Origin of the sequence: Sphingomonas sp. (assembly GCF_003248515.1) — a bacterium.
GTDB lineage: Bacteria > Pseudomonadota > Alphaproteobacteria > Sphingomonadales > Sphingomonadaceae > Sphingomonas_I.
The window spans coordinates 57,672-111,515 of record NZ_QFOB01000013.1; the positions used below are offsets into that span (position 1 = coordinate 57,672).

44 protein-coding genes (1 of these 44 cut by a window edge) are annotated in these 53,844 nt (G+C 66.8%); 20 read left to right on the forward strand and 24 right to left on the reverse strand.

What is annotated here, in order from left to right; genetic code table 11:
- Both DI605_RS17865 and DI605_RS17870 read right to left on the reverse strand, forming a co-directional pair.
- A protein-coding gene (locus DI605_RS17865) for a formyl transferase (protein WP_293976563.1) crosses the window boundary here: on the reverse strand, window positions 1-338 show its start. It extends 568 nt beyond the left edge of the window; the window shows 338 of its 906 coding nt (coding positions 1-338); its start codon is at window positions 336-338; the stop codon falls past the left edge of the window.
- Window positions 339-385: 47 nt separating this feature from the next.
- Window positions 386-1,612, reverse strand: coding sequence for a hypothetical protein (locus DI605_RS17870; protein WP_293976645.1), 1,227 nt, complete (start codon window positions 1,610-1,612; stop codon window positions 386-388).
- Window positions 1,613-1,729: 117 nt separating this feature from the next.
- On the opposite strand from DI605_RS17870, the gene DI605_RS17875 reads away from it, so the two are divergent.
- The 4 genes from DI605_RS17875 to DI605_RS17890 are packed head-to-tail and all read left to right on the forward strand — an operon-like array spanning window position 1,730 to window position 6,894.
- Window positions 1,730-3,064, forward strand: coding sequence for an oligosaccharide flippase family protein (locus DI605_RS17875; protein ID WP_293976565.1), 1,335 nt, complete (start codon window positions 1,730-1,732; stop codon window positions 3,062-3,064).
- Entirely contained in the window at window positions 3,061-3,609 is a 549-nt protein-coding gene (locus tag DI605_RS17880; RefSeq protein ID WP_293976567.1) for an RNA polymerase sigma factor, read from the forward strand. The genes DI605_RS17875 and DI605_RS17880 overlap by 4 nt, the downstream gene beginning before the upstream one ends.
- On the forward strand, window positions 3,606-4,571 hold the full coding sequence (locus tag DI605_RS17885) for a FecR domain-containing protein (RefSeq protein ID WP_293976569.1): 966 nt from the start codon (window positions 3,606-3,608) through the stop codon (window positions 4,569-4,571). Before DI605_RS17880 ends, DI605_RS17885 begins: the two co-directional genes overlap by 4 nt.
- Window positions 4,558-6,894 (forward strand): TonB-dependent receptor, encoded by a 2,337-nt coding sequence (locus tag DI605_RS17890; protein ID WP_293976571.1) that lies wholly within the window; start codon window positions 4,558-4,560, stop codon window positions 6,892-6,894. Before DI605_RS17885 ends, DI605_RS17890 begins: the two co-directional genes overlap by 14 nt.
- A gap of 9 nt (window positions 6,895-6,903) precedes the next feature.
- Here the strand turns inward: DI605_RS17890 and paoC are convergent, their stop codons facing one another.
- The 3 genes from paoC to paoA are packed head-to-tail and all read right to left on the reverse strand — an operon-like array spanning window position 6,904 to window position 10,710.
- Window positions 6,904-9,120: an aldehyde oxidoreductase molybdenum-binding subunit PaoC gene (gene paoC, locus DI605_RS17895; protein WP_293976573.1), complete on the reverse strand. Its 2,217-nt coding sequence runs from the start codon at window positions 9,118-9,120 to the stop codon at window positions 6,904-6,906.
- 4 nt (window positions 9,121-9,124) lie between these two features.
- On the reverse strand, window positions 9,125-10,075 hold the full coding sequence (locus DI605_RS17900) for a xanthine dehydrogenase family protein subunit M (protein WP_293976575.1): 951 nt from the start codon (window positions 10,073-10,075) through the stop codon (window positions 9,125-9,127).
- Window positions 10,072-10,710, reverse strand: a complete 639-nt coding sequence (gene paoA, locus DI605_RS17905) for an aldehyde dehydrogenase iron-sulfur subunit PaoA (RefSeq protein WP_293976577.1) — start codon at window positions 10,708-10,710, stop codon at window positions 10,072-10,074. Before paoA ends, DI605_RS17900 begins: the two co-directional genes overlap by 4 nt.
- A gap of 213 nt (window positions 10,711-10,923) precedes the next feature.
- Here paoA and DI605_RS17910 point away from each other — a divergent pair, with 213 nt between their 5' ends.
- From DI605_RS17910 to DI605_RS17920, 3 genes are all read left to right on the forward strand, one after another.
- A complete protein-coding gene (locus DI605_RS17910; RefSeq protein WP_293976579.1) occupies window positions 10,924-11,835 on the forward strand; it encodes a LysR family transcriptional regulator in 912 nt (303 codons plus the stop codon).
- Window positions 11,836-11,990: 155 nt separating this feature from the next.
- Complete coding sequence (locus DI605_RS17915; RefSeq protein ID WP_293976581.1) at window positions 11,991-12,596, forward strand: YceI family protein; 606 nt, start codon at window positions 11,991-11,993, stop codon at window positions 12,594-12,596.
- Window positions 12,597-12,741: 145 nt separating this feature from the next.
- A complete protein-coding gene (locus tag DI605_RS17920; RefSeq protein ID WP_293976583.1) occupies window positions 12,742-13,719 on the forward strand; it encodes a glutathione S-transferase family protein in 978 nt (325 codons plus the stop codon).
- Between the two features lie 38 nt (window positions 13,720-13,757).
- Here the strand turns inward: DI605_RS17920 and DI605_RS17925 are convergent, their stop codons facing one another.
- The 6 genes from DI605_RS17925 to DI605_RS17950 are packed head-to-tail and all read right to left on the reverse strand — an operon-like array spanning window position 13,758 to window position 19,028.
- Entirely contained in the window at window positions 13,758-14,450 is a 693-nt protein-coding gene (locus DI605_RS17925; RefSeq protein ID WP_293976585.1) for a response regulator transcription factor, read from the reverse strand.
- Window positions 14,451-14,459: 9 nt separating this feature from the next.
- A complete protein-coding gene (kdpC, locus tag DI605_RS17930) occupies window positions 14,460-15,056 on the reverse strand; it encodes a potassium-transporting ATPase subunit KdpC (RefSeq protein ID WP_293976587.1) in 597 nt (198 codons plus the stop codon).
- 11 nt (window positions 15,057-15,067) lie between these two features.
- On the reverse strand, window positions 15,068-17,095 hold the full coding sequence (gene kdpB / locus DI605_RS17935; protein ID WP_293976588.1) for a potassium-transporting ATPase subunit KdpB: 2,028 nt from the start codon (window positions 17,093-17,095) through the stop codon (window positions 15,068-15,070).
- A gap of 8 nt (window positions 17,096-17,103) precedes the next feature.
- Window positions 17,104-18,807: a potassium-transporting ATPase subunit KdpA gene (gene kdpA / locus DI605_RS17940; RefSeq protein WP_293976590.1), complete on the reverse strand. Its 1,704-nt coding sequence runs from the start codon at window positions 18,805-18,807 to the stop codon at window positions 17,104-17,106.
- A gap of 1 nt (window position 18,808) precedes the next feature.
- The gene (gene kdpF, locus DI605_RS17945; protein WP_293976592.1) at window positions 18,809-18,898 is read right to left on the reverse strand and encodes a K(+)-transporting ATPase subunit F; all 90 of its coding nucleotides are present in this window, start codon (window positions 18,896-18,898) and stop codon (window positions 18,809-18,811) included.
- A 4-nt stretch (window positions 18,899-18,902) separates the two neighbouring features.
- Entirely contained in the window at window positions 18,903-19,028 is a 126-nt protein-coding gene (locus DI605_RS17950) for a hypothetical protein (protein WP_293976594.1), read from the reverse strand.
- Between the two features lie 115 nt (window positions 19,029-19,143).
- Here DI605_RS17950 and DI605_RS17955 point away from each other — a divergent pair, with 115 nt between their 5' ends.
- The 3 genes from DI605_RS17955 to DI605_RS17965 all read left to right on the forward strand — a co-directional run bounded on the left by DI605_RS17955 (window position 19,144) and on the right by DI605_RS17965 (window position 25,359).
- The gene (locus DI605_RS17955; RefSeq protein ID WP_293976596.1) at window positions 19,144-21,759 is read left to right on the forward strand and encodes a sensor histidine kinase KdpD; all 2,616 of its coding nucleotides are present in this window, start codon (window positions 19,144-19,146) and stop codon (window positions 21,757-21,759) included.
- Between the two features lie 85 nt (window positions 21,760-21,844).
- Window positions 21,845-22,924 (forward strand): PLP-dependent cysteine synthase family protein, encoded by a 1,080-nt coding sequence (locus DI605_RS17960; protein WP_293976598.1) that lies wholly within the window; start codon window positions 21,845-21,847, stop codon window positions 22,922-22,924.
- A gap of 155 nt (window positions 22,925-23,079) precedes the next feature.
- The gene (locus DI605_RS17965) at window positions 23,080-25,359 is read left to right on the forward strand and encodes an ATP-binding protein (protein ID WP_293976600.1); all 2,280 of its coding nucleotides are present in this window, start codon (window positions 23,080-23,082) and stop codon (window positions 25,357-25,359) included.
- A 39-nt stretch (window positions 25,360-25,398) separates the two neighbouring features.
- On the opposite strand, the gene DI605_RS17970 is transcribed toward DI605_RS17965, so the two are convergent.
- Entirely contained in the window at window positions 25,399-25,827 is a 429-nt protein-coding gene (locus tag DI605_RS17970) for a DUF2141 domain-containing protein (RefSeq protein ID WP_293976602.1), read from the reverse strand.
- 178 nt (window positions 25,828-26,005) lie between these two features.
- Between DI605_RS17970 and addB the strand changes: the two genes are divergently transcribed.
- From addB to trxA, 3 genes are read left to right on the forward strand one after another with little or no spacing between them, the layout of a single operon-like run.
- Window positions 26,006-28,954, forward strand: coding sequence for a double-strand break repair protein AddB (addB, locus tag DI605_RS17975; RefSeq protein ID WP_293976604.1), 2,949 nt, complete (start codon window positions 26,006-26,008; stop codon window positions 28,952-28,954).
- Entirely contained in the window at window positions 28,951-32,415 is a 3,465-nt protein-coding gene (gene addA, locus DI605_RS17980; RefSeq protein ID WP_293976606.1) for a double-strand break repair helicase AddA, read from the forward strand. Before addB ends, addA begins: the two co-directional genes overlap by 4 nt.
- A 52-nt stretch (window positions 32,416-32,467) precedes the next feature.
- Window positions 32,468-32,788, forward strand: a complete 321-nt coding sequence (trxA, locus tag DI605_RS17985) for a thioredoxin TrxA (protein WP_293976608.1) — start codon at window positions 32,468-32,470, stop codon at window positions 32,786-32,788.
- A 75-nt stretch (window positions 32,789-32,863) separates the two neighbouring features.
- Here the strand turns inward: trxA and DI605_RS17990 are convergent, their stop codons facing one another.
- The gene (locus DI605_RS17990; protein WP_293976610.1) at window positions 32,864-33,595 is read right to left on the reverse strand and encodes an SDR family NAD(P)-dependent oxidoreductase; all 732 of its coding nucleotides are present in this window, start codon (window positions 33,593-33,595) and stop codon (window positions 32,864-32,866) included.
- A gap of 125 nt (window positions 33,596-33,720) precedes the next feature.
- Between DI605_RS17990 and DI605_RS17995 the strand changes: the two genes are divergently transcribed.
- Complete coding sequence (locus DI605_RS17995) at window positions 33,721-34,071, forward strand: helix-turn-helix domain-containing protein (protein WP_293976612.1); 351 nt, start codon at window positions 33,721-33,723, stop codon at window positions 34,069-34,071.
- Between the two features lie 132 nt (window positions 34,072-34,203).
- Here DI605_RS17995 and DI605_RS18000 read toward each other — a convergent pair whose 3' ends face one another.
- The 3 genes from DI605_RS18000 to DI605_RS18010 form a co-directional block, all read right to left on the reverse strand.
- Window positions 34,204-35,184, reverse strand: a complete 981-nt coding sequence (locus tag DI605_RS18000) for a histidine kinase dimerization/phosphoacceptor domain -containing protein (RefSeq protein ID WP_293976614.1) — start codon at window positions 35,182-35,184, stop codon at window positions 34,204-34,206.
- 34 nt (window positions 35,185-35,218) lie between these two features.
- Complete coding sequence (locus DI605_RS18005; RefSeq protein WP_293976616.1) at window positions 35,219-35,596, reverse strand: DUF1244 domain-containing protein; 378 nt, start codon at window positions 35,594-35,596, stop codon at window positions 35,219-35,221.
- 94 nt (window positions 35,597-35,690) lie between these two features.
- Window positions 35,691-36,710 (reverse strand): glycerophosphodiester phosphodiesterase, encoded by a 1,020-nt coding sequence (locus DI605_RS18010; RefSeq protein ID WP_293976646.1) that lies wholly within the window; start codon window positions 36,708-36,710, stop codon window positions 35,691-35,693.
- A 207-nt stretch (window positions 36,711-36,917) separates the two neighbouring features.
- On the opposite strand from DI605_RS18010, the gene DI605_RS18015 reads away from it, so the two are divergent.
- From DI605_RS18015 to DI605_RS18025, 3 genes are all read left to right on the forward strand, one after another.
- Window positions 36,918-39,374, forward strand: coding sequence for a TonB-dependent receptor (locus DI605_RS18015; RefSeq protein WP_293976618.1), 2,457 nt, complete (start codon window positions 36,918-36,920; stop codon window positions 39,372-39,374).
- 289 nt (window positions 39,375-39,663) lie between these two features.
- A complete protein-coding gene (locus DI605_RS18020) occupies window positions 39,664-42,105 on the forward strand; it encodes a TonB-dependent receptor (RefSeq protein WP_293976620.1) in 2,442 nt (813 codons plus the stop codon).
- Window positions 42,106-42,303: 198 nt separating this feature from the next.
- On the forward strand, window positions 42,304-42,666 hold the full coding sequence (locus DI605_RS18025; RefSeq protein WP_293976622.1) for a hypothetical protein: 363 nt from the start codon (window positions 42,304-42,306) through the stop codon (window positions 42,664-42,666).
- A 69-nt stretch (window positions 42,667-42,735) separates the two neighbouring features.
- On the opposite strand, the gene DI605_RS18030 is transcribed toward DI605_RS18025, so the two are convergent.
- The 4 genes from DI605_RS18030 to DI605_RS18045 all read right to left on the reverse strand — a co-directional run bounded on the left by DI605_RS18030 (window position 42,736) and on the right by DI605_RS18045 (window position 46,004).
- Entirely contained in the window at window positions 42,736-43,233 is a 498-nt protein-coding gene (locus DI605_RS18030; RefSeq protein WP_293976624.1) for a hypothetical protein, read from the reverse strand.
- A 69-nt stretch (window positions 43,234-43,302) separates the two neighbouring features.
- Entirely contained in the window at window positions 43,303-44,037 is a 735-nt protein-coding gene (locus DI605_RS18035; protein ID WP_293976626.1) for a ParA family protein, read from the reverse strand.
- A 57-nt stretch (window positions 44,038-44,094) separates the two neighbouring features.
- Window positions 44,095-45,153 carry a glycosyltransferase family 1 protein gene (locus tag DI605_RS18040; RefSeq protein WP_293976628.1) on the reverse strand — a complete coding sequence of 353 codons (1,059 nt, stop codon included), beginning with the start codon at window positions 45,151-45,153 and terminating at the stop codon, window positions 44,095-44,097.
- On the reverse strand, window positions 45,150-46,004 hold the full coding sequence (locus DI605_RS18045; protein WP_293976647.1) for a UDP-2,3-diacylglucosamine diphosphatase: 855 nt from the start codon (window positions 46,002-46,004) through the stop codon (window positions 45,150-45,152). Before DI605_RS18045 ends, DI605_RS18040 begins: the two co-directional genes overlap by 4 nt.
- 276 nt (window positions 46,005-46,280) lie before the next feature.
- On the opposite strand from DI605_RS18045, the gene DI605_RS18050 reads away from it, so the two are divergent.
- Both DI605_RS18050 and DI605_RS18055 read left to right on the forward strand, forming a co-directional pair.
- A complete protein-coding gene (locus DI605_RS18050) occupies window positions 46,281-46,928 on the forward strand; it encodes a class I SAM-dependent methyltransferase (protein ID WP_293976630.1) in 648 nt (215 codons plus the stop codon).
- Window positions 46,925-47,560 (forward strand): hypothetical protein, encoded by a 636-nt coding sequence (locus DI605_RS18055; RefSeq protein WP_293976632.1) that lies wholly within the window; start codon window positions 46,925-46,927, stop codon window positions 47,558-47,560. The genes DI605_RS18050 and DI605_RS18055 overlap by 4 nt, the downstream gene beginning before the upstream one ends.
- 167 nt (window positions 47,561-47,727) lie before the next feature.
- On the opposite strand, the gene DI605_RS18060 is transcribed toward DI605_RS18055, so the two are convergent.
- Window positions 47,728-49,380: an aminotransferase class III-fold pyridoxal phosphate-dependent enzyme gene (locus DI605_RS18060; protein ID WP_293976634.1), complete on the reverse strand. Its 1,653-nt coding sequence runs from the start codon at window positions 49,378-49,380 to the stop codon at window positions 47,728-47,730.
- A gap of 56 nt (window positions 49,381-49,436) precedes the next feature.
- Here DI605_RS18060 and asd point away from each other — a divergent pair, with 56 nt between their 5' ends.
- The gene (gene asd, locus DI605_RS18065) at window positions 49,437-50,303 is read left to right on the forward strand and encodes an archaetidylserine decarboxylase (protein ID WP_293976636.1); all 867 of its coding nucleotides are present in this window, start codon (window positions 49,437-49,439) and stop codon (window positions 50,301-50,303) included.
- 60 nt (window positions 50,304-50,363) lie between these two features.
- Here the strand turns inward: asd and DI605_RS18070 are convergent, their stop codons facing one another.
- The 3 genes from DI605_RS18070 to DI605_RS18080 form a co-directional block, all read right to left on the reverse strand.
- Window positions 50,364-51,431 carry a nitronate monooxygenase gene (locus DI605_RS18070; protein WP_293976638.1) on the reverse strand — a complete coding sequence of 356 codons (1,068 nt, stop codon included), beginning with the start codon at window positions 51,429-51,431 and terminating at the stop codon, window positions 50,364-50,366.
- A 527-nt stretch (window positions 51,432-51,958) separates the two neighbouring features.
- Window positions 51,959-52,234, reverse strand: coding sequence for a hypothetical protein (locus DI605_RS18075; RefSeq protein WP_293976640.1), 276 nt, complete (start codon window positions 52,232-52,234; stop codon window positions 51,959-51,961).
- A gap of 233 nt (window positions 52,235-52,467) precedes the next feature.
- Window positions 52,468-53,844, reverse strand: a 1,377-nt coding sequence (locus tag DI605_RS18080; RefSeq protein ID WP_293976642.1) for a TonB-dependent receptor, incomplete at its 5' end; no start/stop codon positions are given.

Genomic DNA, 53,844 nt, shown 5'->3' on the forward strand with positions numbered 1-53,844 from the left:
GCCTCCGGCAGCATCCACGTCTCGCCGTCCGCCTCGAACACATAGGGGTAGGAGAGGTGGAAGGGCTCGATCAGCGCCGGGCCGCGCTCGATCAGCGCATAATCGGCATCATAGACGAGCGCCTCGATCCAGCCCACGCGATCGCGATAATCATAACCCTCGACGAAGACATGCAGGCGCCCGTCACGCCACAGGCCGAAAGGATCCGCCATGAACCGGAACGACTCCATCGGCGGCAGCCAGTGGCGTGCGAAGCCTTCGATCGATCCCTTCGCGATGATGTTCGCGATCGGCGCCCCGACGATCGCCGGTCGCCATATGTCCTTGCGTAAAGGCATGCCCGCGTTCGTGCCCGCTCAGCGGCGGCTTGCCAAGGGAAGGGATGTCAGGCGGCGTGGGCGGGCGAGCCGATCGCCGGCATCGCCGGCATGCGATCGGGCATCGCGGTGGTGGTCGGCGCATGGCCGAGCACGCTCATGATCGCGCGCGCCGCGCGCGCCGAGGAAGGCTCCGCCGTCAGCTCGAAGCTGCGGTCGAACAGGGCTCGCTGCACCGGGCGATAGCGATCGTGGCCCGCAATGGCGCGATCCAGCGCCGCGCCGAGATCGGAGGGATCGGGGATCACCTCGCCCGCCTGCCAGTGCGTGTAATTCCGGTCGTTCGCCCAATCCGCGCCATTGCTGTTGATGAACAGGCAGGGGCGCGGCGTGTACAGGAATTCGTATATCTGGCTGCTCACGTCGCCCAGATAGATGTCGGCCATGCGGGTATAGGTCATGTTCGTGGAGGCCCGGCTGCCCAGATCGACATGAATGTTCGGCGCTGAAAGCACGCGCGGATCGATCCGGCCGGGACGATCGATGCGGAATTTGTCGATCGTCACCACGAACGGCCGGTGAAACAGCATCACATGCGGCGCGAAGATCAGGTTGAAACGATCATCCTTCAGGAAATGGTCGAGCACCTGCTGCCCGTGCGCGAACCAGGAGGAAAGATGCGGCGACGGGTGCGGATTGTAGAGCACCGTCGGCTTCGTGGGATCCGCGAACGGCGACGGGGGAAGCTTCGTCTCCATGAGATCGAACTTGGGGTAGCCGACCACGCTCATGCGGCTCGCCTCGACGCCGGCATCGCGCGATAGCCGCTCGACGATCTTGCTGCCCGAGACGAGCACATGATCGAACTGCGCGCTCGCCTTGTTGAAGCCGATCGCGCGATCGCCGGCGCCGTGGCGCGTGTGGATGATCCTGAGGTGATCCAGCCTGTAGCGGGTCTTGAGCAGCAGCGATGTCTTCTCGGCCACAACTAGAGCGTCGAGCTTGCGGAAGAAATCGAGATTGTCGCGATAGATGGCGATCTTGGAAACGGGCACCACCGCCTCCAGCAGGGCGCTGGCGACACGCGAACCGGTCCGGCGGAGCCCAAGGCGCACGATCGGCAGATAGACGCCGAGAAGCACCGAAAGCCGCGTGACCTCCGCCGCCAGTGCATCGGTCGTCACGGCAGCGACGATCTCCACATCGGGATGGGCCCGGCGAAGCGCCACCGCGATGGGCAGCGAATGCGCGACCTGATGGATCTGGTCGTGATTGAACAGGAATCCGATCTTCATGCCACCATGACGGCGCCGATCGGCCATTCCCGCAGTCGTTTTTTTCAGCGCGATCCGTTTACGGATTTTGATGGCATCGAGGCTTGAGCCTGCCGGGCACGCCCCTAAAGGAAGCCGGTGTCGCCCGCAGAAAGCCCGATCCCCGCATCGCCGGCGCCGCTCCCTTCCGGGTTGCGGCGGCTGTTCGGCAATCTCGCGAAGTTGCTCGGTGGCAAGGCGGCGGCGGGGCTGCTGAGCCTCGTCTATCTCGTCATCGTCGCGCATCAGCTCGGCGCGAACGATTATGGCGTGCTGATGCTGGTGAATGCCTATGCCGTCACCGTCGGCAGCATCGTCGCCTTCTCCGGCTTTCACGGCGTCGTGCGCTATGGCGCGCTGATCCTGGCGCGGGAGGATCGCGCGGGCCTCGCCCGGCTCATCCGCTTCATGACGCTGCTGGAGCTGGGCTGCGGCGTGGCGGCGGTGATCGTCGCGGCGGTGGGCGCCCCGTTGATCGCGCCGCATCTGGGCTGGTCCGATCAGGTGACGAAGATCGCCATGATCTACAGTCTCGCCGTCGCGGCCACGGTGCGCGCGACGCCACAGGGCGTGCTGCAACTGGCGGACCGCTTCGATCTCATCGCGCTGCACCAGACCGTGTCTCCGGTCACCCGGATGATCGGCGTGCTGATCGTCTGGATGCTGGGCGGGGGGCTGGCGGGCTATCTGATCGTCTGGCTCGCCTCGTCCGTGGCCGAGGGTGTGGCGATGTGGATCCTGGCGCTGCCTTCCTGGCGACGGCTGGTGAAAGGCCAAACGCTGTTCGGCCCGTGGCGGGGCGTTCTGGATGAGCATGACGGCTTCTTCCGGTTCATCACCGTCACCAATTTCGACATCACGCTGCGCGAGCTGACGCCGAACCTCATTCCGCTCACCGTCGGCTGGCTGGTCGGGCCGCACGCGGCGGGCATGCTGGCCCTGGCGCAGCGCGCGACGAACCTTTTGCAGCAGCCGGCGGTGCTTCTGTCGCAGGCCAGCTATTCGGTGCTGGCCGAGCAGGTCGCCAACCGGTTTTTCCCGCAACTGCGCAGCACCGTGATCCGCAGCACGGCGATCGCGATGGCGGCGGGCATCGCGATCGTCGTGGCGCTCACGCGCTTCGGCGATGCGCTGGTCGTGGCACTGGGCGGGCACAGTTTCGCGGCGGCGGGGATGCTGCTGGTGCTCGTCGGCATCGGCCGCGCCTGCGCGCTGGCGTCGGCGCCGTCCGCGGCGGCGCTGACGGCGCTGGGGCGCCCCGGGCGATCGGTGGCGGTGGCGCTCGTCACCAACGTCGCGCTGTATCCGCTGTTGCCCGTGCTGCTCTCCCGGCTCGGCACCGACGGCGCGGGCTGGCACGTCCTGATCCAGAATCTGATCGCCTTCTTCCTCCTGCTCGCTTTTTTCATGCGGGACGTGGAGAAGGCGGCATGACCGATTCCGGGATACGCGCCGTCTATCTTCAGGAGCGTGCGAAGCTGCAGCGCATGCTCGTGGCGCGCCTGGGCAATCAGGACGAGGCCGAGGATGTTCTCCAGGAGCTCTGGATCAAGCTCCAGCACGGCACGTTCGGGCCGATCTCCAGCCCGCTCGCCTATCTCTTCAAGACGGCGAACAATCTCGCGATCGATCGGCGGAGATCCGATCTGTGGCGCAATGTGCGCGAGACGAGCTGGGTGGAGGTGCAGCCCGGCGCGGACGAACTGCCCAGCACGACCGATGCGATGATCGCGCGCGAACGGCTCGCGCATGTGGAGGCGGCGATCGCGACGCTGCCTGAAAGGACGGCCCGCGCGTTCCGCCTTTACCGGCTGGATGGAATGCCGCAGAAGGAGATTGCGCGCGAACTGGGCGTGTCGCTCAGTCTGGTCGAGAAACTGTTGCAGCAGGCGTACCGGTGCATTCACGATGCCGGGCGGGAAAATATTGCGGGTTCGCAGACGCAGCAACGTCTCTCGTCCAAGGAGGACAGGACGTGACCGTTCAGGGGGCAGATATCGTCGACTGCGCCATCGACTGGCATCTGCGCCTGTCGACGGCATCGGAGCATGATTGGCTGCGCTTCACCGAATGGCTGGAGGCGGATGCGGAGCATGCCGCCGCTTATAATCGGGTCCTCGAAGACGATATCCTTGCAGCACCCATGCTGAACCTCGCGACCGAGGCGCAGGGCTCGGTCGTCAGGATCGAGGGACGGCGGGATGGCTGGCGCAAGCGGCGCGGCTGGATCGCGGTGGCGGGCGGGGCGCTCGCGGCCTCCATGGCGGCGATGGTGTATCTTCCCTCGACCCAGCCCGGCGCGGCCGCGCCGTCCTCGATCGTGACGGCGCCGGGCGAAAAGCGGGAGATGACGCTGGCGGACGGCAGCCGCGTGGAGATGAATGGCGGCACCGAACTGGTGATGGATAGCCCGAGGCAGGTTTCGCTGGTGCGCGGGCAGGCCGTTTTCCACGTCCGCCACAATCCCGCGGCACCTTTCCAGGTGGCGATTGGCGATGTCGTGCTGCGCGATGTCGGCACGGTTTTCGATGTTTCGAACGAGGCCGGCCGGCTCGGCGTGCAGGTGGCGGAAGGCGCCGTCACCTATCAGCCCGATCGCGAGCGGCTGACGCTGCACAAGGGGATGGCGCTCTCCGCGCGGGCCGGTGACGATCGCATCCTCGTCCGGAGCGTTCCGGCCGAGGCTGTCGGCGGCTGGCGCCAGGGGCGGCTGGCATTCCGGGAAGCGGCACTGCGGGAGGTGGCGGCGGAGATTCGGCGCACCACCGGCCATGACTTGACCGTTGCCACGCCCGTGGCGGATATGCCGTTTACCGGATCGATCCGGCTTGCGGGCAATGCCGAGCAGGATGCGACACATGTGGCCAATCTCACGGGGCTGTCCGCACGACGCGCCGGATCCGGCTGGATCCTGACCTCGACAAGGGATGCGCCGAACTGACGCGATTGCCGCCGCCGGCCTGGCGTTGATCCTCGCGGCACCGGGTGCCGCTGCCAGTGGGGAGGTCCGTTTCGCCGTCCCTCCGTCATCGCTGGATGCGGCGTTGGCGATGTTCGCGCAGCAGAGCGGGATCGATGTCGGGGCGGCCGGCGCCGGGATCGCGCGCCTCCGCAGCCCCGGCGTAAGGGGGCATATGGGGGCAGGGCGTGCGCTGGACCGGCTCCTGGACGGGACGGGGCTGATCGCGACCCCGATCGCGGGAGGCGGCTTTCGCCTCGTGCCCGAGCCGCCCCGGCGCACGCATTCCAAGGCTGCGATCCTGCCCGTTGTCGCCACCGGCGACATCATCGTCACCGCCAACAAGCGCGGGACTTCGCTGCTCCGCTATCCCGGATCGATCTCCATCGTGGATCGCGCCTACACTGCCCAGTCGGTAGCGGGGGATCGCGGGCTGGTGGAGGCCATGGCGGAAGCGCCGACGCTGCAAAGCACGGCGCTGGGCGCCGGGCGCGACAAGCTTTTCATCCGCGGTATCGCCGACAGCAGCTTCATGGGGCCGACGCAGGCGACCACCAGCGTCTATTTCGGTGAGGTGCAGCTCGCCTATAACGGCCCGGATCCCAACCTGAAGCTGTACGATGTCGATCGGGTCGAGGTGCTGGAAGGGCCTCAGGGCACGCTCTATGGCGCGGGGGCGATCGGCGGCGTGATCCGGATCACGCCACGCGAGCCCGACGCGAAGAAGATGGCGGCGTCCGTCACGGCCAGCGTCGCGGCGGGGCAGGGATCGGATCTGGGCAACGGGCTGGCGGGGATGCTGAACGTCCCCATCCTTTCCGACAGGATCGCGCTGCGCGGCGTTGCCTATCGCTATCGCGACGGCGGCTATATCGACGATAGCTATCGCGATCTCCACAATATCAACGATACGAAAACGAGGGGCGCCCGCCTCGCGCTCGCCCTCACGCCCGGCGATGGCTGGTCGATCAATCTGGGCGGCGTCGCCCAGTCGATCGATGCGGCGGATTCCCAATATGCCTCGCGATCGATGAAGCCGCTCACGCGGCGTTCCGCCATCGCCCAGCCCTTCGAGGACGATTTCTATCTCGGCCGGCTGACAGTAACCAAAAGATGGGACAATGGCCTGACGCTGCTCTCGGCCACCGGCATCATCCATTCGAAGGTGGACGATCGCTTCGATGCCAGCATCGTGCCGACGCTGCCGATCGCCTATGATACGCACAATCGCAACGGGCAGTTCACCCAGGAATTGCGGCTGACGCGGCCGGATGGCCCCCATGGTGGCTGGATAATCGGCGCAAGCTGGCTGCACGACCGGGACGAGATCGCGCGCGAATATGGCAATCCGAACGAAACGCGCAGCATCGTGGGCGTCACCAATCGGGTCCATAGCGCCGCACTGTTCGGGGAGGCGACCCTCCCGCTGACGACGCGGCTTTCGATCACGGGCGGCGCGCGCCTCACCTATGCGCGCATCGACAGCAATCCCTCGATCGTCACGCGCGGCAGCAGCTTCGTGCGCGGGCAGAGCCAGACCCGCGTGGATCCGGTGATCGGCTGGTCCTGGCAGATCGTGCCCCGGCTCGCCTGGTATGGCCGCTATGCCGAAGGCTTTCGGACCGGTGGGTTGAGCGTCGCGCAGGGCGTGGGGCGCATCGCCAATTTCAAATCGGATTCGATCGGCGTAGCCGAAACGGGCCTGCGCCTCGCCAAGGCTTCGGCGCGCGGCCTGGGCGGGACGATCGCGATCTCGAAGGCGTCGTGGCGCCACATCCAGGCCGATCTCGTCAATTCGCGTGGCTTCCCGTTCACCGCCAATGTCGGGAACGGGCGCATCACCGGCGTGGAAGGCACGTTCGACTGGTCACCGGTGGAGAGGCTCCAGGTGAATGGCGGCTTCTTCTTCGCCGACAATCGCGGCTTCGACAGGCCCGATCTGCCACCCAACATCCGGGTGACGCGCCTGCCCGATACGCCGCGTTTCTCGGCGGCGGGCGGCTTCGGCTACGATATTCCGCTGGCGGGGGGCGCCGGCAATGTCGCGGTGACGGGGCGCTATGTCGGCCCATCCTATCTCGATCCCGTGGCGCTCCTGAATTTGCGCCAGGGCGGCTATGCGACATTCGATCTCAAGGGGGCGTGGCGGCGCGATCGGGTGCGGATCGACGTGGGGATCGACAATATCGCCAATGCGGGAGGCGATCGCTTCGCGCTGGGCAATCCGTTCGGAGTGGCGAGCGGGGATCAATATACGCCGGTGCGCCCGCGCACCCTGCGGCTGGCCGTCACTCGCGACTGGTGAGGCGGCCGATCAGGCGATGACGGGCAGCTTTTCCAGATGCTTGTCCAGCGTGATCGGATAATCACGCACGCGCACGCCCGTCGCATTGTAGATGGCGTTGGCGATGGCGGCACCCACGCCGCACAGGCCGAGTTCGCCAACGCCCTTCGCCTTCATCGGGGATGATTTGTCGTCGGGATGATCGAGGAAGATCACCTCCTGATGCGGGATATCGGCGTGGACCGGGACCTCGTAGCCGGCCAGATCGTGATTGACGAAGAAGCCGAAGCGCGTGTCGACGGCCAGTTCCTCCATCAGCGCGCCGCCCACGCCCATCGTCATCGCGCCGATCACCTGGCTGCGCGCCGTCTTGGGATTGAGGATGCGGCCGGCATCGCACACCGCGAGCATCCGGCGGATGCGTGTCTCGCCCGTATAGCTGTCGACCGCGACTTCCACGAAATGGCTGGCGAAGGTGGATTGCTGGAACGTCCTGTCCAGCGCGCCATATTCGATGCCGTCCTCCGCGATGATCGGCCCGTCGCGGGCGGCGTCCGCCAATCGGACGGATCGGTTGCCGGCAGTGACCTTGCCGTCGGCAAAGTGCGTGTCGGCCGCATTGAAGCCGAGCTTCCCGGAAACCTGCTCGCGCAGCCGGACGCAGGCGGCATAGAGCCCGGCCGTGCTGTTGTTGGCGCCCCATTGGCCGCCCGATCCGGCGGAGGCGGGAAAGTCGCTGTCGCCCAGCTTCACGGTCACGTCGCCAATGTCGACGCCCAGCATCTCGGCGGCGGTCTGCGCGAGGATCGTATAGGTGCCGGTGCCGATGTCGGTCATGTCCGTCTCGATCGTGAGCTTGCCCCCCGTTTCGAGCCGGATGCGCGCGGCGGATTTCATCAGCAGATTGTTGCGGAAGCCGGCCGCCACGCCCATGCCGATCAGCCAATGCCCATCGCGCACCTGGCCTGGCCCGGCCCGGCGGCGCGACCAGCCGAATTTCTCCGCCCCCGTGCGCAGGCATTCCGTAAGATGGCGTTCGGAAAAGGGGCGGTCGGGTTGGGCCGGATCGACCTGCGTATCGTTGAGAATGCGCAATTCTATGGGGTCGATGCCGAGCTTTTCGGCAAGCTCGTCCATCGCGATTTCCAGCACCATCAGGCCGGGCGCCTCGCCCGGCGCGCGCATCGCATTGCCCTCGGGAAGATCGGTCACCGCGAGCTTCATCCAGAATTCGCGGTGGGGTGCGGCATAGAGCAGCTTGGATTGCGCCACGGCACCCTCGGGCGAGCCATCGGGCAGATTGCCGCTCGTGCTGGAATGATGGATCGCCGTCAGCTTTCCGTCTCGCGTGGCGCCGAGCCGGACGCGCTGGATCGTCGCCGGGCGATGCGTGCTGTTGTTCATCATCAGCGGGCGCTGCATCGCGATCTTCACGGGGCGTCCGCTCGCCTTCGCGCCCAGCGCCGCCAGTACGGCATCGGCACGCAGGAACAGCTTCCCGCCGAAGCCGCCGCCGATGAAGGGCGAATCCAGCCTGACATTTTCGGGTTTCAGGGAGAGTGTCTTTGCGAGCGAGGCCTTGCCCCACGCGATCATCTGGTTCGATGTCCAGACGGTGAGCTTCTCGCCCTGCCAGGCGGCGATGGTGGCGAAAGGCTCCATCATCGCATGGCTTTCGTCGGGCGTCGTATAGACCTGATCGATCGTGACGGGTGCGGCCGCAAAGGCGGTCGCGAAATCGCCGACGCGATCGATATCCTTTGCGCCCGGCCCCCGTCCGTCCGGCTCGAACGGTGCGGTGGGCGCCAGCGCGGCCAGATCGAACTGGCCCTTGCCCCGCGCATAATCGGTGCGGATCAGGGCGGCGGCGGCGCGCGCCTGCTCGAACGTTTCGGCCACCACCACGGCGATGGCCTGATGATAATGCGCGATGTCCGCCCCGCCGAACAGATGCGCGGTGTTCATCATGCCAAGCGGCAGCGGAGCGGCGTGATCGAGCGTCGTGACGATCGCGATCACACCCGGCGCCGCTTTGGCCGCGCGCGTGTCCATCGCGGTGATCCGGCCCTTGGCGATCGCGGCGCCGACGATATAGCCATAAGCCTGATCGGGCACGGCATCATGCCGCTCATAGGCATAAGGCGCGGTGCCGCTCGTCTTGAGCGGGCCGTCGATGCGATCCGTCGGGCGGCCGACAACCCGGAGCTGATCGATCGGATTGCGGCCGGCGGGCGTGTCGAACTTCATCGCCTCAGCTCCTCGCCTGTGCGATCGCGGCCGCCAGCGTGCGCTCGGCCAGCGGGATCTTGAACCCGTTCTGCCCGGTCGGCTGGGCGCCTGCGAACACCTGATTCGTCACGGCACGGGCGCCCTGCGGCATGGCGGCTTCGGCCGCCTCTACCCGCCACGGTCGATGCGCGACGCCGCCGAAGGCGACGCGGCCACTCCCGTCCTTCTGGATCACTGCCGCGACAGAGACGAGCGCGAAGGCATAGGACGCCCGATCGCGCACCTTGCGATAGATGTGCGTGCCACCGATCGGCCGGGGCAGGGTGACGCCCGTGATGAGCTCACCGCGCTCCAGCACATTGTCGCGATCGGGGGAGGTGCCGGGCAGGCGATGAAACTGGGCGATCGGGATGCCGCGGGTGGAGCCATCCGGCTTCACCGTCTCGACGGTCGCATCCAGCACGCGCAGCGCGATCGCCATATCCCCGGGGTAGGTGGCGATACACTGGTCGGACGTGCCGATCACGGCGAGCTGACGGGAAACTCCGCCGATCGCACCACAGCCCGAGCCCGGCCTGCGTTTGTTGCAGGGCTGGTTGGTATCGTAGAAATAGGGGCAGCGCGTGCGCTGGAGCAGGTTGCCCGCCGTCGTCGCCTTGTTGCGCAGCTGGCCGGAGGCGCCCGCCACGATCGCACGGGTGAGCACGCCATAATCGCTGCGGACGCGATCGTCGACCGCCAGCGCGGTATTGGTAACGAGCGCGCCGATCCGCAGGCCCCCCGCGTCGGTGCGCTCGATCCGGTCGAGCCTGATATCCTGCACGTCCACCAGATGCGTCGGCGTCTCGATCTCCAGCTTCATCAGATCGAGCAGGTTGGTGCCGCCTGCCAGGAACTTCGCGCCCTGGTGGCTGGCCACGGCCTGCGCGGCCTGCGCCGGGGAGGAGGCGCGTTCGTAGGTGAAGCTCCTCATGCGCCGGCTCCCGCGACTTCGGCCATCGCCTCCAGAATGTTGGAATAGGCGCCGCAGCGGCAGATATTGCCGCTCATCCGCTCGCGCATTTCGGCATTCGTAATGTCCGGTCTGGCGGTGATGTCGGCCTGCGCATGGCTCGGCACGCCACGCCGTATCTCGCTCAATACGGATACGGCCGAACAGATCTGGCCGGGCGTGCAATAGCCGCACTGATAGCCATCATGCTTGATGAAGGCGATCTGCATCGGATGGAGTTTCGCAGGCGTGCCGATCCCCTCGATCGTCGTCACCTCATCGCCCTGATGCTGGAGGGCGAGGCTGAGGCAGGAATTGATGCGCTCCCCGTTCACGATCACCGTGCAGGCGCCGCACTGGCCATGATCGCAGCCCTTCTTGGTGCCCGTGAGCTTCAGATGCTCGCGCAGCGCATCCAGCAGGGTGGTACGCGTGTCCAGCACAAGGTCCGCCGGCTTGCCGTTGACCGAGAAGGAAACCGGCATGGTGGCGGGGCTGGGAAGAGGGGGCACGCTTTCTCCTTCCTTGGGGATACCGCCGATTGCGGCCGATGCCGCGCCCGCGGCCAGCACGCCGCGACGGGACAGCGTGAATGACGGAGACCCTTGCGTGGACATCGTTTCCCCTCCCGCCCGATAGGCGCCAGATGGTAACGCTACAGCGGCCGATCCAATACATGCTGAGATCGGCATGAAATCATGCCCTGAATTCATGAATAACTTTATATACATGAGAATATAGAGGGTTGGGCCAGGCTGACGCTGGCCCGAAGCCAGCCATGTTGCCATAGCATGGCGATCGATCGGTTATTCGGGCGGAGGAAACGGAGCATGGCGGATCGGCTGGCCGGCATAGAGGTGTTCGTGCTGGCCCTGCGCCTCGGCAGCCTGTCTGCGGCGGCGCGCCAGATGGGGATATCCGCGACGATGGCGGCCAAACATGTCGATGCGCTGGAAGCGCGGCTCGGCGCGACCCTGGTCAACCGCACCACGCGGCGCCTGTCTCTCACGGAGGCGGGACGCGACTATCTCGACAAGGCCGAACGCATCCTGGGCGAACTGGCGGAGGCGGAAGCGGAGGTTTCGGCCCGCTCCGTGGAAATTGAAGGGCTGCTCCGCGTCAGCGCACCCGTCACGTTCGGGGTCATGCATCTGAGCGCGATCACGGCGGAGTTCGGGGCACGGCATCCGCAGGTCACGGTCGAGCTGGGCCTCAACGATCGTTATGTGGATCTGCTCGAGGAGCGCTGGGACATGGCGATCCGCATCGGCCGGCTGGCCGATAGCGGCCTGATTGCGCGCAAGCTCGCTTCCGGCCGTCTGTGCCTGTGCGCATCGCCCGATTATCTGGAGCGTCACGGCCGCCCGGGGGGCGTCGCCGATCTGGGGCGGCATAATTGCCTGGGCTACACATTGGCGCCGCTGGTCGGCGGCAGCGATGTCTGGGGATTCGGCCGGGATGGCAGCATCCGCGTGCCGATCCAGGGGACGCTGCGGGCGAATAATGGGGAGGCGCTCGTCCATGCGGCGCGCGCCGGGCTCGGCATCGTCTATAGCCCGCGCTTCATGATGGCGGGCTGGATCGCCACCGGAGAATTGGTCGAGTTCGAACTGGACGCGCCAGTCATGGATCTGGGCGCCATCTATGCCGTGACGCACCCCACGCGACTTCCGGCGGCCAAAACCCGCGCATGGATCGATTTTCTGGTCGAGCGCCTGCCGGCCCTCGCCACGGAGTGGTGATCTTAAACTGTGGGTTTGAACATATTCCACATATGTGCGGATTATCAATGATAACGTGAAACTGCATATCGGCTGCGACCGGCCGGGCATCCGCCCTGGCCGGGCTTTCATCCCTGCCGCGATCGTTCGATCGCGTCGTTCGCCGGAGCTTTCTGATGAAGTCCATTTCGTTTGCCGCCCTGCTGCTGGCGGCCGCCATTCCTTCCGCCGCGATCGCCCAGACGCCGATCGCCCCCGCATCCGTCCAGGCGGGAACCTACAAGGTGGAAACCAATCACACTTTGGCGGAATTCACCGTCAACCATTTCGGCTTCAACGATTTCTTCGGCGTGATCCCGGGCGCGACCGGATCGCTGACGCTGGATCCCAAGGCGATCGGATCGGCCAAGCTGGATGTCTCGCTGCCCGTCGAGCGCATTTCGACCACCAATTCGATCCTCGATGGCGAGCTGAAGAGCGCCGACTGGTTCGACGCCGCCAAATATCCGACGATCCGCTTCGTCTCGCAGCAGGTCGTCCAGACCGGCGCGAACAGCGCGCGTATCTCCGGCACGATCACGATGCACGGTGTGAGCAAGCCGATGGTGCTGGATGCAACCTTCGGCGGCGCGGGCGTGAACATGATGAGCAAGGCCTATACGATCGGCTTCAGCGCGACGGGCACGCTCAAGCGTTCCGAATTCGGCGTGAGCAAATATGTGCCCGCCGTGAGCGATGAGGTGCGCATCAAGATCAGCGTCGCCTTCGAGAAGAACAATTGATCGCCAAGCGCCGCGCCCCGGCCAATGGGGCGCGGCTCGCTTCCGGCGCTGGTTCGGCGTGGGGCAGGGGCAGTTTGCGGGGACGGAAGCTGTCGCCGCCAATGTCCGCGTCGATGTCGCCCTTGCCGTGCGGAGGCCCTGATCCATGCTTGTGAATGGCAGATGGAGTGCCGACTGGCAGCCGGTTCAGGCCACGGACGAGGCGGGCGGCTTTGTCCGCCAGGTTTCCGGCTTCCGCCACTGGGTGACGCCCGATGGCGGCGCAGGCCCGACGGGCGACGCCGGCTTCAAGGCCGAGGCGGGGCGCTATCATCTCTATGTCGCGCTGATCTGCCCATGGGCTTCGCGCACGCTGATCGCGCGCCGGCTGAAGGGGCTTCAGGAGATCGTCTCGGTCTCGGTGGTCGATCCGGTGCTGACCGACGAAGGCTGGCGCTTCGGCGACGATCGCGGGGCGGATCGCGATCCGCTTCAGGGCGCCACCTACATGCACCAGCTCTATACGCACGCGGACCCCGTTTATACCGGCCGCGCCACCGTGCCGGTGCTGTGGGACAAGCGGACCGACACGATCGTGAGCAACGAATCCGCGGATATTCTGCGCATGTTCGATACCGGTTTCGGCGATCTGGCGACGGACGAGATCCGCCTCGTGCCGGAAGATCTGCGCGCGCGGATCGATGCGCTGAACGACGAAATCTATCCGCTCCTGAACAACGGCGTCTATCGTGCGGGCTTCGCGACCACGCAGGGCGCCTATGAGGAGGCGTTCCGTGATGTCTTCGGCATGCTGGACCGGCTGGAGGCACGGCTCGATGCGGGCGGCCCCTTCCTGTTCGGGGATCGACTGACCGAAACGGACATTCGCCTGTTCGTGACGCTGGTGCGCTTCGACGCGGCCTATTTCGGCCTGTTCAAATGCAATCTGCGCCGCATCGCGGACTATCGCGCGCTGAGCACCTATCTCGCCCGCATCCTGACCGTGCCGGGCATCGCCGAAACGGTGAACCTCGATCATATCAAGCGCGGCTATTATTCGATCAGGGCGCTCAACCCCGCCTGCATCGTGCCGCTCGGTCCTGAGCTGCCCTGGTCGAACGGGCTGGGATCGGTCGTGGTCTGATCACTTCCTGCGGGCGGGGGGTGGGGCGTGAAGCCCGGTCAGCCCCCCGCCAGCAGGCGATAGCCCACGCCGGGCTCGTTGATGATGAGTCGGGGGCGGCTGGGATCGGCCTCCAGCTTCTGGCGCAGCGCGCGCACGGCGATGCGGAGATATTCCACATTGCGCTCCTGCGCGGGTCCCCAGATGGACCGCAGCAATTGCACGTGGCCGATCACCCGATCGGGATGGCGGGCGAGTGCGGCGAGGACATCATATTCCTTGGGAGTCAGGTGAACGGCCTCGCCATCGCGCAGCACGCGGCGGCGGGCCAGATCGATCACGATCGCGCCGATCTCGACGCATTCGGCTTCGGCCGCCTCGTTGCGGCGGTGGCGCAGCGCGGTCCGGATCCGGGCCAGCACCTCCTCCGTATCGAAGGGCTTGGTGAGATAGTCATCCGCGCCCAGATCCAGCGCGGTGACCTTTTCGGCCGTGTCGATGCGGGCGGAGACGACGAGCAGCACCGCATTGCCCTTCGCCCGGAGAAGCTGGATCAGTTCCAGCCCGTCGCGATCGGGCAGGCCGAGATCCAGCAGCACCGCATCCGGCCGATCGATATCGGCGGCCGCCAGTGCCTCGCGCGCATTGCCAGCCTCGATCACATCATAGCCCGCCCGCGACAGCGCCGCGCGCAGCAGCCTGCGGATCGCGGCGTCGTCCTCGACGATCAGGATGCGCGGGTCGCGGGCCATGCGTCCGGTCTAGGGGCGTGTGGCGGCGCGGTCGAGGGAGCGGTTCAGCGCGAGCACGTTCACATGCGGCTCTCCCAGGAAGCCGAGCAGGGGTCTGTCGACCTGCGCCTCAACCAGCGCCCGGACCCTGGCCGGATCGACATGCCGGGCGGCCGCCACGCGCGCGACCTGAAAAAAAGCCGCCTCGGGGCTGATATCGGGATCGAGCCCCGAGGCGGAGGTGGTCACCAGATCCGGCGGAACATTGAGATCGGATGACGAGCGGGATGAGGAGAGGAGCGCGGCCTTTTCCGCGCGCACGCGATCCGCGAGCGCCCGGGCGGCGGGGCCGAGGTTCGAGCCGGAGGATGCCAGCGCATCATAGCCCTTGCCGGCGGCGGACGGCCGCCCGTGAAAATAAGCGGGGCTGGCGAAGGTTTGGCCGATCAACTCGGAGCCGATCACCCGCCCGTTCGCGCTACGGACGAGGCTGCCATTGGCCTGCGCCGGGAAGAGCAGCTGGCCGATGCCGGTGAGGGCGAGGGGGTAGGCAAGGCCGAGCAGCAGTGAGAAGAGCAGGGTGAGCGCGATCGCCGGGCGCAGCGCGGATTTCAGTTCGGTGAGCATGGGAGATGTCCTCAGGCGAGGTGGAGGGCGCTGACGGCGAGATCGATCAGCTTGATGCCCGCGAAGGGCGCGAGCAGGCCGCCGAGCCCGTAGACGGCGAGATTGCGGGCCAGCAGCGGACCCGCCGCCATCGGCTTGTAGGTCACGCCCCTCAGCGCCAGCGGCACCAGCGCCGGGATGATGAGCGCATTGAAGATGATCGCGGACAGGATCGCGCTTTCCGGGCTGGAAAGCCCCATCACGTTCAGCACGCCCAGGCCCGGATAGAGCGCGACGAACATGGCCGGGATGATCGCGAAATATTTGGCGACATCGTTGGCGACCGAGAAGGTGGTGAGTGCACCGCGCGTCATCAGCAGTTGCTTGCCGAGACCCACCACCTCGATCAGCTTGGTGGGATCGCTGTCCAGATCCACCATGTTGCCGGCCTCACGCGCGGCCTGCGTGCCGGTGTTCATCGCCACGCCGACATCGGCCTGCGCCAGCGCCGGTGCATCGTTCGTGCCGTCGCCGCACATGGCGACGAGCCTGCCACCCTGTTGCTCTTTCCGGATCAGCGCCAGCTTGTCCTCCGGCGTCGCTTCCGCGAGGAAATCGTCCACGCCCGCCTCGGCGGCGATGGCGGCGGCGGTGAGCGGATTGTCGCCGGTAATCATCACGGTGCGGATGCCCATGCGGCGCAGTTCGCCGAAGCGTTCCCGCACGCCGGCCTTCACCACATCCTTCAGCGCAACCGCGCCGAGGAGGCGCCCGTCGCGGACGACGGCGAGCGGCGTCTGTCCGGCGCGCGCGATTTCCTCCGTCGCGCGCCGCAATTCGGTGGCGGCGGCGCTTTTGCCGAGATCCGGATAGGCGCGCAGGATGGAATCCACCGCGCCTTTCTGGACGAGCGTTTCCGCTGTCTTCAGGCCCGAAAGGCGCGTCTGGGCGGTGAAGGGGATCGCTTCTGCATCGGCCGGAAGCGCGCGCGACAGGCCATGCTTTTCGCGCGCCAGCACCACGATCGAGCGGCCTTCGGGCGTTTCGTCCGCGAGACTGGCCAGCATCGCCGCCTCGGCCAGCTCGGTTTCGGTGACGCCGGATACGGGGCGAAAGGCGCTGGCCTGGCGATCGCCGATCGTGATCGTGCCGGTCTTGTCGAGCAGCAGCACGTCCACATCGCCCGCCGCCTCCACCGCGCGGCCCGATTTGGCAAGCACGTTGAAGCGGACGAGACGGTCCATCCCGGCAATGCCGATGGCGGAAAGCAGTGCCGCGATGGTCGTGGGGATCAGGGTGATGAGCAGCGCCGCCAGGATGGCGACCGGTACAGCGCCGCCCGCATAGGAGGCGAAGCTCGGTATGGTCGCGACCGCGATCAGGAAGATGATCGTGAGGCCGACGAGCAGGATGGTGAGCGCGATCTCGTTCGGCGTCTTCTGCCGTTCGGCGCCCTCCACCAGCGCGATCATGCGATCGAGGAAGCCCTGGCCCGGCTCGGCCGTCACGCGCACGCGGATCCGATCCGAGATGACGCGCGTGCCGGCGGTGACGGCCGAACGATCACCGCCTGCCTCGCGGATCACGGGCGCGCTCTCGCCGGTGATCGCGGCTTCGTTGACCGAGGCCACACCCGCTATCACCTCGCCATCGGCCGGGATCAGGTCACCCGTCTCGACCAGCACGATCTCGTCCTTTTGCAGCCGCGTGGCCGGGACGATCTCATAGGTCTCGCCGACGCCGGTGAGCAGCTTGGCGCGCAGATCGGATTTGGTGGCACGTAGGCTCGCCGCCTGCGCCCGGCCGCGGCCTTCCGCCAGCGCCTCGGCGAAGGTGCCGAAGAGCACGGTGAGCCACAGCCAGACGATCAGCTGGATCTGGAAGCCCGCGCGGACGGGCTCGCCGCCGATGAGGGCGAGGATCGTCAGCAGCGCCGCGACGGAGGCCGTCACGAACAGGACCGGGTTTTTCACGAGCTGGCGCGGGCTCAGCTTGCGCACCGCATCGCCCATGGCGGGCCCGACGAGCTGGGCCGAGAACATCGAGGTGGGAGTGGTCATGACAGGCCTCAGTTGAGCTGGCCGTGGAGCGTCGCGATGTGATCGGCGACGGGCCCGAGCGCGAGGGAAGGCAGGAAGGTGAGCCCGCCGAGGATCAGGATGATGCCGACGAGCAGCCCCACCCAGAGCGGCCCCGTGGTGGGGAAGGAGCCTGCGGTGGCGGGCGTGTGCTTCTTGGCGGCGAGGCTGCCGGCGATCGCCAGCACCGGCACGATCACGAAGAAGCGGCCCAGCCACATACCCACCGACAGCAGCCCGTTATAGAAAGGCGTGCCCGCGGTGAGACCGGCGAAGGCCGAGCCATTGTTGGCCGCCGCCGAGGTGAAGGCGTAGAGGATCTCCGAAAAGCCGTGCGGACCCTTGTTGAGCGGCCCCGCGAGGCCGGCCTGCGTGACGCTGGCGATGGCGGTGCCGCCCAGGATCATCAGCGGCAGCACCGCAATGGCCAGCACGGCGAGCTTCACTTCGCGCGCCTCGATCTTCTTGCCGACATATTCGGGCGTGCGCCCCACCATCAGCCCCGCCACGAACACGGCGAGGATGGCGAAAAGCAGGAAGCCGTAAATGCCCGCGCCGACACCGCCGACGATCACTTCGCCCAGCTGCATGTTGAACAGCGGCACGAGCCCGCCCAGCGCGGTGAAGCTGTCGTGCATCGCATTGACCGCGCCGCAGGATGCGGCAGTGGTGACGGCCGCGAACAGCGCCGATCCAACGATGCCGAAGCGCACCTCCTTGCCTTCCATGTTGCCACCCGAAAGGCCGAGGGCCTGGAGCGTGGGGCTGCCATGGGCCTCCATCCCATAGGCCAAGGCGGCGCCAGCCACGAAGAGGATCGCCATGGCGGAAAGGATCGCCCAGCCCTGCCGGGTGTTGCCCACCGCCTTGCCGAAGGTCCATGTCAGCCCGACGCCGAGCGTGAAGATGGAGAGCATCTGGACGAGATTGGTGACGGCGCTGGGATTCTCGAACGGATGCGCTGAATTGGCGTTGAAGAAGCCGCCGCCGTTGGTGCCGAGCATCTTGATTGCTTCCTGGCTCGCCACTGGCCCCAGCGCGATCGATTGCCGGGCGCCCTCCAGCGTCGTCGCATCGACGGACATGGCCATCGTCTGCGGGACGCCCGCCCAGATCAGGTAGAGCGCGTAGAGAAGGGATACGGGCAGCAGCAGATAGAGGGTGACGCGCGTCAGATCCGCCCAGAAATTGCCGATCGTCTTCGCCTCACGCCGGGCGAAACCGCGAAAGAGCGCGAAGGCGATGGCGATGCCGGTGGCAGCCGACAGGAAATTGTGGAGCGCCAGGGCCAGCATCTGGCTGAAGTTCGAAAGCGTGCCTTCGCCCGCATACCATTGCCAGTTGGTGTTGGTGACGAAGGCGATGGCGGTGTTCATCGCGCCATCCGCGCCGACGCCCGCCATCGCGCGATCGTTGAACGGCAGCACCGCCTGCGCGCGCAGCAGCGCATAGGTGAGCAATGTCGTCGCAAGCTGGAACAGCAGCATGTGGAGCGCATAGGCGCGCCAGCCCTGCTCTTTGGCCGGATCGATCCCGGAAAGCCGGTAGAAGCCGCGCTCGACCGGGCCCAGCACGACATGGAGCGGCGTGCGCCGGCCTTCATAAAGGGCAAACAGCCATTGCCCGACCGGCCTGGTCAGCACGGCGAGGATAAGGATGAAGAGCGCGATGAGCGCCCAGCCTGCGAGCGTCATGTCAGAACCTTTCCGGTCGCACGAGCACGGCGACCAGATAGACGAGAAGGGAAAGCGCCACGGCGCCGGCCAGAGCGAGCGGAAGAGTCATCGGCTCAGGCCGCGTCGCACAGCCGCACGAAGGCGAGCGTGAGCAGGAACAGGCCGGCAAGCACCGCCAGCCACAGGAGATCGGACATCGGATGTGCCTCCGGCCGCGGGATGCGGCACCGGCGGCTCACCTAGGCGTGAGGCGCGTAAAGCTTCTCGGGGGAAAACGGGTGTGCGGGATAAGGATTCCGTAAAGATGCCGGGCGCGCGCTTCCCGCATCGGATCGATCCGCCTAATCAGGGGGCGTGAATGATCGCCGCCCCTCGCCCGATGCGCTGCTGCGCGCTGCCACGCGGTCGGGGCGGGGGCGGCTCAAGATCTTCCTCGGCGCCGCCCCCGGAGTCGGCAAGACATTCGAGATGCTGCAGGAGGCCGCCGAGCGGCAGGTGGCGGGCGTGGATGTGGTCGTCGCGGTGGTCGAGACGCATGGCCGCAAGGATACCGAGGCGCTGCTCGCGCCGCTCACCCTGATCCCGCGCCGCCGCATCGATCATCACGGCCATGTGCTGGAGGAGATGGATCTCGACGCGGTGCTCGCGCGCGCGCCGGCGCTGGCGCTGGTGGACGAGCTGGCCCACAGCAACGCCGAGGGCAGCCGCCACGCCAAGCGCTGGCAGGATGTGGAGGAGCTGCTCGACGCCGGCATCGATGTGCTCTCGACGATCAATGTCCAGCATGTCGAAAGCCTGCGCGATGTGGTGGCGGGCTTTACGCGCGTCCGGGTGCGCGAGACCGTGCCCGATCATGTGCTGGAAGGCGCCGAGATCGAGCTGGTCGATCTGCCGCCCGACGAGCTGATCGAACGGCTGAAGGACGGCAAGGTCTACATTCCCGCCGAGGCGAGCCGGGCACTCAACCACTTCTTCTCCAAGGAGAATCTGTCGGCGCTTCGCGAGATGGCGCTGCGCGCGGTGGCGCTGACGGTGGATCGCGGGTTGATCGAGCATCTCGACGCGCATGCGCTGGCGGGCACCTATGCGGGTGGCGAGCGGATATTGGTCGCCGTTTCCGAATTGCCCGGCAATGACGAGATCGTGCGCGCGGGCAAACGCCTGGCCGATGCGCTGCGCGCGCCGTGGCAGGCCGTGCATATCGAAACGCCCCGCAGCGCCGGTTTCGACGCGGGCCAGCGCCGCGCGGTGGCCGAGGCGCTGCGCCTGGCGGCCACGCTGGGCGCGACGATCGCGACGGTGCCGGCTGAATCCGTGCTGGATGGCCTTCGCACCCACATGGCGGGGATGCGCGCGACCCAGCTGGTGCTCGGCCGATCGGTGCGCAGCTGGTGGTTCGAGCTACTTCACGGATCCGTGGTCGAAGTGTTGCTGCGCGAAAGCAAGGGGCTGGCCGTCCACGTCATTCCTTCCGCCTTCGATGGCGCGCGCCCGCGCCCGCGCCCGCCAGCGGCGGGATCGTGGCGCGGTCACGGTTTCGCGCTCGCCCTCGTCGCGGTGACGACGATGCTGGCGCTGGCGGTGCAGCCTTGGATCGGGGTCGGGCCGGTCGACCTCATCTATCTGCTGCCGGTGATCGTGGCCGCCGCGCGCTTTGGCCGGGCGCCCGGAATCGCGGCCGGCATATTGGGCGGGCTCGCCTATAATTTCTTCTTCCTGCCGCCGATCCACACCTTCACCATTGCCGATCCCCAGAGCGTGCTGACGGTGGCGGTGCTGCTCGCCCTCGCCATCTTCGTGGCGAGCCTGGCGGACCGGCTGCGCACGCGGGCCTCGATCGGATCGCGCAGCGCGCAGGAAAATGCGGCGGTGGCCGCCTTCGGGCAGGCGCTGGCGCGCAGCTCCGACTGGAAGACGACGAGCGAGATCGTCTCGGCCGAATTGTCCCGCATGCTGGATCTGTCGGTGATCGTCTTCGTCGATCGAGATGGTCAGTTGACGCCGATCGCGGCCGCGCCGGCCGACGCTTCGTCGCTCGGCCCGGTGGATCAGGCCGCGGCCGACTGGGCGTGGACGCGTGGCGAAGTGAGCGGCCGTGATACCGGCACGCTCGCCGCCGCCGACTGGCAATTCCATCCGCTGGTCACGTCGCTCGGCATTCTCGCGGTGGTGGCGCTCGCCGATGCTGACGGGCGGGCGCCCGTGCCGGCGGACAAGGTGATGCTGCTTTCCACGCTGCTGGGGCAGGCCGCGCTCGCGCATGAGCGGCTGCTGCTGGAGGATCGGCTGCGCGACATTTCCGTGCTCCAGGAGCGGGATCGCCTGCGTGGCGCGCTGCTCTCCTCGATCGGGCATGATCTGCGCACGCCGCTCACCGCCGTGACCGGTGCGATCGACGCGATCCGCACACGCGATCCCGACGATCCCGCGCTGGCGAGCGCCCGGGCCGAGGTGACGCGCCTGCGCCGCTTCCTCGACAATCTGCTGGAGATGGTACGCATAGACAGCGGCGCGCTCGCCGTGGCGCTGGAGCCGATCGACCTGACCGATGCGGTGGCGAGCGCGGTGCACGACCTTCGCGATCTGATCGATGGCGGAGCGGTGGATCTGCAGGTGCCGCCGGATCTTCCGCTGGTGCAGGCCGATCCCACCCTGCTGCATCATATCCTGCTCAATCTGCTCGCCAATGCGGCGACGCACGGCGGCGGGCGGATCATGATCGAGGGACGGAATACGGGAAGCGCCGTGACGCTCTCGATCGTCGATAACGGGCCGGGGCTTCCGGAGCAGGATCCGCAGCGCATCTTCGATGCCTTCGTGCGGGGAACGGGCAATGATCGGCGGGGCGGCAGCGGGCTGGGCCTCGCGATCGTGCGGGGCTTTGCGGATGCGATGGGGCTGACGCTTTCGGCCGCCAATGTGGAAGCCGGGCAGGGCGCGCGGCTGACCATCGGCTTTCCGATCCGGTGATACGGTGGCGCTTCGGGGCGACGGGGCCGTGAAGCGCTCGGATTGGCAGGTGTAGCGCGCGGTAGCGATCTGCTAGGCGGGGGCGATGACGCTTCCTGCCGCTTCCCCGCTCTGCCACGATCGCCGCTGGATCAACGAGGCGATCCGCATCATCGAGGCCGATTATAACCGTTCGGCCGATACGCATCTCGTGCCCGTGGCGATGCCGGCCTTTCCGGGCGTGCACCTCTATCTGAAGGACGAATCGAGCCATCCCACCGGCAGCCTCAAGCACAGGCTGGCGCGTTCGCTCTTCCTCTATGCGCTATGCAACGGGCGGATCGGGCCGGGGATGACGATCGTGGAGGCGTCGAGCGGATCGACGGCCGTTTCCGAAGCCTATTTCGCGCGGATGCTGGGCCTGCCCTTCGTGGCGGTGGTGCCGCGCGGGACGGCGGAGGCGAAGATCGATGCGATCGCCTTCCATGGCGGCCGCAGCCATTTCGTCGATCGGCCGGGTGACGCCTATGGCGAGGCGGAGCGGCTCGCCCGCGAGCTGGGCGGCGTCTATCTGGATCAGTTCACCTATGCCGAACGCGCGACCGACTGGCGCGGCAACAACAATATCGCCGAATCCATCTATGCGCAGATGGCGCGCGAACCCCATCCCGTGCCGGCCTGGATCGTGTGCGGCGCGGGGACGGGGGGCACATCCGCCACGATCGGCCGCTTCGTCCGCTATCGGCGCCACGCGACGCGGCTGTGCGTGGCGGATCCGGCGGGATCCGTCTTCCATCGCCACTGGGCGGATCGATCCATCACCGCGCTCGATCGTTGCGACAGCCGGATCGAGGGGATCGGGCGTGCACGGGTGGAGCGCAGCTTCCTGCCGGAAATCGTGGACGAGATGATCGCGATCACGGATGCGCAGAGCATCGCCGCGACGCGGATGCTCAGCATGAGGCTCGGGCGGCGTTGCGGCGGATCGACAGGCACGAACCTGTGGGCCGTGGCGCGCATCGCGGAGCGGATGGCGGCGGCGGGAGAGACGGGATCGATCGTCTCCATCCTGTGCGATGACGGCAATCGCTACGCCTCCACCTATTTCGACGATGGCTGGGTGGCGGCGTCCGGTTTCGATCTTCGCGCTTCGGAAACGGAGCTGGCGGCGCGACTGGGGTGGTGAAGCAGGCGGCGGCACGCATGCGCGCCGCAGCCCGGCCGGACATGGCCCGGGCATCCGTCGCGCCTGAAATCTGCCTGCAACATTCAGGCGCGAGGAGCGAGGCTGGCGGGACACGCGCGATCGCGCGCGGGCGCGGAGTGGTGTAAGACGAGGGCATGAACTGGGTTCGCTGGCCGCGCTGGCGGGGGCCGCCGCTGGCATTGCAGATCATGGCGCTGCTGGTCGGCGGGCTCGTCGTCGCCCAACTGGTGACGCTGATGCTCACCCTTTTGCTGCCGCCGGCGCCCGCTCCCCAATATGGGCTGGACGATATCGCCGCCGCACTGGTGGACGATCCGGAGGCGGATCTGCGCGGCAATGGCCTGCAGCGCATCGTGCAGCAGGGGCCCCCGGACGTGAACGGATCGGGCTGGCTCGTTTCCGAACGATCCCGCAGCGAACTGGCCAAGCTGATCGGTGTCGATCCCCGGCGCGTCTCGCTCGCTTTCTATACGCCGCTGCCTTTCGCCGGCACGGCGGCGGCGCGCAGCCTAGCGATGGCCAATGACGGTTATGCGCCGCCCTTCAAGGCGGCCGCCTATCAGGCGGACGGCCCGGAAGCCCATTTCATCCTCGCGCAGTTTGCGGGCGGCCTTCCGTCCCTGCCACGGGGCAACCGGCTGGAGGGAGCGGCCCCGCCGCGCGACGGCCTGCCGCCGGGCCTGATGGCGCGCGGGCCGCTGGCGACGCCAATGGGGCAGGCGGGGCAGACACTCCAGCCGGGAACCGCGCCGGGGCTGCCGCCGTCGGAGGCGCGTGCCCATATCCCCGAACTGCGCGGGCAATTATTGTCGCGCCAGGATGCAGCCCACCCTCTGGTGAGCGTCGATCCGCGCTTCGCCGGCAACGGCCTCTTCATTCCCGGCGATAATGGCGCGGCCGTGCCGGGACTGTTGCGCGGCGGGGAGAACGCCGGTGGGGCGACCACCGCCATCGTCGCGGCCGAGGCGCTCGCCGCGGCGGCCAATGCCGCCAACGCGGCCAATCCCGCCGGCACGCAGGTGCCGATCGGCGGCGTCGCCGCATCGCGGCCGGGCTTCACCTCGCCGGGCTTCGCACCGGAGGTGGGTGCGCGCGCGCTGGGGCAGTTCTTCGCGGGAGGAGCGGGCCGGATGCTGCCCGATCGCGCGCTGATCGCGCAGGCACAGACGCAGTCCGTGGCGCCGCAGCGCATTGCGCCGCCGCTGATCGTGGAGCCGTTGCAGAATGCACAGGCCCCATCCGCGCCCAGCCAGCGTGTGCAGGAAACCGCGCCGGTGCCACTCTCGCCCGGCTTCTCCGCGCCCTTCGCGCAGGCACCGATCGCGCCGCCGCTACAGACTCCCACATTCGAGAAGACGCCGCAGGCCTTGCCCTATGAGGCCCCGGAGGGTCCCCCGATCCAGATCACGCCGACGCGGCGCAGCCTTTTCGGTCTGGCGCAGGCGCCGTTCGTGGAAGGCGATTTCGTCGCGTCTCTGAAATTGCAGGACGGGCGTTGGGCGGTGGTGCAGCCCGCACCCGCCGGCATGCTCAACAGCTGGCAGCGGCGCGTGCTCCTCTGGTTCGCGATCGCGCTGACGGTGGTGCTGCCGCTCGGCTGGCTGTTTGCACGGCGCCTCGTGACGCCCTTGCAGAGCTTCGCGCGCGCGGCCGAGCAACTGGGCCGGGCGCCGGCCGCCGCGATCGTCCCGCTCGACGGGCCGGCCGAGATCGGGCGCGCCGCCCATGCCTTCAATCTCATGCAGGGCCGCCTGCGCGCCTTCGTCGACGATCGCACCGCGATGGTGGGCGCGATCAGCCACGATCTGCGCACGCCGCTCACCCGGATGCGCTTCCGCATCGAGGATGTGGGCGAGGATGACGTGCGCGATGGCCTGCTGGAGGAAGTGGAGGAGATGGAGGCGATGATCGCGCAGGTCATCGAATTCATCCGCGACGCCTCCACCCCCGGCGCGCGGGAGCGGCTGGACCTGCGCACCCTGATGGATGACGTGGTGGAGGATGCCCGGCTCGTCGGCGGGGACGTGACGGTGGAGCAGGCCGATCGCGCGCCCGTCGAGGTGGACGTGCTGGGCATGCGGCGCCTGCTCGACAATCTTCTGGAAAATGCGGTCAAATACGGAACCCGCGCGCGGGTGCGCCTGCGCACCGAGGCGGAGGACGTGGTGGCCGAGATCATCGACGAGGGCCCCGGCCTGCCCGAGGAGGAGCTGGAGCGCGTGTTCGAGCCCTTCTATCGCAGCGACGAGGCGATCGCCTCCGACAAGAAAGGTTCGGGCCTGGGGCTGGCGGTCTGCCGCTCGATCGCGCGCGCGCATGGCGGCGATGTCCGGCTGGTGCGCGGGACGGATGGCTTCCGGGCCGAGGTGCGCCTGCCGCAGGCCTATGGCGGCGCGCCGGCCGCTCTCGTCTGAGAGCGGCGCTGTGGGGCTGGCGTTTCCGCTCGCCTCGCCTCAGCCGAAATAATTGCCCAGCTTCACCGCCATTTTCTGATCGGCCGCGCCATGCGTGAAGACCGAATCCTTGAAGCGGGGCGGGCGGAGCGGCAGGCCCTTGAGGCCGGAAAGGCCGAAATCCTCCTTGGGGATGCCCAGCCAGCGATTGAGCGCGCCATCGCCATTCGCGTCATGGAAGGCGAGCGCCGCGTAATCGCCCGGCGGCACGTTGTGGAAGGTGACGGTCACGCTGCCTTTCTGGGCGGGGGCGTGCGAACCGATCGCGCATTTTCCGAGGAAATGTGCCCGATCGCAGAGCTGCACCATGATCGCGCCCGCATCGGAGCGAACGTTGGTAACCGTGATTTCCACCGTGCCGCCATCGGCCGCGATGGCGGGTGTGGCGAGGCAGGTTGCGGCGGCGAACATCAGATGGCGAGCAAGCAAGAGAATCTCCCGGGCCGCTCGCCCCGCGCCCGCAAAGAGGCCGCCCCGCTTTCCGGGCGGGGAAAGAGGAACGCTTCGACTGGCTCGGCCCAAGCGGGGTGACGATCCCCTAGACGAGCCGGCCGCGCGCGCAAATCATCGAGTTCCGCTTTCGGGCGGGAGCGGCTAGGTTCGTCGCGTGTCCGGCACGATCCAGCCCAGCATCTTCACAATTCCGCCCCACCGCGCCTTCGCGGATGCGCTGGCGGCGGGGCTGCTCGCCCGTTTCGGGGGGGATCCGCTGGGGCTGGCGCGGAGCATCGTGCTGCTGCCGAACAATCGCGCGCGGCGTGCGATCCGGGATGCCTTCGTTCGCGCGAGTGGCGGCGCATTGCTGCTGCCGAGGCTCGTTTCGATCGGCGATCCCGCGCTCGACGAGGCGATCGGCGCGGCGCTGGATCCGGCGGACGCGCCGGCCATTCCGCCGGCGATCGATCCGGTCGCCCGACAGCTGATCCTGGCGCGGCTGATCGAGGCGGCACGCGCCGGGGCGGGCGAGGCGATCGACGCGGGTGAGGCGATGCGCTTCGCCGCCGATCTGGGGCGCACGCTGGATCAGCTGATCGTGGAGGGTATCGATCCCGCACGGTTGCGCGATGCGGTGCCCGGCGAACTGGCCGAACATTGGCAGGCGAGCCTTTCCGCCCTTTCGGTGATCCTCGATCGCTGGCCCGAGGAACTCGCCCGGCGCGGCCGGATCGATCTGGCCGACCGGCGCAACCGGCTGATCCGTGCGACGGCGGCGCGATGGCGGACGGATCCGCCGTCGGGCTTCGTCGTGGCGGCGGGCATCGGCGCCGCCGGCCCGGCGATGGGCGATCTGCTGCGCACCGTTTCGCGCATGGAGCGCGGCCTGATCGTGCTGGCGGGGCTCGATCGCGCGATGCCGGAACAGGAATGGGAGGCGCTGAAGGGCGCCGAAGGCGTCGACGGGATCGAGACGCACCCCCAATTCGGCCTTTCCCGCCTGCTCGATCGGATCGGTGTGGCGCGGCACGAAGTGAGATTGTGGCGTCCGGCGGGCGCGGAGGGCGCGCGCTCCGCCCGCAGCATCGCAATCGGCAATGCGATGGCGCCGGCCGCGTTCACGGACAAATGGCAGGTGCTGAAGCCGCACCGGCGGCGGCTGAGCAATGTGCGGATGGGGGAACTCGCCAATCCGGCGGCCGAGGCGCAGGCGATCGCGCTCGCGCTGCGCGAGGCGCTGGAGACGCCGGAGCGCACGGCCGCGCTGGTGACGCCCGATCGCGCGCTGGCCGTGCGCGTTGCCCAGCATCTGAAGCGCTGGGGGATCGAGGCGGACGACAGCGCGGGCCGCCCGCTGGCGCTGATGCCGCCGGGCACGTTGCTGCTGGCGATCGCGGAGGCGGTGGCATCGGATTTCGCGCCGGTGCCGCTGCTGGCCCTGCTCAAGCATCCGCTGGTGAGGAGCGGCGAGGATCGGGCGGCATGGCTGGAAGACGTGCGCGCGCTGGATCGGGCGCTGCGCGGCCCCCGCCCCGGACCGGGGCTGGAGGGCATCGGCCGTTTTCTGGCGGAGGGCGAGGGGTGGAGCGACCGCGATCGCGAAGCGGCCCGTGATCCCTGGAGCGCGATCGAACCGCTGCTCGCGCCCTTCGCCCGGCCCGCGCGGCCGACGCTCACCTATCTCATGGGGCTGGTGCGCGAGGCAGCGGGCGTGCTGGCCGGCGACGAGGCCTGGAGCCGGCCGGCGGGGCGTGCGGCTGCGGATCTGGTGGCGGCGCTTGAGGAAGGCGCGCCGGATGGGCCGCAGCGGATCGACGTGGCGACCTTTCCCGCATTGCTGCGTGCCGCGCTGGAGCAGGTGGCGGTGCGGCCGCCGCAGGGCGGGCATCCGCGCATCTTCATCTGGGGCCTGATCGAGGCGCGGTTGCAGCGCGCCGATCTGATGGTGCTGGGTGGGCTCAACGAAGGCGCCTGGCCTTCCTTGCCAGCGCCCGATCCGTGGCTGGCGCCCGCCATTCGCAAGGCACTGGGCCTGCCGGGGCTGGAGCGGCGCATCGGCGCGGAGGCGGAAGAGTTCGCCGCCGCCCTCGGCGCGCCGCACGTGCTGCTCACCCGCGCGCGGCGGGATGCCCGCGCGCCGGCGATCGCCTCGCGCTTCTGGCTGCGGCTGGATGCGATGACGGGCCGGCTGCCGCGCGCGCACGGGCTGGCGAAATGGGCCGACGCGCTGGATCGCCCGGAGGCGACCCTTCCCGCCGAACAGCCCGCGCCCATCCCTCCGGTGGAGGATCGCCCGCGCCGGATCGCGGTGACGAAGCTCGATCGGCTGAAGGCGGATCCCTTCGCTTTCTATGCCGACGCGATGCTGAAGCTGCGCCCGATGGATGCGGTGGATGCCGATCCCACCCCGGCATGGCGCGGGAGCGCGGTGCACGCGATCCTGGATGCGTGGTTCAAGCAGGATGGCTGCGATCCTGCACTGCTGAGGGCGCGCGCGGAAACGCTGCTGGCGGAGACGGCGGCGCATCCCGTGCTGCGCGCGCTGTGGAGCCCGCGCCTGCTGGAGGCGATCGACTGGATCGCGGAGACGACCGCGCAGGATCGCGCGGAGGGGCGTGCGCCGGTGGCGGCCGAGATCAAGGGCAGCATCGACCTTTACGGTATCCGGCTGGAAGGAACCGCCGACCGGATCGATCGCGCTGCTTCGGGCGCGCTCGGCATCGTCGATTACAAGACCGGCAAGCCCCCGTCGAAGAAGGCGGTGATCGAGGGTTATTCCATGCAGCTCGGCCTGCTGGGCCTGATCGCGGAGAAGGGTGGCTTCGCCGGGTTGGAGGGCGTGCCGGGCCTGTTCGAATATTGGTCGCTCGGCGCGAAGGGATCCGGGCTCGGCTATCGGGAAAGCCCGGTGGGCCTGAACAAGAAGGGCGAGGGGATCGCCGCCGAGGATTTTACCAGGCGCGCCGCCGCCGTGCTGGAGGCGGCGGTGGGCCGCTGGCTGACGGGAGACGCGCCGTTCGTGGCGAAGCTCCATCCCGAATATGCGCCTTATGGTGATTATGACCAGCTGATGCGGCTGGATGAATGGTATGGCCGCGCGGCGCGGCGGGAGGAGCCGTGAGCGCGCGGATCGAACTGCTGCGGCCTCTGAAGGGCGCGCAGGCGGACGCCTCCGATCCGCGCCGGCAGGTGTGGCTTTCGGCGTCGGCGGGAACGGGCAAGACGCATGTGCTGACGGCGCGCGTGCTGCGTCTGCTGCTTTCCGGCGCGCGGCCTTCCTCCATCCTGTGCCTTACCTTCACCAAGGCGGGCGCGGCCGAAATGGCGGAGCGGATCCAGTCTCGCCTGGCGAGCTGGGTGCGGCTGGACGAGCGGAAGCTGGAGAAGGAACTGTTCGCGCTCGGCGAGCCCAATGATGCGGAGGCATTGAAGAAGGCGCGGCGATTGTTCGCGCGCGTGCTGGATGCGCCGGGTGGCGGGCTTCGCATCCAGACGATCCACGCTTTTTCGCAGACGTTGCTCGCCGCCTTTCCGAGCGAGGCGGGGCTGGCGCCGGGCTTCAGGCCGCTCGACGGGCGCGCGGAGGCGGCGCTGGCGCGCGAAACGCTCGCGCGGCTGCTGGCCGATGCCGAGGCGGGTGGCGATCTGGGGCTGGTGCGCGATGTGCAGGCGCTGAGCCGCAGGCTGGGGGAGCAGGCGGCCGAGCGCTATTTGCGGCTGTGCGCGCGATCGCCGCGCGCGCTGGCGGAGCTGGGCAGCCGCGAGGGGCTGGAGGCGCGCATCCGCACCGGCCTGGGCATCTGGCTGGGCGATATCGAGGCGCGGATCCTCGGGATGGTGGCGGACGACATGTTCGACAGCGGCCTGCTGCGCGCGATCGGCGATGCCTATGCGGCCTGGGGCACCAAGACCGGGCTGGAGCGGGCTGCCGTGGCCGAGGCCTTCCTCGCGGCCGATGCCGAGGCGCGCGCGGGGATGCTGGAAGAGGTGCGGCGCATCGCCGTGACCGCGACGGGATCGCCCTACGCACATTCGCAGAAGCTGCTCGATTGCGATCCGGCGCATGGTGACAATTGCGAATCCCTGGCCGAGGCGATCGGCGTGCTGCTGGAGCACAGGCGCGGCGCGGAACTGGCGGCCCTGCTGGCGGCGGGCCTGCGCGCGGGGCAGGCCTATGCCGCCGCCTATGAAACGGCCAAGCGCGCGACGGGCGCCGTGGACTTCGACGATCTCATCCGGCTGGTGCTGGATCTGCTCGACAAGCCCGGCATAGGCGAATGGATCCGCTACAAGCTGGACGCCCGCGTGGATCATCTGCTGATCGACGAGGGGCAGGATACCAATGCGCAGCAGTGGCGGATCGTGCGGGCGCTGGCCGACGATTTCTTCGCGGACGAGGCGGACGGGCGGATTGCCCGGACGATCTTTTCGGTTGGGGATTTCAAGCAGGCCATCTTCGGTTTTCAGGGAACGGACCCCTTCGCCTTCGCCGCCGCGCGCGAATATTTCGGGCGGCAGATCGAGGCCGGGGGCGAGGATGAACGGGGCAGGCCGCGTGCGCTGGACCGGCTTTCGCTGGATCGCTCCTTCCGCTCGACGCCGCCGATCCTGGCGCTTGTCGACGGCCTGATCGGGGATCTCGGCAAGGATGCGCTGGGCCTGTTCGACGAACTGGAGCCGCATCTGAGCGCCAAGGAGGGCAAGCCCGGCCTCGTCACCTTGCTGGCGCCGCTTTCCGATGCGGATGCCGATGCGGGCGAGGATGAGAGCGAGGAGGGCTGGCTGGACGATGCCACGCGCCGCTTCGCGCAGCGGCTGGCCGAACAGCTGCGCCTTTGGCTGGATCAGCCCTTGTGGCTGCCCGGCAAAGGCAGGGCGCTGCGGCCGGAGGATATTCTGATCCTCGTCCGGCGGCGCGGCGATCTCGCGTCGCTGATCGTGGCGCGTCTGCATGCCGAGGGCGTGCCGGTGGCGGGGGTCGATCGGTTGCGGCTGGATGCGCCGCTGGCCGTGCGGGATCTGATGGCGGCGATCCGCTTCGTGCTCCAGCCCGGCGACGAGCTGAGCCTTGCGAGCCTGCTCGTCTCGCCCCTGTTCGGGTTGACGCAGGAGGAGCTTTATTCGGTCGGTTTCGGGCGGAAGGGATCGCTATGGTCGGCCTTGCAGGATCATGCCGCTCATCGGGCAACGACGGGCTTTCTGCGGGATATCCTCGCGGCGGCCGACTTCACCACGCCTTATGCCTTTCTCGAGCGGATATTGACCGGGCCGCTCGACGGGCGCCGCAAGCTGCTGGGCCGGCTGGGCCATGAGGCGCGCGATCCGATCGAGGAATTGCTGAACGCGGCGATGCTGTTCGAAGGCGAGGCGACGCCGACATTGCAGCGCTTCCTCGACTGGTTCGATCGCGGCGAAGTGGAGGTGACGCGCGATCCTTCCGCGCCGCTGGATGCGGTGCGCGTGATGACCGTGCATGGCGCCAAGGGCCTTCAGGCCCCCCTCGTGATCCTCGCGGATGCGACCGGCGATCCCGAGCGGCAGCCGGCGCGCGACGTGAACTGGGCGATCGAGGCGGATGCCGATCCCGTGCCGATCCTGCGCCCGCGCAAGGCCGAGCGGATCGGGCCGCTCGACGATCGCATCGCCGAGATCGAGCGGCGCGAGCGCGAGGAGCATTGGCGGCTGCTCTACGTGGCGGTGACGCGCGCCGAGGAGCAGCTGGTGATAGGCGGCGCGCTTGGCCCGGCCGCGCGTGGCCAGCCGCCGGCGGAGAGCTGGTATGCGGCGATCGGCCGGGCGATGGACGGTCTGGGCGCGGAGGAACTGGCCGATCCGCTGTGGGGGCATGCCCGCCACTATCGCGGCGGGCGATCCGGCCTGAGCGTGGTGCGCGAGGCGCGGCCGGCAGCGATCCGCATCCCAACCTCGCTGCCCGGCTGGGTACGCTCGCCGGCGCCGATCGAGCAGCGCCCGCCACGCCCGCTGGCGCCGTCTTCGCTGGGCGAGGATCTCGCCGCGAGCCCTCCGCCGAGCCCGGCGATGCGCGCCGCCGCCGAACGCGGGCGCCTGCTGCATGCCCTGTTCGAGCGCCTGCCGGCGCTGGCGCCCGATCAGCGGTGGGCCGCTGCCGAGCGCTGGCTGGTCGGGGCGGGCGGCATGGCCGATCCGGGGGCGGCGCGATCGCTGGCCGAGGATGCGTGCCGGATCCTTTCCGATCCGGCGCTGGGCGATATCTTCTCGCCCGATGCGCTGGCCGAGGCGCCGATCGCGGCGGTGGTGGAGGGCGGGCATGTGGTGGCCGGCACGGTGGACCGGCTGCTGGTGACCGACGATGATGTGCTGGTGCTGGATTACAAGACCGGGCGGGCAATGCCGGATCGAGCCGAAGAGGCGCCCGCGCATCATCTTCGCCAGATGGCGGCCTATGCCGATGCGCTGGCGCGGATATTTCCGGGGCGCCGGATCCGGGCCGCCTTGCTTTATACGGCGGGCCCGCGTCTGTTCGATCTGCCGCCCGCGCTGCTGGCGCGGTACAAGCCGGACTATGCGGGGGCGCAGCAAAAGCTTGAGCTCGGCAGTTGAGGGAGACGGCCGCGCTGCCTACATCCGTGCCAACTCACAGGAGCATATGACGATGGCGACCAAGAAGATCACCGACACTTCGTTCGAAAGCGACGTGCTGAAGGCGGACGGGCCGGTGCTGGTCGATTTCTGGGCCGAGTGGTGCGGGCCGTGCCGGATGATCGGGCCGGCGCTGGAAGAGCTTTCCGACGAACTGGGCGAGAAGGTGACCATCACCAAGATTAATATCGACGAGAATCCCGAGACGCCGGGCAAGTATGGCGTGCGCGGTATACCGACGATGATCCTGTTCAAGGGTGGCGCGCCTGCCGCGACCAAGGTCGGCGCGGCGCCCAAGAGCGCGCTCAAGGGCTGGCTGGAACAGTCGCTCTGATGGGATTGCCCCGGCGGAAGCCGCCGGGGCAAAACGCGGCGGGATATTCTCAGTCGCGTGACATGTCCGGTCGTGTCAGACCTGACCCATCCCGCCATCCACAAAAAGCTCGGAGCCGGCGATGAAGCTGGCTTCGTCGCTCAGGAGGAACAGCGTGGCCGCCGTCACTTCCTCGGGCTTCGCCATGCGTCCGAGCGGGATCATCGCGTTGAGAGCGTTCCTTTCTTCTTCGGATACGCGCGCCATCATCTCGGTGTCGGTTGGTCCCGGCGCGACGACATTCACGCGGATGCCGCGTGGCGCCAGTTCCAGCGTCCAGGTCCGGGCGTAGGCACGCAGAGCGGCCTTGGTCGCCGCATAGGTGCCGCGGGCAGGAATACCGGCCACCGAGGCGACCGATCCCATCAGCACGACGGAGGCGCCGTCCTTCAGCGTGCCGAGCGCAGCCTGCAGACCGAAGAGCGTTCCACGGACGTTTACGCCAAAGTGGCGGTCGAAATGGTCGGCCGTGACTTCGGTCAGTGCCGCCGGCTCGCTGATCCCGGCGTTCAGAACGAGAGAATCAAGCTGACCATGCTTTTCCCGGACCGTCGCCATGACACGCTCCAAATCTTGCTGTGCGCTCGCATCCGCGACCAGCCCGTGCGCGCTGTCGCCGATTTCGGCCGCCGCGCGATCGACCTGACCGGCATCGCGCCCCGTGATGAGCACCGTCGCGCCTTCGGCGGCCAATCGTTTTGCAATCGCGAGGCCGATACCCTTCGCACCGCCCACCACCAGGGCAACCTTATCCGTCATGCCATTCATGATTCGATCCCGTTCGGTAAAGACGGGAGACTAGATATACGGACAATATCTGATATCAATTACGCACTATGAATAGCCTAGATATAGCCGGCGATACCGATCTCGCCTTCCTTTCGGATTGCGCGATGGCGGAAATGGCTCAAATTCGACCCGTGCTCGACAAAATTGCCGACAAGTGGACGATCATGATCCTGATCGTCATTTGCCCCAAGCCAGCTCGCTTCAATGAGATCAAGCGTCGGTTGAATGGCATCACGCACAAGGCGTTGGCGGATGCGCTCAAGCGCCTCGAGCGCAACGGACTGGTGACCCGAACCGTCCTGCCCACCGCACCCATCGGCGTGGAATATGCGATCACGGCGCTCGGTCACTCGCTTCGACAGCCATTTGAGGTGTTGTGCGGCTGGGCGCTCGCTCACGGTGGAGAGATCAATGCGGCCGGGATCAGCTATGATCGCGCGAGGGAAATGGCCTGAGCGGCGGCTGGATGAGCGATCCGATCGTCGATCGCGAATGATCCGGGGTTCGCGATTTTGATCCCCTCCGCAGCGATCATGGCATTTCGCGGCCTCCTCGATACCGCCCCAAGATACGGCATCGTTGCCTGCCTATAGCGCGCCGGTTTCGTGCAGATCCACACGCACCCGGCAGCCGGGGTTCATGTCCTCGCGGGTGAACGTGCCGCCCTTCTGCTGCGCGAGCAGGCGCACGAGGCGGGATCCCATGCCCGATCGGGAATCGGAGGGGCAGCCCATGCCGTCATCCTCGACATGGATGATGATCCGGGGGCTTTCCACCGCGATCCTCACGCGCACCGTGCCGGCCGTTTCATCGGGGAAGGCATATTTGAAGCAGTTCGTGACCAGTTCGTTCACGATCAGCCCCACAGTGATGGCGGTGGAGCCCGGCACGATCGCGCTGGCGCATTCCACGCGCACGGCAATCGGCCGCACGCCGCGCAGCAGGTCGCCAAGCCCCGCGCACAACCGCTCGACATAGGCGGCCAGATCCAGCCCGATGCCGTCGCCGAAATCGCTGCGCAGCCGATCCTGCGCGGAGGAGACGATCATCACGCGCGCATTGGCCTGGCCCAGCGCCTCCTTCACGGCGGGGTCGGCGCTGGCATTGCTCTGTAGCGTGATCGCCGCGCTGATGATCGCGAGATCATTCTTCGTCCGGTGCGTCAGTTCGGCCAGCAGCAGGCTCTTGGCGCGTTCGGCCTCGTCGAGCCGGCGGACGGTGCGCCGCAGCGCCTCGATGATGGCGGACAGCGAGAAGCCCACGAGGTGGAAGATCAGAACCGGTGCCCAGGGGATGCTTCGTCCGGGTTCCAGGAAGAAGCCCCAGCCGACCAGCGCGCTCGCGATCGTGGCGAGATAGCCCGCTCCCCGATTGAGCAGCAGCGCACACAGGAACACCGCCGGCACGAACAGGAGGATCGGATAGCCGATGAGCGCGTCCGCCAGCGCATAACGTATCGCGGCGACCCCGGCCACGATGGCCACTATCCCGGCATGGCTGACGATCGCCGGGAGCTGGCGTTCGGGAATGAAGCGGAGAACGAGCGCCTCGGTCAGATGGCGCGCCATCACTGCCTTGCCATGTCGCAGGGGCTCCCCGGTCTCAGCGCCGGCCGCCCGGTTCGCTCTGAGACGGCGGATCGCTCGCCGGGAAGCTCTCGTCGAGGGCTTCGTCGAGCGCCTCTTCCCGCTCGTTGCGTGTGACGCTTTCCGCCATCCGGGCAAGCTGCGCGGGCGTCGCCTCGGTCTGGTGACGGGCCTTCCATTCGGACTGGGGCATGCCGTAGATCGCCTCGCGCGCGGCCTCCTTGCCCAAAGCCCCGCCGCTCGCCTCGGCGATCCAGTCCGCCAGGCAATTGCGGCAGAAGCCGCCGACGCCCATCAGATCCACATTCTGAACGTCCGTACGGTGGCGCAGATGGCGCACCAGCCGGCGGAAGGCATCGGCCGCCACGGCATCCGATATGTCTTCAATCCGCATCGAACATCTCCTGCCGGGCATTGTGCCGGGCGGCTCTGCGCGAGTCCAGCATGCGCCCGCCGGGATGAAGGAGAGTGCAAGGCGGGCCGGTGTTTCAGCGCGGCCGCGCGGCCACCGCCTCGGCCGGGAATTCGCTGAACAGGCCGTCCACCCCCAGATCGTAGAACATCCGATATTCGGCGGCGGCATCGCCATGGTCGGCGGGGGAGGTGCCCTTGCGCAGCTCGGTGGGCAGGAAATAATTTTCGGAGCGGAAGGTCCAGGGATGGACGATCAGCCCGGCCGCATGCGCATCGGCGACGAGGCTGGTGGGGGCCAGCGAGCGGCCGTCCTTGTCGCGCGGCACGATCAGCGGCTTTTCGGGGCCGATCGCCTGCGCATAGGTGGCGATCGTCCTGAGGCCGGCGGGCGTCACCATCTGTGCGTAGGTGGTGCCGGGCACGTCCGGCGGCCCGGCCTGGCTCGCCACGAGCTGGACGAGCTTCAGCTTCGTCATCTTGTGCAGCGTCTTGAGATTATTCACCTCGAAGGACTGGATGATGACCGGATCGCTGGCCTTGCTGTAACCGGCCTTCGCCAGCGCCGCGATCAGCGGACGCTCCATCGCGAGGCCTAGCGCCTGGAAATAGGTGGAATGCTTGATCTCGGGATAAAGGCCGATGCGCCGGCCCGCCGCCTTGTCCTGCTCCGCCACGAGCGCGAGGATTTCCTCCAGCGTCGGTATCTCGAACCTGCCGTCATAGCGGGCGGCATTGTCCGGCCGCAGTTGCGGCATCCGCTCGCGGGCGCGCAGCGTCTTCAGCTCGGCCAGCGTGAAATCTTCGGTGAACCAGCCCGTGATCGGGTGGCCGTCGATCGTCTTGGTCGTCTTGCGGCCGGCGAATTCGGGGTGGGCGGAAACGTCGGTCGTGCCCGAAATCTCGTTTTCGTGCCGCGCGACCATATGGCCGTCCTTCGTCATCACCAGATCCGGCTCGATGAAATCGGCGCCCTCCGCAATGGCCAGCCGATAGGCTTCCAGCGTGTGCTCGGGCCGTTCGCCGGATGCGCCGCGATGCGCGATCACCACCGGGTGAGTCGGGGTGGCTTGGGGCGTCGGGGCCGCCGCCAGCATCAGGGCGAGTGCAATCACGCTTCGTCTCCACATCGGATGAGGCTGTGTCGCTAGGACAGGTTGAAGTCGCTTCTGTGACAGGATTTGCGGCAGAAATCCGGGTTTTCACAAAGTTGCAACCGACCTGTCACCGCTTCGGCATCAAGTGGCTCCTATCCGGCCGGCCATCCGCGCGGCACCCGCCGCACCAACGAAAAGGGTGGGATCATGTTTCTGGCTCGAACCTCTTTGTTTGCCCTGATGATCGGCTGTTCGGTCGCGGCGCAGGCTGCCGCACCCGCCGCGCCGGCCAGTGGAGACGCCGCAGCCGATGCGCCCGCCGCGGCCGATGCTGCCGGCGACGAGGGCGCGATCGTCGTGACGGGCCGCACCACCCGATCGGTCGCCTCGCTGGAAGGGCCGGAAATCCAGAAGCTGCTGCCGGGCATCAGCCCGCTGAAGGCGATCCAGACCCTTCCCGGCGTCACCTATCTGACGGCCGATCCGTGGGGCAATAACGAGCAGAACATCTCGCTCTTCATCCACGGTTTCAACCAGCAGCAGTTGGGCTATACGCTGGATGGCGTGCCGCTGGGCGATCAGAATTACGGCAATTACAACGGCCTTTCGCCGCAGCGCGCGGTAATTTCCGAAAATGTGGGCAGTGTCACGCTGGCAACGGGTGCGGGCGATCTCGGCACGCCTTCCACCAGCAATCTCGGCGGCACGATCGACACCTTCACCTCCGATCCGGATGCGCAGTTCGGCATCCGCCTCGCCCAGACGCTCGGCAGCTACGATACGCAGCGCACCTATGCGCGGATGGATTCGGGTGAGTTCGGCGGCGGCAATAATCGCCTTTATGTTTCGGCCGCGCGGCAGCATGCCCGCGCCTGGGATTTCAACGGCAAGCAGGGCGGCTGGCAGGTGAACGGCAAGTTCACGCACGAAGACAGCACCGGCAAGCTCACCACCTATTTCGCCTTCTCCAACAAGAAGGAGCCGAACGAGGATGCCACCTCGATCGTGGTGCGCCCGGCATCGGGCACGACGGCGGCTGTCGATAATCGCGGCACGGCGCCCTATACGCGCCCATTCCTCTTTCCGGATTTCGCTGCGGCGATCGCGTATTACCAGTCGCCGGCCTATGCGGCCGTCAACGCCGCGCCCGGATCCAATTACCAGAATTACTACAGCGCCGCGATCCGCCGGGATTATCTCGGCTACGCCAAATATGAGCTGAACGTCTCGGACACTATCAAGTGGACGAACCTTGGCTATTATCATCACAATAGCGGCGTGGGCATCGTTGCCGGGCCGATCACGGCCGCCGGCCTGCCCGGCCTCTTCTCTTTCTATTATCCCGATCCGGCGGGCGGTGCCGCGACGACACCGGCCAATCTCGCCCGTCTTTCCACGATCTTCGGCGGATCGGGCATGGCGGCGCGCACCACCGAATATCGGATTGAGCGCTATGGCGCGATCAGCACGCTGAAGGCCGAGCTCGGCAATCACGAGCTGGAAATCGGCGGCTGGTATGAGCGCCAGAAATCCTCGGCCTATCGGCGCTGGTATGCGGTGGACGTGAACAATGGCCGCAGCCCCTATCAGCGGCCGGAAGATTATGCGCAGCCGCTGATTACCCAATATGGCAGCCAGATCCGCGTCGACGAATATCAGTATCACGTGCAGGATGCCTGGCACATCACGCCGGCCATCACCCTGCAGGCCGGCTTCAAGGGCGAAATCCAGAAGGCCAGCCAGGAGGTTCCGGTCCAGCCGATCCCCGGCTCCTTCACCGGATCGCGCGAGCTTCCGGTCGGCAGCCTGACGACCAAGCGCTGGTTCCTGCCGCAGGTCGGCGGCGTGTGGGAGGTGACCGGCAACGAGCAGCTCTTCTTCAACGTCCAGAAGAATATGCGCCAGTTCCAGACGAGCGCGGCGGCGGGCCTTTCGCCGTTCGCGCTGGGCAGCCAGACGCTCTTCCAGTTCTTCAAGGACAATACGAAGCCCGAGACGAGCTGGACCTATGAGGCGGGCGTGCGCACGCGCCACAGTCTGAACCTGGGGCCGATCACCGCCTTCGAAGGGCAGATCAGCTATTATCACGTCGATTTCAGCAATCGCCTGCTCGCGATCAGCCCGACCACGACGATCACGGCGATCGCCAGCGGCGCCACGATCCTGCAGAATGTGGGCAGCGTGAAGACGGACGGCTTCGATTTCGCCGGCACGCTGCACTTCGGCAAGACCTTCACGCTGTATAACGCGCTGTCCTTCAATCGCTCCGTCTACCAGGACGATTATGCGACCGGCACGACGACGGTGCCGACATCTGGCAAGAAGGTGCCGGCTTCGCCGGACTGGCTGAACAAGACCGTGGCGACGCTGAACGTCGAACCGTTCGAAGTGCAGCTGGTCGGCGATTATCTGGGCAAGCGTTACGCCACCTTCACCAACGATCTTTCGGTGAAGGGCTATTTCACGATGTCCGGCCGGATCGCGGTGGATGTGCCGCTGGGCAATATCTCGGCGATCAAGAAGCTCACCCTTTCGATGAACGTCACCAACATCACCAACAAGAAGGGGGAATCGACGCTCAGCGTCGGCCAGCCCACCGCGACCTACAATTATTTCCCGCTGGCGCCGCGCCAGTGGTTCGGCACGGTGGCGGTGCGCTTCTGACGCGTCGCTGACGCGGCGGCCTCGTGCCGGGCGCGTCGAGGCATCGTTCCCTGTCCCTTTGCCTTGGGGGCGGAGCGATGCTTCGACGGGCCTGGCATGAACGGCGCAAACCCGGATTATCCGCGCCGAACAGCAATTGTTTGTCACAATAGGTACATCGAACAGCCCTAGCGGCGAAATCGCGCGGACACGCCGATCCCCGGCCATCGGGACGACGGACCAACCCGTTCCTTACAGAAAGCGGGCCTGCGCGGGTTCCTGTTCCACACCGCAAGGGGTTATCGATATCATGCGCTCCGCGTCCACCGGTCGCGCGCTCCACAAGGGCGCGGCTCATCTTCTGCTTTCCGCCTCGATCCTCGCCACGGCCGCGCCGGCCCTTGCCGCCGAGCCTGCCGCCGCTGCCGATACTGCGGCCGCCCCCGATGCCGCGACGGACGCGGAAGCACCGGGGGAGATCATGGTGGTCGCGCGCAAGCGGACGGAAAATGCGCAGCAGGTGCCGATCCCGGTCACGGTGATCTCGCCGGTGGAGCTGACCCGCCAGAACCTGACCAACTTCACCAATTTCCAGGCGAAGCTGCCATCCTTCTCCGTCTATCTCACCAATCCCAAGCAGCTGAATCTCGGCGTGCGCGGCATCGGCAATAACGGCTTCAACACGGATGGTATCGACGGATCGGTCGGCATCTTCGTCGACGGTGTCTATACGGGTCGGCAGGGCATGGCCTCGATCGATTTCAACGACATTGCCGATGTCGAGCTGCTGCGCGGGCCGCAGGGAACATTGTTCGGCAAGAACACCACCGCCGGCGCCGTCATCATCAACACGCTGAAGCCCAGCTTCGACTGGGGCGCTTCGGGCGAGGCGACCTATGGCAATTTCGATTTCAAGGAGGTGAAGGGCTCCGTCACTGGCCCGCTGATCGCGGACAAGCTCGCGATCCGCGTGTCGGGATTCTACAGTGATCGCGACGGCACCTACAAAAATCTCTATGACGGCCGGAAGCTGAATGCCCGCCAGGGATCGGGCATCCGTGGCCAGCTGCTCGCCACGCCGACCGAGAATCTCTCGATCCGCCTGATCGGCACGCATGCGCGCCAGAGCTTCCCGACCATCTCGCCGGTGATCCTCTCCATCTACAATCCGGCGGCGCTCCAGACGCGCATGGCCAATGCGGGCTATACGCTGACGGCCAGCAACAAGGAGGATCGCTTCGTCAATATCGACGCGGCGCTGAACGCCAAGACGAAGTCGGATGGCGGCAGCGGCGAAGTGAACTGGGATGTCGAGGGCGTCGGCACCTTCACTTCGATCACGGCCTATCAATCATGGTCGTGCTTCACCAACAACGACAATGATTATACCATCCTCAACGCGATCCCCGATTATGGATCGTGCAACAAGGAACATCAGTTCAGCCAGGAACTGCGCTGGGCCACTCCCAAGGACCGGCCGGTCGAGGCGACCTTCGGCGGCTTCCTGAGCCGCCAGCGCCTGCAGGTCGACAGCCGCATCCGTTTCGGCAACCAATATTATATCTGGGCGGCCAATCCTTCCGCCACGGCCTTCCCCACGCTGGGCGGCAAGACATGGGCGCAGGGCGCCTATGCCAGCCAGGTCGCGGGCTTCGGCATGAAGAGCCTCGCGGTGTTCCACACGGATACGAACGCGCTGTTCGGCAACGCCACCTGGCATCCCGATGCGGCCCGCCGCCTCGCGATCGACGTGGGCCTGCGCTATACGTGGGAGGATCGCAGCTATGTCTATGATGGCACGGTCGTCTCGAACGCGGGCAATCTCAATCAGGCGCAGATCAACGTGCTGTCCGCCGCGGGCGCCAATTCGCAGCTCGGCCATGGCGATGCGAGCCTGAAGGATCGCGCGCTCTCCGGCGAGGCGGGCATCAATTACAAGATCACGCCCGACATCTTCGTCTATGGCAAATATGCGCGGGGCAACAAGTCGGCGGGTTTCAACCTGCTGCCCTACAATAGCAGCAATCCCGATCCGAGCGTGAACCAGGCGATTGCGCTCGGCGCCTCGCAGACCGTGAAGGGCGAGAAGGCCGACAATTTCGAGATCGGCTTCAAGAGCTTCTTCCTCGATCACCGCATCCTGCTGAACGTCACCGCCTTCCACACCAAGGTGAAGAATTATCAGGCGAACCAGGCGGTGGGTGTTGGTAATACGGCGCTGAAATTCCTCGCTAATGTCGGATCGCTCACTTCAAAGGGCGTGGAAGCGGAGCTGGAGACCTGGCTGGTGCCCGGCCTGCATACCAAGGGCTTTATCGCCTATGACAAGGCGACCTATTCGTCCTTCCACAATTCGGTCTGCCCGGCCCAGTCGACCGCGCTCACCTGCGATCTTACCGGCCGTCAGGTGGCGTGGGCGCCCAAATGGACCGGCGATTTCACGATCGATTACACGCACAAGATCACCGAGAAGGTGAAGGGCTATGGCCTGTTCGACGTGAACTATCGTTCGAAGCAGAATTACACGATCACGCTGGATCCCTCCGCCGAGGGGCCGGGCTATGCGCTTGCCAGCCTGCGTGCCGGCGTGCTGCTGATGGACGACAGGCTGGAGCTTCAGGCCTGGGTCGAGAATCTGTTCGACAAGGCTTATTATATCAACCTGCTGGGTCTCACGAAATCGACCGGGCTGGTGCAGGGCTATCCGGGCAATCCGCGCACCTACGGCGGCACGGTGCGCTTCAAATTCTGATCGGCATCGCCTGATCCCGGGCCGCGCGGTGGATGCGGCCCGGTCTTCCTCCTCCATCGGAGACGGATGGGGGAGGGGGCGCCGCCGCCTATGGAAAGCGGCCGCCGGCAATGGCATAGGCCGGCCGATGGCGGGGCTTTTCGTGTCGGGCCGCATCGGGCGTGGCTGGCATGGACGCTCCAGACGAAACGGGGCGTGATGATAGATCCGGATCTGATTTTCGAAGAATTCACCGCCTATCTGGCGGGTAACGTCGTGACGGCGATCCTGGTCGGCCTGCTGATGCTGGCGATCGCCGTGGCGATCCCGCCGCGCTGGAAATGGTGGGCGGCCTTTCCGCTCGCGGTCGTGATCGGCCTGTGCCTCACCGTTGCGTTCATCGCGCTGGGCATGCCGATCCTGTACCGGCTGGGCGCGACGTTCGAGGCGCATTTCGGCCCGATCCACCTGGTGATCGCGATGCTTGTCAGCGGGCTGGGGTTCGCCATCGTCCGCAAACGGCGCGGCCCCGTTTCGGATCATGACATGCCGAAGCCGGATCGCTGGTACGATCGGCCTTAGGGCGAGAGTCGCACCGTTTTTCTTCCGTCCTTTGCCAACCACCCCGATGGTGGCCGGGATCGGATGGCCTTATCGTAGATCCGTCCGTTCGCCGGTGGTGGAAAGTCGATTGTCGAAGAGGTCCGAGCGATCGATCCGCACGATCTTGCCGCCGTCGAACGTGATCGTCTCGGTAAGATAATAGGTGCAGCAGTCGCCAGTTATGCCGTCGCGCAGCGTAAAGTTACTGGCGTTTTCGACCAGTATCACTCGGGCGCGATACCGACCACTCGAATAGTCGCTCGTGCTGAAAACCTGCATGATGCTTGCGTGAAAGCCGTCGTTGGCGAAGGCCTTTCTGATTTTTCCGAGCCATGTTTCCCGGTTCTCCGAGGCCGACTGCATGCTTTCATAGCCGGCGAAGTCCTCGGCCAGCATATCACCGTAGGCGGCGGCATCTTTGGTTACCAACGCACGGATGAAGGATTGTACTGCCTTCAGCGTATCGGGACGGGGTGGTGCCAGTGGAACTGCCATGGCGGGTGTAGCGAATGATATGGCGATGGCGGATAGATACATATGACGCATATTCTTCACCCATGGCCATGACGTGATCGGTTCTGGCTGCCCTCTTCCTCCCGCAGGGGAGCCAGGGCTTCATTTCCCCTTCGACAATCTCTTCTCGATGCCCGTCCACAGATCCGCGATCGCCTTTGCGGGGGCGCTTTTCGGGGCATAGGCGCCGAGCGGGGCGTGGCGCTCGGCCATCTGCTCCACCACGCTCGCCATCGGCACGACGGACATGTCGGGCGCGGTATCCAGCGCCTGCCGGTGCGAAAGGCGGCGGCGATCGACGAGGTTGAATACGGGCAGGATCGGCGGGCCGGCCTTGCGCCGTTCGTTCAGATGTTCGCGCAGTTCGTCCGCCGTTCGCATCGAAAGGGCTGACGGGATCATCGGCAGCACGATCAGCGACGATCCCTGGATGATCTGATCGGCCGTGACGCCAAGGCCGGGCGGGCAATCGACGATGATCCGGTCATAGAGGGAGGCCAGTTCGCCGGCGATCTTCTGGAGGCGCTTCTTCGCGCCCAGCTCCGAAAAGAGCAGGTCCAGCGTGCGCAGTGAGGGGTCCGCAGGCAACAGGTCCAGCCGGGGGATGCCTGTCTTCACGATCAGCTTTTCGGGCGCCACATCCCGCTCGATCACCTCGCTCGCTTTCTTGCCGCTCTTGCGATCGGGGGCGAGGATGAAGCTGGCCGCGCTTTGCCCGTCGAGATCCCACAGCAGGGTTCGGCGCGCGGAAAGCGTCGCCGCCGCCCAGGCCAGGTTCACCGAGAGCGTCGTCTTCCCCACGCCGCCCTTGGAACTGTAAACCGTGATCGTCGCCATTCGCCCTCGCCGGTTGCCGTCATCGTGGCGCTAACGGGCGAAGGTTGCAATCTTTGGTCAGGCGGCGCGATCGAGGCGCCGGGCCGGCGTGGCAAGCGCGCCGAGAAACTGATCGGTGCAGGCATCCCATGAATAGCGGCGGCCTTCGGCGGCACAGGCCGCGCGATCGATGCCGAGCGCGGCCGTGATCGCGGCGGCCAGATCATCGCGCAGCGCGCCGATCTGCGCGCCTGCGCATCCTGCGGGGCCACGACCGAGCCCGCCGATCACGTCCATCGGGCCATGGACGGGAAAGGCGGCGACAGGCACGCCCGAGGCCAGCGCCTCGATCATCACGAGGCCGAACGTGTCGGTGCGGCTGGGAAAGACGAATATGTCGGCACCCGCATAGACGGAGGCCAGTTCGGCGCCGTGCAGCGCGCCGAGGAATGTGGCATCGGGAAAGCGCCGTTCGAGCATCGCGCGCGCGGGGCCATCGCCCACCACCACCTTGGTGCCGGGAACGGAGGTGGCGAGGAAGGCCTCGATATTCTTTTCGCAGGCGACGCGGCCGACATAGAGCTGGATCGGGCCGGGCAGGCCGGAGATCGCCGGATGCGGCGCGTTGCCGGGCGAGAAGAGCGATAGATCCACCCCGCGCGACCAGCGCCGGGTCTGCGTCAGCCCATGGGCTGCCAGTTCGCCCGCCAGCGTCTCGGTGGCGACCATGATGGCGTGGGCGGGGCGATGGAAACGCTGGAGGATCGGCCAGAACCAGCGCGCCGGCAGGCCCGTGCGCATCGCGACATAATCGGGGAAATGCGTGTGGAAACTCGTGGTGAAGGGCATGCCGCTGGCGAGGCACCAGCGCCGCGCGGCCCAGCCCAGCGAGCCTTCCGTGGCGATATGCACCGCATCGGGCGCTGTCCGGTCCAGCCGCTCCGCCACGGCGCGGCCGCAGCCCAGCGCCAGCCTTATTTCCGGATAGGTGGGGCAGGCGACGGTGCGGAAGCCGTCCGGCGTGATCGTTGCCACCTGATGGCCGCGCGCGCGGAGCATCGCCACCGTCGTCTGCAAGGTGCGGACGACGCCGTTCACCTGCGGCGTCCACGCATCCGAGACGAGCGCGATCCTCATGCCGGCACCAGATCGCGGCCGGGCAGCGGATCCGCCCTGGGCCTCGCCAGCGCCTCCGCGCGACGCATCTCGGCCCAGTCGATCACCTCGATCGTGCCGTCCGCCTGCTCGACGAGCGCGGTGCAGCTCTCCACCCAATCGCCGTCATTATAATAAGTGATGTCGCCAAACTGGCGGATCTCGGCCGAATGGATGTGCCCGCAGACCACGCCGTCCACGCCGCGCTCGGCGGCGGCATGCGCCACGACTTCCTCGTAGCGGCAGATGAACTGGACGGCGTTCTTGACCTTCTTCTTCAGGTGCGCGGCGAGCGACCAGTAAGGCAGGCCGAATTTGCGACGAACCCAGTTCACGCCCGCATTCGCCTTGAGCAGCATCGTGTAGGCACTGTCCCCCAGGAAGGCGAGCCAGCGGGCGTAGAGCACGACGCCATCGAACTGATCGCCGTGTAGCACCAGCAGGCGGCGGCCATCGGCGGTGGTGTGGATCACTTCGTCCGCGATCGTCACGTCGCCGAAGCCGAGGCCCACATAATCGCGGAAGATCTCGTCGTGATTGCCGGGAATATAGACGACGTCCGTGCCGCGCTTCGCCATCTTCAGGATGCGGCGGACGATGTCGTTGTGGCGAGGCGGCCAGTACCAGCCCTTGCGCAACTGCCAGGCATCCACGATGTCGCCGACGAGATACAGCGTCTCGCACTCGATCGACTTGAGGAAGTCGATCAGAAGCTCCGCATTGCAGCCGGGCGTGCCGAGATGCACGTCGGAAATCCAGACGGTGCGGAACTGGAGCCGTTCGCGATGCGGGGATTTATGCTCGGCCTCGGGCTCCAGCAGCCAGCCCGGCATGCGCGGAACGGGGCGCCGCGCGGGCGACGGAACTGGGGGACGAACGGGGTGGGCGGGGCGCAGTTCGCGCTTCGCTTCCGGCTGAGACATCGCGCCTCTTCTCCTCGCAACCTGCCATTCTGCTTAGTCGCGGAGGGAGACGGTCTCGTTTCGGCAAGATGACGGTTCGATGATCGGCCGATTTCATTTTGGCCACGGTCATCGAACTTTCATTTTATCTTCGCCGTCTTGTCTTGTGCTTGTCCGATAGAGGGGCTTCGATCCAGGGAGCCCGCAATGGCACTTACGATGAATACCAGCGGCGTCGCGTCGGCTTATGACAGGTGGACGCCGGTCTATGATCTCGTCTTCGGGCCGGTCTTCCGCACCGGCCGCGCGCGCTCCATCGAGGCCGCCGGCCGGATCGGCGGGCGCGTGCTGGAGGTGGGCGTCGGCACCGGCATCTCGCTGCCGCTCTACGGGCGCAATTGTCGCGTCTATGGCATCGATATTTCGGAGAAGATCCTCGACAAGGCGCGCCGGCGCGCCGCGCGCCTCAACAATGTCGAGGCGATCGAGGTGATGGATGCGGAAATGCTCCGCTTCGCCGATGCGAGCTTCGATGTCGCCATCGCCCAATATGTAATCACCGCCGTGCCGAACCCCGAGCGCGCGCTGGACGAACTGGCCCGCGTCGTGCGGCCGGGCGGTGAAGTCATCATCACCACGCGCATCGGCGCCGACGAAGGCACGCGCGCCTCGATCGAGAAAATCCTGATGCCGATCACGAGCCGGCTGGGCTTCCGCACCGAATTTTCGTGGGAGCGCTATGCGGCGTGGGAACGGGGGGCGCCTTCGGTGCGCCTCGTCGAGCGATCGCCACTGCCTCCGCTCGGTCATTTCGAGCTGATCCGCTACCGCAAGCTTCCGGGAGCCGTCGCATGAGGGCGCTGAAATTGCAGGCCGACATGGAAGACCGTGTCGGCTTCAAGGCGCAGCTCGCCGAGCAGCGCTGGGACGATCACCGTTATTATCATCACAGCCTGATCAACCAGAGCTTGCACTTCGTGAGCGCGATCACGTTCCTCACGGCCTATGTACTGCTCTTCACCGATCCGGCGCTGGCGAGCCTGCTCGCCTGGGGTGTCGCGATGACGAGCCGCCAGGCGGGCCACTTCTTCTTCGAGCCCAAGGGCTACGACCATTTCAACCAGGCGACCCACGAGCATAAGGAAGACATCAAGGTCGGCTACAATCTGTTCCGCAAGGTCGTGCTGATGACCCTGTGGGCGCTGAGCCCGCTGATCCTGTTCGCCAGCCCCACCTTGTTCGGCCTCGTCCCGGAGCCGCAGGGCTTCCGCGATATACTGCGCTCGGTGGGCTATCTGTGGCTGGCGGTCGGCGCGGGCGGGCTGCTGTTCCGCACGGTGCAGCTATTCTTCATCCGCGATGTGATGTCGGGCATCGTCTGGGCGACGAAGATCGTGACGGATCCGTTCAACGATTTCCTGCTCTACTGGCGCGCGCCCTTCCGCCTGCTGAAGGGCGAGCGGATCGATCATCACGGCATCGCCTGACCCGATCTTCCATCCGCAAGGTACGGGGATGGCGCGCGCCGAAGGCGCCACGGGAGAGGGGCTGTTCGCGATTCCGCTGGCGGCATTGCGAACAGCCACCCCGCCACCATGCCCCGCCACCATGCTTCGCATGATCCCCGTCCCCCTTTGGCAGGGGGGAGGATCTTCTATCGCCCCAATCGGCCCCGGATCGCTTCCTTGAGAAGCTGCCGGCCGATCTTCTTGCCGGTCGCGCCTTTCGGGAACCACCACCAGCCGTCCGCCCGCATCCGCAGCGCCGCGGCCACGAAGCGATCGGCGACATCCGCGAAGGCGGCATCGTCATAATCGAGGCTGAAGATCAGCCGCCCGGTGCCCACCCAGCTGAGCGCGAGCCCTTCGGCGCGGAGATAATATTGCAGCATCCAGTTGTAGCGCGACGGCGCGGTGTAGTGGATCGTCCAGATCGAGGCGAGGTTCGTCACGCGCAACGGCAGATCCCGTTCGCCCAGCCGCGCATTCAGCGATGCGGCGCGGGCGGTCCAGCGCGTATCCTGCCCTTCGTAGAGCGCGCGCGTGGCGGGTTCCTCCAGCCGGCGCAGGAAAGCGTTCATCGCGCCCATCACGTAAGGATGGCTGTTGAAGGTTCCGCGCGCGAAGCAGATGTCGACCGGCCGGTCCTCGCGGAAGCGCCGCATCAGCGCGGCCTTTCCGCAGACGACGCCTACCGGGAAGCCGCCACCCAAAGTCTTGCCATAGGTGACGATATCGGGCGTCACGCCATAATATTCGGCGGCCCCGCCGGGGGCGAGGCGGAAGCCCGTGAACACATCGTCCAGAATGAGCACGATGCCGCGCTCGCGGCAGACCGCCGCCAGTCGCTTCAGCCACTCGGCATAGGTCGCGCGGTCGGCCGCCGCGAGGTCGCGGCCCGCCACCAGCGCGCTGTCGCCCGGCGCGCCCCGGTTCGGATGCAGCGCCTGAAGCGGGTTCACCAGCACGCAGGCGATATTCTTCCTGGTCCGCAGCACGCGCAGCGATCTTTCGGACATGTCGGCCAAAGTGTAGGTCCCGTCGGCGGGCACGGGATTGCCGATGCCGGGCTGCACATCGCCCCACCAGCCATGATAGGCGCCGCAGAAGCGCACCAGATGGCGCTTGCCCGTATGGTAGCGCGCCAGCCGCACCGCCTGCATCACGGCTTCCGTGCCGGACATGTGGAAGGAGACTTCGTCGAGGCCGGAGATTGCCTTCAGCCGCTTCACATTGTCCGCCACGATCGGGTGCAGCCCGCCCAGCACGGCGCCCAGCGCCTCGCCGGTCGCCGCGCCCTCGCGCATCAGGTCCTTGTAGGCTTCGTTGCCCAGCACATTCACGCCATAGGATCCGGTGAGATCCCAGAAGCCGTTGCCATCCGGATCGGTGAGGCGCGGGCCTTCGGATTTTTCCCAGAAGGCGCCGGCCGCCAGCGTCGTCGAAACCATGTCGGCGAACTGGAAGGGCACGCGATAGCGGCCGGTGAATTGCAGGTCCGAAAGGCCGCTCCTCGTCTCGGCGGTAAGCGCGCGGCTTACGGGGAAGGTCTGCGCGTAATAAGCGGCGAGCCGCTCGAATCCGGCACGGCGCGCGCTTTCGATTTCGGCGCGCGCGCCGTCGATCCGGAATGCCTCCGCCGCGTCGTAACAATTGCCCGGTATCAGGGCGGCGATCCGCTTGCCCCAGCGGACATGGCCGGCGAGCGAGGGATGCTTGGCCTTGGACAGGATCAGGCGGCGGCGGGCGCGATCGGCGCCGAGCGCGGTCGCGGCGCTACCCGCGACGAGAGCGAAGGTGGAGATCATGGCCATGCTCTACGCGCGGCCGGGCAAGCAATTATGACAGTGAAGGCGATGAAACGATGACAGTCCGGGGTGCCCTGATGCGCGTGTTGCTGCAGGAGGATGTGAACTTCCTGCTCACCAACCGTCTGCCGCGCCGCTTCGCCACCAATCTGGTCGGTCGTTTCAGCAGGATCGAGCAGCCCCTCGTCAGCAAGGCTTCGATCCGGGTCTGGCGGATCTTCTCGGATCTCGATCTGTCGGATGCCGCCACCACGCGCTTTCGCAGCATGCATGATTGCTTCACGCGGCGGCTGAAGCCGGGCGCGCGGACGATCGATGCACGGCCCGAGATTCTCGCCAGCCCCTGCGATGCGATCGTCGGTGCGATCGGCAGGGTTTTGGGTGACGAGGTGCACCAGATCAAGGGCATGCCCTATTCGCTGGCCGAATTGCTGGGCGATGCGGCCGATGCCGTGCCCTTCACCGGCGGCACCTTCATCACGCTGCGGCTGACGGCGGCGATGTATCACCATTTCCACGCGCCCGCCGATCTGACGGTGGAGCGCGTACGCTACCTTTCCGGCGATTGCTGGAACGTCAATCCGATCGCGCTCAGGCGGGTGGAGCGCCTCTTCTGTCGTAACGAGCGCGCGGTGGTGAACTGCCGGATGCATGACGGCGGCGCGCCCTTCCTGCTCGTCGCGGTCGCCGCCATTCTCGTGGCGGGCATCCGGCTCACGTTCCTCGATACGGATCGACTGCTGCGGGAAGGGGGCGATCGCACCGTGCCGCTCTCGGCCGATATGGCGAAGGGCGAGGAGATGGGCTGGTTCGAGCATGGCTCGACGATCGTGATGTTCCTGCCCGAAGGCTTCGCGCCGGCGGACGGAATAAGCGAGGGATCCCCGATCCGGCAGGGCGAGGCGCTGGCGCGGCGGCTGTGAGACCCGGCCGGGGCGGTGTCGAAGGTTCCGGCTGGCCCAAGGGCCGAATGTAGATCGGTCCTAGTGGGGCCTCCGCCGGCATGCATCCCATTCCGCAGCCAGCGTCCGCACCATTTCCCCCGTGGGCATCGCCCGAGCAAGCGGCGCGCCCTGTCCTGCCCATTGCGCGCCGAAGCCATATTCGCCCTTGGCCTTCGCCGCCGCGTGCAGCGCCTTTCCGGCATCATAGGCGATCGGATAATCGGGGGGAGCGAGGCCGCCCAGCGTTTCGGCCAGCGCCGTAAAGCGATTGGCGAGCGCGCGTGCGGGGCGGCCGGATATCGATGCGGTGAATGTCGTATGATGGCCGCCGGGGCCGGTGAGCGCTGCCTTGTAGCGTTCGTCCGCCGCGGATTCCTGACAGGCCACAAAGGCTGTGCCGAGTTGCGCCGCCACCGCGCCCAGATCCAGCGCCGCCGCGATGCCGGCCCCGTCCATCATGCCGCCCGCCGCGATCACGGGGATGCGGCTCTGGCGCACCAGCAGCCGCGTGAGCGCCATCATGCCCAGCGCATCGTCCGGCGCCGCGGGGTCAAACATGCCGCGATGGCCGCCCGCCTCGATCCCCTGCGCCACGATCGCATCAATGCCAGCCGCCTCGATCGCGCGCGCCTCTTCCGGATTGGTTGCCGTCGCCAGCAGCACGATGCCTCGTGCGCGCAGCGCCGCGATCACAGAGGGGGAGGGCAGGCCGAAATGGAAGCTCACCACCGAAGGCGCCACCTCCAGAAGCATCGCCAGCATATCCGGATCGTCGGCGAAGCTGCGGTAAATCGTTCGCAGCTCCTTGGGCGGCTCCGCGCCGAACTCGGCGAAAGTGGGGGCGAGACCTTCGATCCAGGCCGCTTCACGCGCCGGATCGGCCCTCGGTGTCGCGTGGACGAACAGATTGACGTTGAACGCCCGATCCGTGGCCGACCGCACCGCCGCGATCATCGCGCGCGCACCCGCCGCATCGGTCGCGCCCACGCCGATCGATCCCAGCGCGCCGGCATTGGATGCCGCCGCCGCCATTTCCGGCGTGGAGACGCCGGCCATCGGCGCCTGGACCAGCGGCAGCGAAAGGGCGAGCCGTTCGAGCAGGGGCATGAATGGTCTCCGGAGCGATCCGTCCTGATCGCGCGCCCGATGATTATCGCGGAGCGGGCCATGCGTCACCGGCCGGATATCCGCCTTCGCCCGCCTGATGAGGGGGCGGGGCTCGACGGGTTTCGATCAGATAATTGAAATCGCTGGTGACCCCTACGGGAGGCGTCAACGCATCCCACGTGGTACTGATTTTCCATCATTTTCTTGGGTCAGCCAAGGCCCAAGTGCACTCAACGAGTGTACTCGAGCAAGGGGGGCGCGTGTTGCAAGCTCCCTCAACTTCATGGCGCGGATGGCGGGCACGACGAATTCGGGGGTCCCGTGGCGGCCAGCGACATGCTCGATCAGGGGAATGCCTTCACCCTCGCCACTCCGCCCGATGCCGTCGGGTCCACGCAGGTCCTTGTCCGGGATTCCGCGCGTGAGGCCTTCCTGATCGTCCGATACGCGGTGGAGGGATTGCCCTCTCCCGATCGGGAGAGGGCATCGCGATGGTCGCCCCCGGCGCCTCGATCAGGCTATGTCGCTCAGGCCGGCAGGGCGGGCGACGGTTGCAGGCCCCCCCGTCCCTGCAGTATGCGCCAGTAGCCGGGATAGGTCTTGGCGATGCAGCCCGGATCAAGGAGCGTGAGCCCGCGGAGGCGCAGGCCCGCCAGAGCGAAGGCCATCGCGATGCGGTGATCGTGGTAGGTCCGGATCCCGACCGGCCCGGCCGGGGTGTCGGGCAAGGGCGAGACTATCAGGTCATCCCCCTCCTCGCGGGCGGGCCGGCGAGACGAGATGTGCCGCGCGCCCGTCCACATCGAACGAGCGCATGGCAAAGCCGTGATAATCGGTTTCGGGGGGCGGCGGGGAACGCCATGCCGGGCCATGGTGCGCAGGCCGCTGCGGCGCCCAGCCACCGCACGGCCTGTCTGCGGTTTGGTGCCATGGCAACCTTTCAACCGGTCATAGGCCTGCCCGCTCGCCGGATCCGCCGCCTATGCGTCAAATCGGGTGAGCGGGCACGCCACTATTGAAGCGCTCAGTCCCCGGTTCAGAACTTTGCGTTCACGGCCAGGCGGAAGGTGCGGCCATCATAGTCGATCCGTCGCGCCTGCGCCTCGATGCCCTGATATTCCTTGCGCACCGCATTGGTAACGTTGAATGCGCTGAGGTTGAGGCTGATATCTTCCGTCACGTTGAACGTCGCCGATACATCCAGCTGACCGCGCGGGGCAACGCGACGCTGTGTTCCGCCGAAGCCCAGCACTGCCGTATCGGGAACGTCGTATTGCGTGCGATAGTTATACGTCAGGCGTAAACCGAAGCGATCGACTTCATAATAGCCGATGATGTTGAAATTGTGCTTCGACACACCCGCCAGGCTGGCGGTCTGGCCATCCGCGAATGTTCCACTGATATCGGTATACCCATAATTTGCGCCACCGCCGAAATTCTTTAAGAATCCGGGCAGGAAATCGAGGTTCTGCTTAACGTTCACCTCAATGCCTCGAACGGTAATGGGCGCATCTGAATTAGCGTTACCCGTGATGTTCACGATCAACGGCACGCCGTTCACGAGAGTTTCCGGCGCAATGCACTGATCGCCGCTGGCCCGGAGCGCTCCAAAGCCTAGGCCTCCGCCATCGGTGGGGCAAAGCGCCGCGCCACGAATGGTCTGGATCAGGCCTTTGAAGCGCTTCTGGAACAGGTTGACGGCGAAGACGCCGCCAGGCCGATTATACCATTCCATACTAAGATCGAGGGACGTGCCGGTATAGGGTTTCAGATCCGGATTGCCGAGCGTCACGGCGACTTCGCCGGTTGTATCGTTGACAACACCCGTCAACGTGACCGGTGAGAATTGGCGGGGGTGCGGACGCACATACGTCTTGTAGGCGGCAAAGCGGAAAAGCAGGTTCCTCGCCGGCTCTAGGATCAGGATGCCGGAAGGCAGGAAGTAACCATAATTGTTCTTCAGCCGGCGCTCGGCAAAATCGCAGAGGCAACCGATCGGGAGAGAATAGGGGCGGAAGCGATTCAGGACGTCCAGTTTCTGGTTCGTCTTTTCATACCGCAGGCCGAGAGATCCCCTGAGCGGGATCGAAAAGATGCGGGTGTCGAGATTGGCCTCGCCGTAGATCGAGAGAACGTCTGTCGTGTTCGAAAAATTGAACCGTCCGACATTCGCGTCGTCGGCATATTCGTTGTACAGGCCCACTTCGTTGAGGCTTGTCAGCGGGTTGGCGATTTTTGCGGGGCCGATCGCGGAAAAGATCGATCTCACATCGACGACTTTCCAGAGGGGCGAGGCGCCCGGAAGGCTTCCGTCGTGACGTGCTCCCCTGAAACTCCGCCAGTTTGAGCTAGAGTCCGGCTTCGTGAGGAGACGGACGTGAAGAAGACCAGGTTCAGCGAGGAGCAGATCATC

Bases quoted from the DNA above. Each gene is read 5' to 3' on its own strand.
- DI605_RS17870 (WP_293976645.1), bottom strand. From the start codon at position 1,612: ATGAAGATCGGATTCCTGTTCAATCACGACCAGATCCATCAGGTCGCG.
- DI605_RS17880 (WP_293976567.1), top strand. From the start codon at position 3,061: ATGACCGATTCCGGGATACGCGCCGTCTATCTTCAGGAGCGTGCGAAG.
- DI605_RS17890 (WP_293976571.1), top strand. From the start codon at position 4,558: ATGCGCCGAACTGACGCGATTGCCGCCGCCGGCCTGGCGTTGATCCTC.
- paoC (WP_293976573.1), bottom strand. From the start codon at position 9,120: ATGAAGTTCGACACGCCCGCCGGCCGCAATCCGATCGATCAGCTCCGG.
- DI605_RS17900 (WP_293976575.1), bottom strand. From the start codon at position 10,075: ATGAGGAGCTTCACCTACGAACGCGCCTCCTCCCCGGCGCAGGCCGCG.
- paoA (WP_293976577.1), bottom strand. From the start codon at position 10,710: ATGTCCACGCAAGGGTCTCCGTCATTCACGCTGTCCCGTCGCGGCGTG.
- DI605_RS17910 (WP_293976579.1), top strand. From the start codon at position 10,924: ATGGCGGATCGGCTGGCCGGCATAGAGGTGTTCGTGCTGGCCCTGCGC.
- DI605_RS17915 (WP_293976581.1), top strand. From the start codon at position 11,991: ATGAAGTCCATTTCGTTTGCCGCCCTGCTGCTGGCGGCCGCCATTCCT.
- DI605_RS17920 (WP_293976583.1), top strand. From the start codon at position 12,742: ATGCTTGTGAATGGCAGATGGAGTGCCGACTGGCAGCCGGTTCAGGCC.
- DI605_RS17925 (WP_293976585.1), bottom strand. From the start codon at position 14,450: ATGGCCCGCGACCCGCGCATCCTGATCGTCGAGGACGACGCCGCGATC.
- kdpC (WP_293976587.1), bottom strand. From the start codon at position 15,056: ATGCTCACCGAACTGAAATCCGCGCTGCGCCCGGCGATCGCGCTCACC.
- kdpB (WP_293976588.1), bottom strand. From the start codon at position 17,095: ATGACCACTCCCACCTCGATGTTCTCGGCCCAGCTCGTCGGGCCCGCC.
- kdpA (WP_293976590.1), bottom strand. From the start codon at position 18,807: ATGACGCTCGCAGGCTGGGCGCTCATCGCGCTCTTCATCCTTATCCTC.
- kdpF (WP_293976592.1), bottom strand. From the start codon at position 18,898: ATGACTCTTCCGCTCGCTCTGGCCGGCGCCGTGGCGCTTTCCCTTCTC.
- DI605_RS17960 (WP_293976598.1), top strand. From the start codon at position 21,845: ATGACGCTTCCTGCCGCTTCCCCGCTCTGCCACGATCGCCGCTGGATC.
- DI605_RS17965 (WP_293976600.1), top strand. From the start codon at position 23,080: ATGAACTGGGTTCGCTGGCCGCGCTGGCGGGGGCCGCCGCTGGCATTG.
- trxA (WP_293976608.1), top strand. From the start codon at position 32,468: ATGGCGACCAAGAAGATCACCGACACTTCGTTCGAAAGCGACGTGCTG.
- DI605_RS17990 (WP_293976610.1), bottom strand. From the start codon at position 33,595: ATGAATGGCATGACGGATAAGGTTGCCCTGGTGGTGGGCGGTGCGAAG.
- DI605_RS17995 (WP_293976612.1), top strand. From the start codon at position 33,721: ATGGCGGAAATGGCTCAAATTCGACCCGTGCTCGACAAAATTGCCGAC.
- DI605_RS18000 (WP_293976614.1), bottom strand. From the start codon at position 35,184: ATGGCGCGCCATCTGACCGAGGCGCTCGTTCTCCGCTTCATTCCCGAA.
- DI605_RS18005 (WP_293976616.1), bottom strand. From the start codon at position 35,596: ATGCGGATTGAAGACATATCGGATGCCGTGGCGGCCGATGCCTTCCGC.
- DI605_RS18010 (WP_293976646.1), bottom strand. From the start codon at position 36,710: ATGCTGGCGGCGGCCCCGACGCCCCAAGCCACCCCGACTCACCCGGTG.
- DI605_RS18015 (WP_293976618.1), top strand. From the start codon at position 36,918: ATGTTTCTGGCTCGAACCTCTTTGTTTGCCCTGATGATCGGCTGTTCG.
- DI605_RS18020 (WP_293976620.1), top strand. From the start codon at position 39,664: ATGCGCTCCGCGTCCACCGGTCGCGCGCTCCACAAGGGCGCGGCTCAT.
- DI605_RS18025 (WP_293976622.1), top strand. From the start codon at position 42,304: ATGATAGATCCGGATCTGATTTTCGAAGAATTCACCGCCTATCTGGCG.
- DI605_RS18030 (WP_293976624.1), bottom strand. From the start codon at position 43,233: ATGCGTCATATGTATCTATCCGCCATCGCCATATCATTCGCTACACCC.
- DI605_RS18035 (WP_293976626.1), bottom strand. From the start codon at position 44,037: ATGGCGACGATCACGGTTTACAGTTCCAAGGGCGGCGTGGGGAAGACG.
- DI605_RS18040 (WP_293976628.1), bottom strand. From the start codon at position 45,153: ATGAGGATCGCGCTCGTCTCGGATGCGTGGACGCCGCAGGTGAACGGC.
- DI605_RS18045 (WP_293976647.1), bottom strand. From the start codon at position 46,004: ATGCCGGGCTGGCTGCTGGAGCCCGAGGCCGAGCATAAATCCCCGCAT.
- DI605_RS18050 (WP_293976630.1), top strand. From the start codon at position 46,281: ATGGCACTTACGATGAATACCAGCGGCGTCGCGTCGGCTTATGACAGG.
- DI605_RS18055 (WP_293976632.1), top strand. From the start codon at position 46,925: ATGAGGGCGCTGAAATTGCAGGCCGACATGGAAGACCGTGTCGGCTTC.
- DI605_RS18060 (WP_293976634.1), bottom strand. From the start codon at position 49,380: ATGATCTCCACCTTCGCTCTCGTCGCGGGTAGCGCCGCGACCGCGCTC.
- asd (WP_293976636.1), top strand. From the start codon at position 49,437: ATGACAGTCCGGGGTGCCCTGATGCGCGTGTTGCTGCAGGAGGATGTG.
- DI605_RS18070 (WP_293976638.1), bottom strand. From the start codon at position 51,431: ATGCCCCTGCTCGAACGGCTCGCCCTTTCGCTGCCGCTGGTCCAGGCG.
- DI605_RS18075 (WP_293976640.1), bottom strand. From the start codon at position 52,234: ATGTGGACGGGCGCGCGGCACATCTCGTCTCGCCGGCCCGCCCGCGAG.